This window comes from Myroides phaeus, assembly GCF_009799805.1.
Classification (GTDB): Bacteria; Bacteroidota; Bacteroidia; order Flavobacteriales; family Flavobacteriaceae; genus Flavobacterium; species Flavobacterium phaeum_A.
The window spans coordinates 2,449,188-2,506,858 of record NZ_CP047050.1 but is presented as its reverse complement, the minus strand read 5'-3'; the positions used below and the strand labels follow the sequence as shown (position 1 = coordinate 2,506,858).

Genomic DNA, 57,671 nt, shown 5'->3' with positions numbered 1-57,671 from the left:
CTCTATCACAGGACAAAAAATGTGGATTTCTAATGCGGGATTCTGTAATTTATTCATCGTATTTGCACGTATTGAAGATGATAAAAACATTACAGGTTTTATCGTTGAAAACGATCCAAGTAACGGGATTACTTTGGGAGAAGAAGAACACAAATTAGGAATTAGAGCATCTTCTACTCGTCAAGTATTCTTCAGCGAAACGAAAGTTCCTGTTGAAAATATGTTGTCAGAAAGAGGAAATGGTTTCAAAATTGCTATGAATGCTTTAAACGTTGGTCGTATTAAACTTGCAGCAGCTTGTTTAGACTCACAACGTCGTTTAATTACGCAATCAGTTCAATATGCTAATGAGCGTATTCAGTTTAAAACACCTATTTCATCTTTTGGTGCAATCCGTACTAAATTAGCTGAAATGGCAACAAATGCTTATGTAGGTGAAGCGGCTTCATATAGAGCAGCAGCAAGTATTGAAGAGCGTATTAATCAACGTATAGCAGAAGGTAATACACACCAAGATGCAGAATTAAAAGGAGTTGAGGAGTTCGCTATTGAGTGTTCTATTCTTAAGGTAGCTGTTTCTGAAGACGTACAATCTTGTGCTGATGAAGGAATCCAAATCTTTGGAGGTATGGGGTTCTCAGAAGATACACCAATGGAAAGCGCTTGGAGAGATGCTCGTATTGCTCGTATTTATGAAGGTACGAACGAGATCAACCGTATGTTAGCAGTTGGTATGTTAATCAAGAAAGCAATGAAAGGACACGTTGATTTATTAGGACCTGCTATGCAAGTAGCTGATGAGTTAATGAGTATTCCAAGTTTCGATACACCTGATTATTCTGAATTATTTGCAGAAGAAAAAGAGCTTATCGAGAAATTGAAAAAAGCATTCTTAATGGTTGCTGGTAGTGCAGTTCAGAAATACGGACCAGATTTAGATAAGCACCAAGCTTTACTAATGGCTGCATCTGATATGATGATCGAAATCTATATGGCAGAAAGTGCTATTCTTAGAACAGAGAAGCTTGCTAAAGTAAAAGGGCAAGAAAATATTAAGGAAGAAATTGCAATGGCTCAGTTATACTTATACCACGCTGTTGATATTATTGCTGAGAAAGGAAAAGAAGGAATTGCTTCTTTTGCTGAAGGTGATGAACAACGTGTTATGTTAATGGGACTACGCAGATTTACAAAATATGTGAATCTACCAAATGTGAATGCATTGAGAGAAACAATCGCAAGCAAATTGGTAGACGCAAACGAATATGTTTTCTAATAAGGAAACAAACAGTTTGGTTTAGTTTGTTTGAAAAAACCGCTTCTATTCTTCGGAAAAGGGCGGTTTTTCTTTTTTATAGGTATTTAAATAATCAATTTTGACTTATAATTGATCTCTTTTTATGTGTTAAATACTTAATATTAAAGCGATTAGTTATTTTTAAATAAAATAAATCACGTTTTGTTTTCTTATAATAGGTTAAAAAGATTATTTTTGTGCTATAATTTTTTATACTTAAAAGATATTTACTGTGGAAAACGCAAATGCTTTAAAATTGATTAAAAAGATCCAATCGGATTTAATTGCTGATGGACTTGTTGTAGAAAATATTGTTCCGGATTTACAAAAACTAAGAGAATTCGCTTTATTAGAAGAGAAACCGGTTTTAGTAAAATCTATTCGTTTAACTTACGAGCATATTCAAAATAACAATGCTTTTTTGATTGCTATTCCATCAGATGAGGCTATAGAGGAAACTGAAGGAGTTGTTGCAGAAGTTGCAGCTGCTAAAAATGATTTAGAAAGTTTACAATACCTTTTATCTCTATATAAAGATATTAACAACAAACATAACATCGAAGATTTGAGAGATTACAACACAAGATTGCAAGCTTTCTAATTAAAAATGTTAATCATAACAAAAAAAGCCTATCAGATTACCTGATAGGCTTTTTTTGTTCTAATATAAAATCTATATTAGCCACTCAAAACTCGTAAATTAATTAAAAATGCTTAAATCATTTAAAATTATTGCTCTACTTGAGGGTATTTCTCTTTTAGTATTACTATTTATAGCAATGCCTTTAAAATATTTTATGGATATGCCTGCAATGGTAAGTAAAGTTGGAATGGCACATGGTGTTTTATTTATACTTTATATTGTAATGGCAACTGTTCTTAAAAGTGATGAGAAATGGAGCTGGAAGAAATACGGTCTGATTTGTGTAGCTTCAGTTATTCCATTTGGTACTTTTATCATGGAAAACAAGTTATTAAACTCTAAAGCATAAAAAAATAAGCCTATTCAGGCTTATTTTTTTTTCTTATATCTATTGCATCAGCAATGATTTCAGCATGATCAAAAGCTAATTCAGGTAAGTTATCTATACTAAACCATTTAAGCTCTTTAGCATCATCTGCTGCCTTTCCAATCACCTCTTCCCCTACTTCACCATAATAAGCTACACTAATAGTATGAGATCTTGGATCTCTAAAAGGTGTACCATAAGCTTTTGTTTGAGTAAGTTCTTGACAAGGTATTGATGTTTCTTCAAGTAATTCCCTACTGGCAGCTATCATTAGATCCTCATTTTCATCAACAAATCCACCAGGTAAAGCCCAATAATCACGAAATGGCTCGTTTTTGCGTTTTATTAAAAGTATTTCTAAATCCTTTATCTTTTCTTTAAATAAGATCACATCTACAGTGACAAAAATCTTAGAGGTATATTTCATCTTAGTCGTTTTTAATTTTACGTATTTATAGTAAAAACGTTGTATTTTGAAATAAAAGTATGAATTTTTCTGATATTTCAAAAGTTTAGATTATATTTGCTCCTTAAGCGATTAGTAAAGACTTGGTTACTTAAAATCAAGTTTAGTGGAAATTAAAAATACAACTATGAAAAAATTAACATTACCGTTATTGGCTTCTGTATTAGCTTTTGGTGTAGCTAATGCTCAAGACAAACCTTACAACAAATGGTCTATTGACTTAAATGGTGGTTTTGCTAAACCTGCAAGAACTTTAACTTCAGGTTATACAGGTGAAACTTTCGAAAACATGCACTTAGATGGTGGTGTACGTTACAGTTTAAATAACAAATTCGGAGTTAAAGCTTCTTTTGGATATGACAAATTAGATAGCTGGACAAACGATGCAGATTTAAACACTAACTACTACAGAACAAGTGTTGAAGGAGTTGTAAACTTAGGTAGAGTTCTTAACTTCGAAAACTGGACTAAAGTATTAAACGTTCAAGCTCACGCAGGGGGAGGTTTCTCTTGGATGAATGGAGACGGATTTACAGGTACAGATAACATGGGACACATTATGGCTGGTTTAACTGGACAAGTTAAATTACACAGACGTGTTGCTTTAAACGCTGATTTTACATTCGTACAAAACGTTCAACAAAACCAAAACTTTGACGGATTAAGTAAAACAAACCGTTCAAACTTCCAAGGTACAATGATGAACGCAACAGTTGGTATCTCTGTTTATTTAGGTAAACATGCTCAACACGCTGACTGGTATGCTGAAGCAGCTCAAGAGAACAACTTATTATCTGAGTTAGACGGAAGATTATCTAAAGTAGAAGGAATGCTTGTTGACTCTGACGGAGACGGTGTTGCTGATTACTTAGATTTAGAACCAAACACTCCAGCAGGAGCATTAGTTGATTCAAGAGGTAGAAATATCGACAAAAACAACAATGGTATTGCTGATAACATTGAAGCATTTATCGCTGAGAAATATGGTAACGCTGAGAAACCAGTTAGCTCTGATGACGCTGCAATGATTAAAGAACTTATCAATAAAGGATACGTTGCTGTATACTTTGACTTTGATAAATCTCAACCAACTTCAGTTGATGGAATTAACTTCATCGTTAACTACATGAAAAATAACCCATCTGCTTCTGTAGAAGTTTTAGGATATGCTGATGCTGTAGGAAACAAATCTTACAACAATACATTATCTGCAAAACGTGCTAACGCAGTTAAAGATATCTTAGTTAAAGCTGGTGTTGCTGCTTCTAAAGTATCTGCTACAGGTAACGGAATTGACGACGCAGTTTCTAAAGATTCAGCTGCAGCTCGTAAGATTGCAAGAAAAGTTATTTTCAAAATTAACTAATTAGATTATAACTAATATTATACTAAAGCGCAAGATTATTCTTGCGCTTTTTTCATTTAAATAAGTAACTTTGTATAAGTTATTATTTAGTATGGTATTCAAAATAAATTCAGAATATTCTCCTACTGGAGATCAACCTGAAGCAATTAAAAAATTAAGTCAAGGGGTTAAAGCTAATGAACAGTTTCAAACTCTTGTAGGTGTAACAGGTTCAGGTAAAACTTTTACTGTTGCTAATGTGATTCAAGAGGTGCAACGTCCTACTCTTGTCTTAGCACATAACAAAACTTTAGCTGCTCAGCTATATACAGAATTTAAAAACTTCTTCCCAAATAATGCTGTTGAGTATTTTGTGTCTTACTATGACTATTATCAACCAGAAGCATTTATTCCTGTAACCGGACAATATATTGAAAAAGATTTATCAATAAATGAAGAATTAGAAAAGATGCGTCTTAGTACCACTTCTGCCCTATTGTCTGGTAGAAGAGATATTCTTGTTGTTGCATCTGTATCTTGTCTTTATGGTATTGGTAATCCGATTGAATTTCAAAAAAATGTTATTACTATTGAATTAGATCAAGAGATTTCTCGTACTCAGTTACTTCATAAACTTGTACAAAGTTTATACTCACGTACAGAAGCAGACTTTAGCCCGGGGAATTTTAGAATCAAAGGAGATATTATTGAGGTATTTCCAAGCTATGCCGATAATCCATTCCGTATCCATTTCTTCGGAGATGAAATTGAAGACATTGAAGTTTTTAATGCAACTGACTCACAAGTCATAGAGAAGTTTACTAAACTTACAATCTACCCTGCTAATATGTTTGTTACATCTCCTGATGTTTTGCAAAATGCAATATGGGAAATACAACAAGACATGGTTAAACAAGTAGAATATTTCAAAGAAATAGGAAAACATTTAGAGGCTAAAAGATTAGAGGAAAGAACTAACTTTGATTTAGAAATGATTAGGGAACTTGGTTATTGTTCTGGAATTGAAAATTATTCTCGCTACTTAGATGGTAGAGATCCTGGAACAAGACCTTTCTGTTTGTTAGATTATTTCCCTGATGATTATTTAATGGTTGTTGATGAAAGTCACGTTACCATTTCACAAGTACATGCAATGTATGGTGGTGATAGATCAAGAAAAGAGAACCTTGTTGAGTATGGATTTAGATTACCTGCTGCTTTAGATAATAGACCTTTGAAATTTGAAGAGTTTGAGTCTATGCAAAATCAGGTTATTTATGTTTCTGCGACTCCAGCTGATTATGAATTACAAAAGTCCGAAGGTGTAGTAGTTGAACAATTAATTAGACCTACTGGTTTATTAGACCCTATAATAGAGTTAAGACCTTCTGAAAATCAAATAGATGATCTTATTGAAGAGATTCAGCAAAGAGTAGAAGTTGATGAGAGAACTTTGGTCACAACTCTAACTAAAAGAATGGCTGAAGAACTTGCTAAATATTTTACAAGAGTTGGTATTAGATGTAGGTATATACACTCTGATATTGATACACTTGAAAGAGTTGAAATCATGCAAGATTTAAGAAAGGGATTATTTGATGTATTAATTGGAGTCAATCTTTTGAGAGAGGGACTTGATTTACCTGAAGTATCTTTAGTTGCTATATTAGATGCTGATAAAGAAGGCTTCTTAAGAAGTCATAGGTCTTTGACTCAGACTGTTGGACGTGCTGCTCGTAATGTTAATGGTAAAGCTATTATGTATGCTGATAAAATAACGGCAAGTATGCAAAAGACTATTGATGAGACTGCTTATCGCAGGGAAAAGCAAATGATTTATAACAAAAATCATAACAAAGTACCTACTGCTCTTAATAAAAAAATAACAAGTGAATTGGTTAAAAACTCTTATGATGAGATTCAACAAGAATCTATTTTAAAAGCTGCTGAAGAATCTATAAAATATAAATCAAAAGCTGATATTGAAAAAATGATACGTGATAAGAGGAAAGCAATGGAAAAAGCCGCTAAAGATTTAGATTTTATTAATGCTGCTAAACTTAGAGATGAAATAAAAGCTTTAAAAGATAAACTTTAGACTTTTTAATTTACCTTTGCCAAAATAAGAATTAAGATGACGAATAACGATATTTTTAAAAAATTACGTGTTGCATTGCAACTTAGAGATGATCAAATTGTTGAAATACTTGAATTAGTTGACTTTCGTATGTCAAAGGGTGAAATAGGTAATTTCTTTAGAAATGAGGATCATCCTAAATACGTTGAATGTGGAGATCAGGTTTTAAGAAATTTTTTAAATGCTTTAGTTATTTATTTACGAGGAACTAAAGAAGAACCAAAAAATCCTATGGAGGTTTTAGGAACACATAAAAAAGATTTTAAGAAAGAAAGTTCTGATAAAGTAAAAACTTCTGCTCCTAAACAAAAAACAGAAAATAAAACTTATTCTAAGAAAATGAATGATTCTTCAAAAGCCAAGAGCTTTAATAAAAAGAAGAATGACTCTCCTTTTGCAGGAATAAAGTTTAATAATGGTAAAAAGAACAAATAGTTTTATAATAATAGAAGGGTATTCAGTATTTGAGTACCCTTTTATATTTTAAGCAAGTATAGTTTATTTATAATATGTACAACCTTCTGAGAATTGAATATTTAATTATTATATGTACTGATGGTCAAATATTGAAATTATAAGCAAGTACTATAATTGATAAATCAAATAATAGAATAAGTGCTAACTCAGGAGTTAATAACTAAAAAAGCCAGATATATAAAATATCTGGCTTTTTTTGTATATATATGTTAATCTTTAAATTAAGATAATGCAGCTTTAACTTGATCAGCAGCTTCTTGGAAAGCAACTGCAGATAAGATTGGCATACCTGATTCATCGATTAATTCTTTTGCTAATTCAGCATTTGTTCCTTGTAAACGAACGATAATTGGAACATTGATATCATCTCCCATGTTTTTGTATGCATCAACAACACCTTGAGCAACACGGTCACAACGAACGATTCCTCCGAAGATATTAATTAAAATAGCTTTTACGTTTGGATCTTTTAAGATAATACGGAAAGCTGTTTCAACACGTTTAGCATCAGCAGTACCTCCTACGTCTAAGAAGTTAGCAGGTTCAAAACCAGCATACTTAATTAAGTCCATAGTCGCCATAGCTAATCCAGCACCGTTAACCATACATCCAACTGTACCATCTAAATCAACATAGTTTAATCCAGCAGCATTTGCTTCAACTTCGATTGGTCTCTCTTCAGAAAAATCTCTGTATTCAGCATAAGTTTTTTGTCTGTATAATGCGTTATCGTCTAAAGTAACTTTAGCATCTACAGCTAAAATTTTATCATCAGATGTTTTTAATACTGGGTTAATTTCGAACATTGAAGAATCACTTCCAATGTATGCTCTGTATAAAGCATCTACGAATTTAACCATTTCTTTGAATGCATTTCCTGATAATCCTAAGTTGAAAGCGATTCTTCTTGCTTGGAATCCTTGTAATCCTACAGCAGGGTCAATTTCTTCTTTGAAAATTAAGTGTGGAGTTTTTTCAGCAACGTCTTCAATATCCATTCCACCTTCAGTAGAATACATAATCATATTACGTCCTTTAGCTCTATCTAATAATACAGACATGTAAAATTCAGATGTTTCGCTTTCTCCTGGATAGTATACATCTTCTGCAACTAACACACGGTTAACTCTTTTACCAGCAGGTGGTGTTTGTGGAGTAATTAAATCCATCCCGATAATTTTACCAGCGATTTCTTTAACTTCTTCTAAGTTTTTAGCCAACTTAACTCCTCCTCCTTTACCTCTTCCTCCAGCATGGATTTGAGCTTTGATTACATACCAACTTGTACCAGTTTCGTCTGTAAGTTGTTTTGCTTTTTCAACTGCCTCTTCTGCGTTGTTAGCTACTAATCCACGTTGTACTCTTACACCGTAGCTAGCTAATATTTCTTTACCTTGAAATTCATGTAAATTCATAGTGTGATACGTTTAGCTTTTAATATAAACAGTTACAAAAATAATAATTCAGTTTGAATTCCCCTAATTTTATTCAGGTTATATGATATATAACTGCGATTTAACTTTATTAATTGAACAAATTTATTACTTATCAGTATATTTTCTTAAAATATATCTATTGATCCTTTTCCTTCTCTAATAATTTCTGGCTCAGAACCAGATAAATCAATTACTGTTGAAGCTTCATTATTACCATAACCTCCATCAATAACTAAATCAACTGTATTTTGCCATTTTTCATAGATAAGTTCAGGATCTGTTGTGTATTCTAATATCGCATCCTCATCATAAATAGATGTTGAAACGATAGGATTCCCCAATTTCTTTACAATTTCACGTGCTATATTATTATCAGGTACACGAATACCAACTGTTTTTTTCTTTTTAAAATCTTTTGGCAAGTCATTATTACCAGGTAAAATAAAGGTATATGGACCTGGTAAAGCTTTTTTAAGAATCTTAAATGTTGCTGTATCAATTTGTTTAACATAATCAGATATATTACTCAAATCATAACATATAAAAGAGAAATTAGCTTTCTCAAGTTTTATACCCTTGATTTTAGCAATTTTCTCTAATGCTTTAGAATTTGTAATATCACAGCCTAACCCATAAACTGTATCAGTAGGGTAAATAACTAAACCTCCTTCTCTCAAGATCTTGACAACTCTGTCAATCTCTTTTTCATTGGGATTTTCTGGATATATTTTAATTAACTGTGACATTTCTTTATCTTCTTAAATACTTTTACAAATTACGACAAAACCTGTAGTTTGGCAAACCTTAGCAACAATTTTTTAATACCTCCTACATCAAATTTTATTTCAGCTTTCTTATCAGCCCCTACTCCTTCTAAATTCAAGATTATTCCTTTCCCAAATCTTTCATGCATTACGGTTTGACCAACAATTAATCCCTGATTATCTGCTGAAACACCAGTACTTTTTGAACTTGAATTTACTGGCTTTAGCTTGCGAATATTTCTATCTTGCTTAGGCTCTTCATTATTAGTAATATAAGCTGGAGGAGTTCCATTCTCTGGCTTCTTTAACCTCAATTTACTTTTATCTACGTCGCCAAATATATCAGCATTGATAGTTGGTTTATAGCGATAGTTTGTTTCAACAGGAGTCAAATACTCTAAGTATTGATCATCTATCTCTTCAATAAATCTTGAAGGGTCACAATCTACTAATTTTCCCCAACGATATCTCGATTGGGCATAAGTCAAATAAGCCTGATGTTCTGCACGTGTCAACGCTACATAGAACAAACGTCTTTCTTCTTCCAACTCACTACGCGTATTCATACTCATAGCACTTGGAAACAAATCTTCTTCCATTCCAACACAAAATACGGTTGGAAACTCAAGTCCTTTTGCCAAGTGAATAGTCATCAACGCCACACGGTCATCTTCTCCCGTATCCTTGTCTAAATCAGTAGCTAAAGCCACATCTTCAAGAAATTCACTTAATGATCCTCTGGCACCGTCTACTTCTTTCTGCCCTTCAATAAAATCCTTAATACCATTCAGTAATTCCTCAATGTTTTCCATGCGAGTAATACCTTCAGGTGTTGTATCTTTTCTAAGTTCTTGTACTAATCCTGTTTTTTTAGCTATATGCTCTGTTAACTGATACGCATCCATAGTTTCATCCAAAGCTTGGAATGCCTTAATCATTAAACCAAAGTCGCTTAACTTGTTACGAGTACCAGCAGTAATCTTCAAGTCTATTTTATCAATATGCTCAATAATCTCATAAATAGATCGTTTGTAATGATTAGCAGCAATAGTTAATTTATCCATTGTCGTATTTCCAATACCACGTGCTGGATAGTTTATTACACGCACCAAAGCTTCTTCATCCTTCGGATTAATAACTAATCTCAGGTAACTTAAAACATCTTTAATCTCCTTTCTTTGGTAGAACGACAATCCTCCGTAAATTCGATAGGGTATATCTTTTTTACGCAATGCATCCTCCATCGCACGAGATTGTGCATTCGTTCTATATAGAATAGCAAAATCACCGTTGTTTTTTTGATTAACCATTTTCTCTTCAAAAATAGTTGAAGCAACAAAACGACCTTCTTCCCCATCTGTTAATGAACGGTGTACTTTAATCTTAGGACCAAAATCATTAGCAGTCCAAACTACTTTTTCAAGCTTCACTTTATTCTTGTCGATAACAGTATTTGCTGCCTCAACAATATTACGTGTAGAACGATAGTTTTGCTCCAAACGATAGGTTTGTACTCCCTCATAATCTTTTTGGAAGTTAAGAATGTTGTTGATGTTTGCTCCACGGAAAGCATAAATACTTTGCGCATCATCACCAACCACACATATATTCTGAAAACGATCAGACAATGCACGTACAATCAAATACTGTGAGTGATTCGTATCTTGGTACTCATCAACTAAAATATATCTAAAGCGATCTTGATACTTTGCCAACACATCAGGAAAACGTGTCAATAACTCATTTGTCTTTAACAACAAATCATCAAAGTCCATTGCTCCTGATTTGAAACATCTTTCTACATAATTATTGTAAATCTCTCCAATACGCGGACGTTTACTCATAGCATCAGCTTCCTGTAACTCCGGGTTCTCAAAATAGGACTTAACAGTAATCAAACTGTTTTTGTAAGATGAAATACGGCTAAGCACCTCTTTAGGTTTATAGATATCTCTATCTAATTGCATCTCTTTAATAATCTGACCGATTAAACGCTGACTATCCTGAGAATCATAAATAGAGAAGTTCCCTGGATACCCAAGTCGATCAGATTCAGCTCTTAAAATCTTAGCAAAAACAGAGTGGAATGTTCCCATCCATAAGTTCTTAGCCTCTGAATTACCCACTATCTGAGCAATTCTGTGTTTCATTTCACGAGCTGCTTTATTTGTAAATGTCAATGCTAAAATATTAAACGCATCAACACCTTGGTGCATCAAATAAGCAATACGTAAAGTTAAAACCCTTGTCTTACCCGAACCTGCTCCCGCTATCACTATCATTGGTCCATCTTTCTGAAGGACAGGTGCTCTTTGAGCCTCATTTAATTGATCAATATAATTTTGCATATCTATTTCCTCGAAAAAGTTCAAAATTACAATTCCTATCCCTTTATAACAAGTTATTGATGTTATAAAAAATTATGCCAGATAATATTATTCGCTATTTTTGTACCAAATCAAAAAAGCTATGAAAACAGATTTTATAATGGAGATTATAGGATATACGCTACCTGCTTTAACTACAGCAGCATTGTCTTACGTATATTTTAGTAAAATCTTAGAGCGACAGTCTAAAAAAGACTTTTATTTATTAGAACAATTAAAGAAAAAAGACGAAAATAAAGCCACAATTGACACTACAGCACTGAAGCTACAAGCTTGCGAAAGATTAGTCATCTTAATTGAACGCATTGATTTAAAGAAGTTAGTATTGCGCATTGAACCTGTTTCTGAGGATAAGAACACTTACCAATTTGCTTTAATTCAGCATATAGAACAAGAGTTTGATTACAATATTTCTCAACAAATTTACGTTACTAATGAACTATGGCAAATAGTACTTCAAACAAAAAATACAATTATTTCATCAGTACATCAAACAGCGCAACATCCTTCAGTGGCTAATGCTACTGCATTAAGAGAAGTTTTGCTTACTGAAAACATTCAATTACAGCGCAAAATAGAAATAGCACTTTCTGCCATTCGATTAGAAGCAGATAGTTTATTATAAATTAAAACATAAAAAACATAATGAAAAACAAATTTTTGGTTCTGGCATTAGGTATTACATTAACTGGTGGAGTAGCTTTACCAATGCAAGCTCAAAAGAAACAAACAACAACTACGTTACTTAACAGCTTGAGCCAAGACAAAGCAGCAAACGGACTTAAAGAAGCACTTACTAAAGGTATTACTGACCAAGTAAGTACATTAACTCAAAAAGATGGTTTCTTTAAAAATGAATTGGTTAAAATTTTATTACCTGAAGAGATTCAGAAAGTAGATAAAACGCTTAGAAAAATTGGAATGGGTGGTTTAGCTGACCAAGGTTTACTTTTATTAAACAGAGCTGCTGAATCTGCTGTGAAGGAATCTACACCTATCTTTTTAGATGCTGTTCAGAAGATCTCTTTTAACGATGCTAAAAATATTTTAATTGGAGGTGAATCAGCGGCAACTAATTATTTACAAGAAGGTACTAAAGCTGCTTTATATAAAAAGTTTTCCCCTGTTATTAATGAATCTTTAGCAACAGTTGGTGCAGATAAGGTATGGGAAACTATCTTTTCTACCTATAACAATTTACCATTAGTTGCTCCTGTAAATACTGATTTAACAGACTACGTGACTAATGAAACAATGAGTGGAGTTTTTAAAATGATTGCTGTTGAAGAGAATAAAATCCGTGCTAATTCTGGTCTTGCAAGAAATACTAAACTACTTCAAGATGTATTCTCAATTCAAGATAATTTAAAGAACGGTGCCCAAAAAAATACATCAAGCAATTCTAAAGACAAAAAATCAGAGAAAAAACAAGAAAAGAAGTCTTTGTTTAAAGGATTGAATATTTTTTAGACAAATAAATAAAAATAACATTTATATAACATTCGATTAACCGCTATTATCAAATTATTTTCTGAAATTTGTTATATCAAAAAATGATTGATTTCATAATAGTTAGGGTTAGTTAAAAAGCGAGTAATTTACATTACTCGCTTTTTCTTTATTCTATTCTTTCGTGTATCTGTTTAAAGTAATCAAAGGCTCTAAATAGATGAGTACCGTGCCAAGAAAACATCTCTCCATCTACAAAAACGGTTTTTCCGTGATGTGTAAAACGACCTATTTCAAAAGCGTGTTCTTCTTTAAAAGGGAACGGCTCTGATGATAAAAACACCAACTCTGGATCTCCTTGAATGCGTATCTTTCTCAATTCAATTTCAGGATATCTTTCATCTCTGTTAGCATAAACGTTTTCAAACTTACAAAGTGTCATCAATTCATTGATAAATGTGTCTTTACCAGCTACCATAAATGGTTCTCTCCAAATAAAATAAGCAGCTGTGTAACTTGGTTTATCACTTACAAAAGACATAAAATCTTTCTGTGCAAAACGCAATTTATCAATCCATTTTCTTGACTCTGTACGCTTGTTAAACAACACACCAAAATCCTCTATCATCTTCAAATTATCCTCTAATGTGATAACATCAGTTACCCAAACAGGACAAATCTCTTTTAAGCTTTCTACTATTTCTAAAGTATTTTCTTCTTTATTACAAATAATAATATCCGGCTCTAATAATCTTATTTTCTCTTTGTGTACCTTTTTAGTTCCTCCAACGTTAGTCTTCGTTACTTTTAAGTGATATGGATGTACACAAAATTTAGTAATACCAACAATCTCATCTTCCAGTCCTAAATCAAACAATGTTTCTGTTTGTGAAGGAACTAAAGACACAATTCGTTTTGGTCTACTTGTAAAAGTATGTTCTTGACCTATTTGGTCTTTTAATACAATCATTGCTTATAGCTTATTTTTTATTATATCTTCCATTTCTTTTTGTAGAACAAGAGCTTCTTCTCGTGCTCTTTCAGCAAAATCAGCACCATTAGAAGCATAGATAATTCCTCGTGATGAATTGATTAATAAACCTACTTGGCTATTAAATCCAAACTCACATACATCTTTTAAACTACCTCCTTGTGCTCCAACTCCAGGAACAAGTAAGAAACTATTAGGAACTATCTTTCTAATTTCTTTAAAATACTCTGCTTTTGTAGCTCCTACAACATACATTAGGTTATCAGAGTTTTTGTACGACTTAGAAGTTTCTAAAACTACTTGGTATAATTCCTTATCTCCTACCTTCTGAGTTTGATAATCAAATGCTCCTTTATTTGAAGTCAATGCTAACAAAATAGTATGCTTATTTTCAAATTCTAAGAAAGGTTCTACTGAATCTTTTCCCATATATGGAGCAACAGTTACACTATCAAAAGCCATATCTTCAAAGAATGCCTTTGCATACATAGTAGCTGTGTTTCCAATGTCTCCACGTTTAGCATCAGCAATTGTGTACACCTCAGGGTAATTTGCATTCAAATAATCAATCGTTTTCTTCAAAGAAGTCCATCCTTTTAGTCCGTATGCCTCATAGAAAGCAATATTTGGTTTGTAAGCCACAGTGATGTCGTGCGTAGCATCAATGATAGCTTTATTAAAACTAAAAATAGGGTCTTCCTCTTGTAGAAAAGCAGCTGGAATCTTTGCTAAATCAACGTCTAATCCGATACAAAGAAATGATTTTTTCTTAACTATTTGTTCTACTAATTGTTGTGTTGTCATGGTAGTATAAGTTTAAAAAAAACCACACTATACAGATAGCGTATGTGTGGTTATATAAGTTCATTAAAATAAATTAAAATACTTCGCTTTCTTTAAGCTTCTCAGTATTACTAACTAATTGTAATTCATCAATAATTTTCTGGATATTTCCGTTCATAACACCATCCAAATCATATAACGTTAAACCAATACGGTGATCCGTTACACGACCTTGTGGGTAGTTATAAGTTCTAATCTTAGCAGATCTATCTCCACTACTAACTTGAGAACTACGTTTTTGAGCATCTACAGCTTGTTTCTTAGCTAACTCCATTTCGTATAAACGAGAACGCAATACAGATAAAGCTTTATCTTTATTCTTATGTTGAGACTTCTCATCTTGACATTGAGCAACTAATCCTGTTGGAATGTGCGTCATACGTACAGCTGATTTAGTTGTATTTACTGACTGACCTCCAGGACCAGATGAACAGAATAAGTCAATACGAACATCATTCATATCAATTTGTACATCAAACTCTTCAGCTTCAGGTAATACCATTACAGTAGCAGCAGAAGTGTGAACACGTCCTTGTGTTTCAGTTTGTGGAACACGTTGTACACGGTGTACACCTGCTTCAAATTTCAACGTTCCGTATACGTCTTCTCCTGTTACTTCAAAGATAACCTCTTTATATCCACCAGCACTTCCTTCGTTTACATCTACAACAGAAGTTCTCCACCCTCTACCTTCACAGTATTTAGTGTACATTCTGTATAAATCTCCTGCAAAGATACTTGCTTCATCACCACCAGTACCAGCACGTACCTCTACCATTACGTTTTTAGCATCCTCAGGATCCTTTGGTATAAGTAAGAATTTGATCTCTTCTTCTAATTCTGGTAAACGATCTTTAGCTTCATCTAATTGCATTTTAGCCATTTCAACCATCTCAGCATCACTACCGTCAGCGATGATTTCATTAGCTTCTTCAAGATTAGCTGTAAGATTCATATACTCAACTCGTTTATCAACAAGTTGTTTTAAATCTTTATATTCTTTATTTAATTGTACGTAACGTTTTTGGTCAGCGATTACATCCGGCTGAATAATTAAGTCAGAAACTTCGTCAAAACGTTGCTTTATAATTTGTAGTCTATCTAACATATCCTAAAATAGATAATTTATTTGGAATGCAAAGTTAAAAAAAAAGAGGAATATTTAGTAATATTCCTCTTCAATTCGATATTTATTGCAAATTATTTTTTAATCTCTACTGCAATCTCTACATCACTCCACGTTTTACCAGCGTGTAAATCTTTACAAGCTTCGTGTAAACTATCAAATGCAGTTTGCGCTACGAAGTCTCCTAAAATATCAATTGATCCATTGATTTTCATTGCATTGTCTTCTACAACATAACTGAATTCTTTCTCTTTTGTTACTCCATTCATCGTTAAGTTTACAACAACTTTTCCATCTTTGAACTCTCCAAAGAAACCATTGATATTCCCAACCATTTTAGCAAAGAATTCAACTTTTAATTTCTCATCTCTACCTACATCATTTGTACTAACAGTTGATGTTGTAACAATAAATGCAGCTCCTTTTAAAGATTCTTCTAACGTTGTAGCTTCTTTAACATCAAGTAACTTCACATCTGAGAACGTACCTTTAACTCCTACTTTTTCAGGTGTTTTAAATGCAGTCCACTCAATTGAATGAGTTAATTCTGTTTTTACAGTTTCTACTTGTTCTGTTGTTTCTGTAGCTACATCCTTATTCTCTTCTTTTTTTTGCCCACAAGACATTACTAAAAGCCCCATCATTGTGATAGCTAAAAACGATTTTTTCATATTATAAGAGTTTTTAAATTTTGTTTTCGCCAAATTACAAATTCTAATCCGTTGGCAAATATAATATTGTCTTAAAATTCACAATCTATATAAATACCTATCCTATTTCTATCATATTTACAATTAACTATTCAAACAACACTATATATTCAAACAACACTATATATTCAAACAAAAAGAGCTGTATCCTTGTTAAGAATACAGCTCTTTGTTTTATATAATCTTAAAAAGATTATTGTTTTACTGGAATTTCTTTTAAAATTTGTAATACAAACTTCCAGAACTTCTGAACAGATGCAATGTTTGCTCTTTCTACTGGAGAGTGAGCTCCTCTAATTGTTGGTCCAAAAGAAATCATATCCATATCAGGATAATTCGTTCCTAAAATACCACACTCTAAACCAGCGTGACAAGCAACAACACTTGGTGTTTCTCCTACTTGTCTTTCATAGATATCTACTAAAATATCTTTAATTTCTGATTCAGCGTTTGGACTCCATCCTGGGTAAGAACCTGAAAATTCAACTTCACATCCCATTAATTCGAAGGCAGAACGCAATCCGTTAGCAACATCCATTTTAGATGATTCTACAGATGATCTTGTTAAACATTTTACAGTTAATTTACCATCAGCTACATCTACTTTAGCAATGTTGTTTGATGCTTCAACTAAGTCTTCAAAATCAGGACTTAATCTATAAACTCCGTTGTGAGCTGTTTGCATTGAACGTACAAAGAAGTATTGTGCCATTGGTGGCATAACTTTTTTAGGCATATCACCTTCTTCTAATCTATCAAAAATAACTTCTAAATTAGGATCTACTGTATGTAATTCTGCTTTAATTTCATCAACGATTGTATTCATATCGTAAACGAAAGCTTCGTCATATACCTTAGCAATAATCACTTCAGCTACACTCTCACGAGGAATAGCATTACGTAAACTACCACCTTTGATTTTTGCAATTTGTAATCCGAAATTATCGAAAGCATCAAATAACAAACGGTTCATAATTTTGTTAGCATTACCTAATCCTTTATGAATATCCATTCCTGAGTGACCTCCGTGTAATCCTTTTACTGTAATTCTGTAACCAACTGAAGCCTCTGGAGTATCTTCTTCATCGTATTCTGCAGATGCAGTTACATCAATACCACCAGCACATCCGATATCAATCTCGTCATCTTCTTCCGTATCTAAGTTTAAAAGAATCTCTCCTTCTAACATACCTCCTTGAAGACCTTTAGCACCAGTCATTCCTGTTTCTTCATCAATTGTAAATAAAGCTTCAATTGCTGGGTGAGGAATATCAGTACTCTCTAAAATAGCCATAATAGTAGCAACACCAATACCGTTATCAGCACCTAATGTTGTACCTTTTGCTCTTACCCATCCTTCTTCATCTACATACATTTCAATACCTTGTGTGTCGAAATCGAACTCAGTATCGTTATTTTTTTGGTGAACCATATCCAAGTGTGATTGCATCACAATTGTTTTTCTGTTCTCCATTCCTTCTGTTGCAGGTTTCTTAATGATGACATTTCCAACTTCATCTTTGATTGTTGCCAATCCCAAATCTTTTCCAAAATTCATCATGAACTCAATTACGCGTTCTTCTTTTTTTGAAGGACGTGGAACTGCGTTTAAATCAGCGAACTTATTCCATAATTGCTTAGGTTCTAAGCTTCTAACTTCTTGACTCATATATAAAATCTTTATTAAAATTCATATTACTTTTCAAATTTAGGATATTCTAAATAAATAATACTCTATTCTCTAATAAAATATCCTTAATCTTTATCTCATTTCTTAATTAGATTTTACTATTAAGCTAAAATGTAATTAAGATGATTGTCCTAATCATTTCAATTTTAATAATTAAAGTAATGTATTATGGTTAATAATAGTAAAATTGCTATCAAAAGATTTATCTTAAATTTATTACTAACTAAACATACCGAGTAAGCACTTCTTCCCTAACCTATTTTTCTCTTTTAGTCTTTGCATTTTATCAATACAACCGTTCATCAATGAATAGTTACCTCTTATCAAATAAAATATTCTGCTTGAAGTCGATTCGTGTTCTTTGTCAAAATTTTAAATAATATATCATGAAAAAACAAAGAATTCTATGTTCTACGGCATTGTTTATGCTGCTACTTACTTCAGTAAGCTCATTTGCTCAATCTCCTTTTCACATTGGAGTTAAGGCGGGTGCTGATTATTCATCTTTAACAACAAACTTAAAGGGAATGAACACTAAAAATGCCTTGGGGTATTCTGTAGGTATTACTACACAGTATGACTTTCAAAAATTCTATTTACAAGCTGATGCTTTGTTTACACAGCATAAAACAACAATAGAACAGGATAATTTTAAAGATCAAAATATAAAATTAAATACCATTGATATACCAGTTGTATTGGGGTATAAATTGATAAACTTGTCCTTAGCTGAAATTCATATCTTTGGAGGTGCTAAATATTCTTATGCTTTGGATAAGAACTTAAATTTTCAAGGTAATCTTACTAACTTTAAAAGTAATATCAACCAATCTAATCTAAGTTTAAAAGGTGGTGTTGGTGTTTCAGTATGGAAGTTTAATGTGGATTTAGCCTATGAATATGGTCTAAAAAATATAGCTAAAGATTTCAAATCTAAACCTCATAATTTTAATTTGAGTGTAGGGTATTTCTTTTTATAAAATTATTAAACAACAAAGCATAGTTAATTTAGTTTTCTATGCTTTGTTACATTAAAAAACAAATTATGAAACTCAGTATAAAAAAGAAAAATCACGTCTTTATCTTCTTGTTTTGGATTATCTTATCTATCTCAGTATGGGCACAAGATATACGCCCTGGAGCTCCTTGGCCTTCTATACTACCAAATCTTATTCTCATCAGCGTTTTCATTATTGTATCGCACTATTTAAGCGATAATTTACTTCCAAAAGCATTGAAATCCAGAAATATGAAGCTTTTCGGTATTCAAAGTGTTTTATGTGTCTTGTTCTTATCTCTTATCTTGGCATTGGTATTTACATTCTTACCAAATGATTCTAATGAATTACTTTCTTTCAGAAAAGAATACATTAATAATCCTCTCCGATTCTTTTTAGTACAATATTATAGTGCAATTCCTTCATCAATTGCTATTTTAACTACCACTTGTGGTATTCGTTTTTACCAGGAGCACAATCAAATAGAAAAAGATCACAATAAACTTAAAAAGGAACATTTAGAGGCTCAATTAAAGCTTTTACAGGACCAGATTAACCCTCATTTGATGTTTAATATTTTAAACCATATTCACATACTGATGCAAAGTAATGTTGAATTAGCATCTACTCTATTGATAAAGTTTTCTGATATACTTCGCTATCAACTCTATGAGTGCAATCATAAAGTTGTCTTTCTTCATAGAGAAATCAAATATTTGCAAGACCTTGTTGCAGTTGAGAAAATACGTTGGGGGGATGAATTAAAAGTTGACTGTGAGTGGATAATAAAAAACGGACAACTTCAGATTGCTCCTCTTTTATTAGTTCCTTTGGTTGAGAATTCTTTTAAGCACGTTTCGAGGTTGCCAGAATCTATCGGATATATTAAAATATTCTGTAAAGAGAATCAAGGTACACTTACGTTAAGTATCGAAAATTCGTACAGTACTAAGTATAAACTGCCAGCTAAAGAAAGTTCTGGAATAGGTTTGAAAAATGTAAAAGAGCGACTTAAAATGCTTTATCCTAACCAACACGCTATCAGTATTGAACAAACTGAAAATTATTACAACTTATTATTAACGATCAAATTATAAATATGACTACAACTAATCAACCTTTGCTAAAATGCTTAGTCATTGATGATGAACCTTTAGCGAGAAGAGCTATTGTAGATTTTATTTTAAAAGTAGATTTCTTAGAAGCTACTAATTCTTGTGCTTCAGCAATTGAAGCACTTGAGTTAATAGAAAAGGAAACTTTTGATTTAATTTTTCTTGATATTAATATGCCTTATTTGTCGGGTATAGAGTTTTTAGAGACTCTATCTAATCCTCCTTTAGTAATTTTTACTACTGCTTATTCTGAACATGCTTTAGAGGGGTATCGCTTTGATATTGTGGACTATTTACTAAAACCGATTGATTTTAAGCGCTTTTATCAAGCGAGTTTAAAGGCAAAGCAATTGTATATCCTTAAATCAGAAAAGACAAATCAAACAGCGACTGATTCGTTTGTATATGTAAGACAAGACGATAGTTTTATTAAAATAGACTGGAATGATTTACTTTTTGTAGAAGGAATGCAAAACTATTTAAAGCTTCAGATGATTGATAAATCATTGGTTATACATCAAACAATGACAACAATTGAAGAGCTGTTGCCTAAGCAAAGTTTTTTTAGAATTCACAAGTCGTATTTAATCAATATAAATCATATTAGTTCTATTTCTGGAACACGTCTATTTATAAATGAAAAACAACTACCTATTTCAAGAATGCGCAAAGAGGAATTATTGAAACAGGTAGTGTATAAAAAGTTACTTAGCAGATAATTAGAATTTCCACTTTAAAACAAAGGCGCTATATAAAGTACTTGTGAACTTAGGATCAGCTGCATCTTTTGTTTTAAAAATGCTCTTTATCTTTCTTTCATTAAATTGGAAAGAGCGACCTAAAGTAGAGCCCATTGTTAGAGATAGTGTAATATTGTTCGATAACTTTACTTCTGGTCGTAAACCAGCAGTAATTTGCTGATAACCCAACAACATCATCTTGTCATTGGCTTTACTAATGGCAGTCATCCCTGTTAAATCAACTGCTAACTTGAGATCAAAACTCTCTGTAAAACTGTACGCTAACTCCATTCCTTCTGGAAAAGCAATTTTAAGTCTAAAGAATCCTAACGTTTCCCAGTTAAAGTAAATACCTGGCAATACCATAGGTGCTCCAAAACTATTGGTTAATACTGGCCCTACCCCTAATGCTAAACGGGGATTAAAATGTTTAATAAAAAACACACCTCCTTGGGCTAATATAGCTTCTTTGTCAACTTGAACCATATCTGTATAAAGTCCAATTGATGCAATGGCCATTATGGACCAACTATCGCTTATCGAGCGAAAGTGTTTTATTCCAATTTGAGCATTCACCAGCTCTGTTGGAAACAACTCCTCTTCATAATTTGTGTTATTCATCTTAGCATACGCTCCTTGCATCATCAAACTCCATAATTGCGGCTTTCCTCTAAAATCAACCTTAGAGAATAAAGGAACTTCTATTCCTAAGTCAACTCGTTTAAAATCACTCTTAGAATCTGTTTTTACACTATCTATTGGACGGATGTAGTTTGATGCAGGAACATAATCTACTTTTAATTGTCCTTGTATTTTATTTTGAGCATTTATACTCCCAGCACACAAGCAAAGGAATACAGGAAATAATCTTAAAATTCGCATATTAATTAATTTTTGAACAAACTAAATGCAATTCTAATGCTTAAGAAAAAGTTATTGACTAACGGCCAATTGCTTATGACCAACTGTAAAATCACTTAATATTTAAATTGTTTTAAGAGGTTACATACAAATTTGTAAAAGCAAAAAATAAAATTATTCAACTGATTTAAAAGCTATTACTCTTTCAAAAAGAAAATCAATCTTCTTTTTATTACCCTATCTTATTTTTTGGTATTAAATTTGTTACAGGCTTAAAGCGTTTTTATCAAGATAAATGTGAAAAGACAAAATAAAGAGTAATTTTTATTTTTTATTCAAAACTTAAAAAGCGCACACTTTAAAGTGTTTTAAACACAAAAAACCATTTTAAACTTATAATAACAAAAATAATTAAGATAAAATACTCATTTTTTTATGAAAACATTATAAAAAAAATTATCTTAGCCAATAAATAATTGACATGATAAAGAGAAAAATATCACTTTTCCTATTGTTAGCGATGAGCACATCGCTTTATAGTCAAACAGATAGCATTAAAAAAACAGAACCTACTGCTCTATTTACAATCAACGGAAATAAAGACGTTGTAAATTACTTTAACTTGTATTTAGATAGTAGATATGATTTTAATACTACTTTTAATGGACAGCAAACTGATAATAGCAATTTCCAGGTAAACCAAACAAGAATGTACCTAACTACAAAGTTCTTAGATAAGGTAGAATTTTCTATGCGCTATAGTTTGCTAAATAACAATGACAATCCATTAGAGTTTGCAGTATTAGAATATTTTGCTAATGAAAAGTGGTCTTTTGCTGCTGGTCGTTTAATGACAGGTTGGGGATCTTTTGAAATTGATTATAATGGGGGTGAATTATATATGTACTCAAATATATACCCAGATATTGAGGTATATAGCAATGGTGCAAGTGTAAGTTACCACACTCCTAAAAGTACATATACCTTACAATTCATAAGTCCTGGTGATGGTTTTGTAGCTGAAAAATATAAAAACAAAGCTTTTGGTTATTTAGGATTATGGCAAGGTGAGTTGTTTGATGGTAAACTTAAAACAAGATATGGTTATGGTTTACTACAGCACGATGCTTCAAGATATTATAACTGGGTAACTATTGGTAATAGATTAGACATAGACAACCTTCAAATTGAGGCTGACTGGATGTTTGGTTATAGAAACCTTAATTATAGTTCTATACTTGATTTAGAGAATGATTTAGGAAATACTTATATCAAAGACAACGCAACTACGTTAAGTTTAAAATATAAAATTGATAAAGTTGTTCCTTATGTAAAAGGAATGTATAGTAAGAGAAATGATTTAGACAACGGAAATGCTTACTCTGTAGTTGGAGTTCAAGGTGCTGTTGAATATTACCCATTCTCTGAACCTTTATTTAAAGACATCAGACTTTTTGCTTCTTACAATTATCAAAACACAACGTTTGATAAAAACTTAAGCAATTTAAGTGATTCACATCAACACCAAGTAATCTGTGGAGTACGTTGGTTAGTGCCATTGGTTAAAAAATAGGCCATTATATAATTAGTGAAAAGCCGGAAGTAATTTTCCGGCTTTTTTATTTTATTCTATTTTCAAAGTTTACCCTTATAAAAAAAGCGAACTCAAAAGTTCGCTTATAATTTATACTAAGTGTTTTAACGGATGCGTATCTGCTGTCCATAAAGGTGTAAAATAACTATCTACCCACTCTGCTGTTACTTCTTCAAAAGTAGCAGGTTGCCATTTGGGCGATTGGTCTTTGTCAACTAACAAGGCTCTAACACCTTCTGCAAAATCAGGATGTATAGAACATTGGCAAGACATATTTAACTCTGAACGGAAGACATCTGCTAAAGACATATTCTTATTTGAATTTAACTGTCTAAAAATAACGTGAGTCGAACTTGGTGAACCTGCCATAAACGTTTTTAATCCCCCTTCTATCCATTCGTCTTTCGCTTCATAGGATAGCAGTACTTCTCTGAATTGCTGAATCGTTTCTGCTGATTCAAATAGCTTTATAAATTCTTGGTGTTCTTGTGCTTGAGAAACAGGTTTAGCCGTTTTACGAGCCACATTCTCTAAAATAGCATCTATAGTCGCTTTGTGGTCTTTAGTCCAATCAGCAGCAGCTAAAGCATCAATAACAACTTCTTTTTCTGATGATGCCATATAATAATCTGCTAAATTTAGAAATAACGCATCGGCTCCATCTAAGCGAGTACCTGTTACCCCTAAATAAACACCATAAGCAGACGGCATACGATTTAGAAAATAAGTAGCCCCTACATCTGGATACAACCCAATGGTCACCTCTGGCATCGCTAATTTACTTTTTTCAGTAACAATACGGTGAGAAGCGCCAACTAATAAGCCCATTCCTCCTCCCATAACAATGCCACTTCCCCACACTACGATAGGCTTAGGGTATTTGTGTATATTATAATCTAATTGATATTCTTTTAAAAAGAAATCGAAACACTTTTGAGGTACTTTTGTTCCGTCTATTTGACGTTGTTCTATAATAGCATCGTGCATCTGACGAACATCTCCTCCTGCACAAAAAGCCTTTTCACCTGCGCCTTGTAAGAAAACACAAGCAATATCATCATTCGTTTTCCAATCCTCTAATACTTTTGTCAACGCATCAGCCATTGGATAATTCAAAGAGTTTAGCGTTCTCTCTGAATTTAGTGTTATAATTCCAACCTTATTCTTTATCTCTGTAAGCAATAATTCCATACTGTAAATTACTTTTTTATTTCAAAGTTTTAAATTAGTAATTTTTGTGGAAAAACCGCTGTTAATTAATGATAAAATCACTTTAGGTAGTTATCTGTACTACTTAATTTCTCTAAAATCCTCTTATAAAACAAAGAAGAAAATTAGTACAAAAAAAAAGACAGCCCGAAAGCTGTCTTTTAATAGTTTGTAGTTTGTAATGTGTATAAGAATTTCCTTCTTATTTATTTCCTTTAGCGTAATCTGCTAAGAACTGAGCTAATCCATTGTCAGTCAAAGGGTGTTTTAACAATCCTAAGATAGCGCTCAATGGCCCAGTCATAACATCAGCACCAATTTTAGCACAGTTTACAATGTGCATAGTGTGACGTACAGACGCTGCTAATATTTCAGTATTAAATCCGTAGTTATCATAGATTTGGCGGATTTCTTGGATAAGAATTAATCCATCAGTAGAGATATCATCTAATCTACCGATAAATGGAGAAACGTAAGTAGCTCCAGCTTTAGCAGCTAATAAAGCTTGCCCAGCAGAGAATACTAAAGTAACGTTTGTCTTAATTCCCTTAGAAGAAAAGTATTTACAAGCTTTAATTCCCTCTTTTGTCATAGGTAATTTAACGACAATTTGTGGATGTAAAGCTGCAAGCTGTTCTCCTTCTCTAATCATTCCTTCGTAATCTACAGAAATTACTTCTGCACTTACATCACCATCTACAATCTCACAGATTGATTTGTAATGATTTAAAATGTTTTCCGCCCCTGTGATACCTTCTTTAGCCATTAAAGAAGGGTTAGTTGTAACTCCATCTAACACTCCCAGTGCTTCAGCCTCTTTAATCTGATCTAAATTAGCCGTGTCAATAAAAAACTTCATAATGATATACTATTATATTATGTTATGTTGTATGTCAAAAGTACAATTAAAATATTGCTAATACCCCATTTTAATTGACATTTTTTACCCTTTGATCTTATAATGCTTCATTAGCAATTTTTCATAAGTTTTCCCTGGCAGTATTTTTTTAAGGAATAGAGAGAACTTTTGTAATGGTTCCCCTACTTTATAACGCACATCTGGTTTAGGCGTATTTATCACTTTATAAATAGCTTGCGCCATTTCAATTGGATTATTTCCTGCATCTACGTGTTCATCCATCATATCTAATGACATTTTGTAAATCTCCTTATAATCCGAGTTTTCTATTACTGGTGCGTGGTAGCGACCAGACGCTATATTGGTGGCAAAATCTCCAGGTGCCACATTAGTAACTTCAATATTGAATGGTTTTAACTCCATTCTCAATGATTCTGTTATTATTTCTAACGCACTTTTTGAAGAAGAATAGATACCTCTAAAAGGCAATCCCATATAACCTGCAATAGACGTTACATTGATAATTAACCCTTGTTTTCTTTTACGCATAGAAGGAAGTACTGCTTTAATCACTTCAATTGGTCCAAACACATTTGTCTGAAAGTTATTGAATATCTCTTCAGCCGGAATCTCCTCTATTGGTCCAGTAATTCCCACTCCTGCGTTATTGATTAAAACATCTATGTGTCCTTCTATCGCCAATACTTCATTGACAGAAGTAACAATGCTCTCTGTATTACGTACATCTAATTTCACAAGAGGAAACTTACTTTCCACTACCCTTTCAGGGTTTCTACTGGTTCCATATACTTTGTATCCTTTCAAAGTAAGAAACTCTCCAACAGATTTTCCAATTCCAGACGAACCTCCGGTAATAAAAACAACTTTACTCATTGATTTTTTAGTTTGAACAAAGATAACACTAATGTAATAAATCAAAAATCTAACATCCAATTTATCAATATGACTATCTTTACCAAAACAATTAGACTATCAAACCATGAGAAAAAGCACATTCCTATTAAGTGTTTTAGGACTAACTCTTTCGTTTACAAGCTGTAAAACATCTCACCCTACTGTTGATGCAACTCAACCCCAAACTTCTTATTGGGAAATGGTTAACCAAGACACGTTGGCGAAGCATTTAAAAGTGATCACTGCTGATGATTTTGAAGGTCGTCGTACAGGTGAAAAGGGACAAAAAAAGGCTACTGATTATATCGTTAATTACTATAAACAACGCAATATTTCCTTTCCTAATCAAGCGGATAGCTATACACAAGTAGTTCCTGCTTCGTTTATGTCAAAGGCACAAATGAAGTTAAAGGATAGTGAGAATATTTGGGCTTTTATTGAAGGTAGTGAAAAGCCAGATGAAGTACTTGTGATTACAGCACATTATGATCATTTGGGAATCTTAATGGGACAAATATATAACGGGGCTGATGACAATGGTTCTGGTACGGTGGCCGTAATGGAATTAGCGCGTGTATTCAAATCTCTTGCTAATGAAGGCATTAAACCTAAGCGCTCTGTGTTATTTTTACACGTAACAGGAGAAGAATTTGGTTTGTATGGTTCGCGTTATTATGTAGAAAATCCGATTATTCCTTTAAAAAACACAATTGCCAATATTAATATTGATATGATTGGTAGAAAAGGAAAAGAATACAAAGGAGATAGTGATTATGTATATGTAGTTGGTGCAGATAAATTGAGTTTAGAGTTAAAGGAAATGTCTGAACAAGCTAACAAAGAATCAGTTAATCTTGATTTAGATTATGCGTACAATGCAGAAGACCATCCGGAGCAAATCTACTACCGTTCTGACCATTATAGCTTTGCTAAGCACAAAGTACCTGCTATGTTTTATTTTAACGGGACACACGAAGATTATCACCTTCCTGGAGATACCTTTGATAAAATTGATATGCATCTGCTAACACAGCGAACTAAACTTGCTTTTGCTACAGCGTGGAAAATATTAAATGCTCCTGAGCGTCCTAAACTAATTAAGCCATGAAATTAAAAATGAAATGGATTAAAACAATAGACATCAGTTTGTTTATCCTTTGTTCTATTAATCTTATTTTATGGATAATGAGAAGTTTGTATGTTATCGAAGCCTACACTTCTACTCCGTTTGAATGGATTTACGACAACTTATTTATCCCTATGGTCGTTGGTGTGTTTTTACTACCAACTTTAGTGATAGCAACTTTAATCAATAGAAAAGTAGAACTACAATCGTTTACATTTCTCTCGTTAAAGTGTATTGCATTGACTGTTTTATTGATTTTGATCTTAAAATAAAATTAAGGCATTGTTTTTCAGCAATGCCTTTTTTCTTTCAAAAAACAGCTTTGTTTTTTTATAATTTACTATACTTCAAAGAATAGATCCTATTTGCTCAAAGTATTTTCTTCATTTTTTAAATACTATACGCACTATTTAATAGGGCTTCTTTAAGAACCTTTCAAATGAAGTAATAAGAAATATTTATTTACACTTTTATAGAAAACCATCTCAATCCCTTATAAACACTGACCTTAAACAGTATTCGTTACTATCTCAAACGGCATTAAGTCGTAATTACCTCGGAATTAAGTCGTAATTCGTTCGCGAAAAAGGCCTTTAGGTGAGGTAATTACGACTTATTTACGGCTTAATTGCGACTAAATGTCATTTAAAACCCTTTCAATCCCTTTGTTCATAAGGGTTTGGAGGAAATTATGTAAAAAAGCGGGACGGAGTTTATAGTGCATATGATGTCATTTGATAGCAGATGATAGCATATGATGTCAAAATAACCGCTTTGTCAATTTCTATGTTTAGGCTATTCCTACTTTTGCAATAGATATAACAGACATTTGTTTTGCTTATCAACCCAATACAAGCTTGCTAAGTTCTTTGATATCCTAATAAAACATAAATATCCGTTTGTTATAACTTAACTACTGCTTGAATTATAGTCGTAACTTATTCGAGACTGACACCACACAAATTCGAGAGATGTTCGGAAAACACCCCTTGTTTCCGAGCGAATGTGGGCGTTGTGTCGAACTTGTCTCGAACAAGGTGTAAATAAAATAGCTGTAAGCCTTGTGTTTGCTGAGATGTAAGAGAAAGTAATTATTAAATTTAGGAATATAAAAAAGAGATACTAAAATGAAAAAGCACAAAAAAAAGGATACCTTTTACAAGATATCCTTTGGTTGGGTGACTAATGGGTCTCGAACCCACGGCCTTCGGAACCACAATCCGACGCTCTAACCAACTGAGCTATAGTCACCGTGTATATTATTTACTTTAAGAAGTTTGGGTGACTAATGGGTCTCGAACCCACGGCCTTCGGAACCACAATCCGACGCTCTAACCAACTGAGCTATAGTCACCGTGTAAATATTTCTTCTTAAAAAGTAGGGTGATTAATGGGTTTCGAACCCACGACCTTCGGAACCACAATCCGACGCTCTAACCAGCTGAGCTATAACCACCGTGTTAAACGCTTACTTAATGTAAGTTGGGTGACTAATGGGTCTCGAACCCACGGCCTTCGGAACCACAATCCGACGCTCTAACCAACTGAGCTATAGTCACCGTGTATCTGTTTAACGGTTGCAAATTTAGCGCTTTTTCTATACTTGTCAAGCTTTTTCGTAAAAAATTTACACTAAATCTGCTAACGTATTGACTGCTAAATATCTTTCAACTGTAAATCCTTCTGCAAAATCTTTATTTATTAGCCTTCCCAGGTCCTGCGCACGATAAGTAATGCTATCTAAGAAGTTTTGTGAAGTGATTGGCGTTGTCGGTTCTTTCGAATTTTTATCAAAAAACTGTGTCCCGTATGCTAATACTGATTCTACCTTTTTGTCCATATAGCCAGTTACGTCAACAACAAAGTCTGGTTCTATGTTTTTCCACTGAATATAGTGGTAAACAACCTTAGGTCTCCAAGCTTCTTGTTCTACTCCATCTACCGTTGTTTCAATCTTGCGCAATCCTGATAAAAAGCAAGCATCAGAAACAAGTTTACTACCTTTTCCGTGGTCTATATGCCGATCGTCAATTGCATTACACAAAACAATCTCTGGACGGTATTTACGGATCATTTTAATAACCTCTAATTGATGTTGTTCATCGTTTACAAAGAATCCATCTCTAAATGCAAGATTCTCTCTGTATTGTACGCCTAAGATTGCAGCCGCTGCTGTCGCTTCTTGGTGGCGAATCTCAGCAGAGCCTCTTGTTCCAAGTTCTCCTCTTGTCAAATCGACAATAGCTACTGTTTTTCCTAAGTCTATTTCTTTTGCAATTGTTGCCCCTGCTCCCAATTCTACATCGTCTGGATGAGCACCAAAGGCTAATATATCTACTTTCATTCTATATTGTTTATTCTTGTTTGATACAGGCTAATCAAAAGCTAAGCTTAGGCTAACTTCTGACTGACCATTCGTGCAATAAAGTACTACTACTCTACTTGCTTATAAGTTCATTAACCTAAGAGTAAAATTGGTTAATGAAGTATTTTCTTCATTGTAGAAGATTTGTTCACCGTTTCTATAAACTCACTTTGAGGATCGCTATCTTTAGTAACACCACATCCAATGTACAAATTGGCAAATCCTTGCTCAATCTCCATACAACGCAGGTTTACATATAAATCTGTTCCTTCTATTTCTTGAGCAGCTACGTCACAATTTAGTTCCCCTAAATACCCAGCGTAATATTTTCTATTGTATCCCTCCTCTTTAAGCAAGTATTCTCTTGCTTCCTTCTTTGGCATACCACATACTGCTGGTGTTGGATGTAAAGCCTTAACAATAGGCTCTAAATCGGTTTGCTTTAAGCTTGCTTCTACAGTTGTGCAAATATGCATCACTTTCGCAGCGCGCTTTGTAAATGGTTCTGACGTAACCACATTTGTAGCAAATGGATTAAGTGTTTCCACAATAAAATCAGTTACATACTTCTGTTCTTCTTGTTCTTTTACTCCCCAAACGACTTCTCCTTGCCCGTGGTTTACTTGTGTACCAGCTAAGGCCATTGTGTGCAACTTATCTCCCTTTATAGACAATAAGCTTTCTGGTGTAGCACCTACCCATAAACCAACTTCAGGGTGGTAAACCATTGAGCAAAATGCTGTTGGATAAGTAGAAGCTATCTTTTGAAATAAAGCACAAACATCGACAAGTTCAAACGGAACTGCCTCTTTACGGGAAGGGACTACCTTTGCAAATTGTCCTTCTTCAATAGCTGTAATACATCTCGTTACCAAGTTCTCAAAAGCTTCCCCAGCCTCTCTATCTTGATAGTTTAATGTTATTTCTGGTAAATCAATAGATTGGTTTTCAAGTTGCTCTGTCAAAATTGCTGATTCTGCCAAAGGAATAAGTAGTTTAACTCCCTCGTAAAAAGGAGCTAATACAAAACCATTTTCCTCAAAAGTTTCAACTTGGTGTAAAGTGTACGTTTTCTGAAATAACCCAATTCCAACAGAAGAATTAGGTTTGCGATAAACAGCAAAAGGTTTTTTGTCAGCAAACTGTTTCGCTAAACATTTGAATAAATACATTATTTCGTTTTATCTATAACTATATTAGTGATTTTACAAATAGAAACTAAGACGTCATTCTCGTCTGTAATACGGATTTCCCATAAGTGTACCGTTCTACCTCTGTGCAAAAGTCTTGCTGTACCAAAAACGTGTCCTGCACGCTTGCTTTTCACGTGATTAGCTGAGATTTCTATTCCTCTAATTTCTTGTGTTTTAGGATCAATCAACATCAATGACGCCCCGCTTCCTAAGCTTTCTGCTAAGGCAACAGAAGCACCACCGTGCAATAATCCCATGGGTTGATGTACACGAGGATTTACGGGCATTTTAGCCACTAAAAAATCAGGCCCCGCATCTATATATTCTATTTCTAATGTTTCCATTAAAGTGTTTTTCGACACTTCGGCATACATTTTTAATATTTCTTCTTTATTGAATTCTTTCTTTATCTTGTTGCTCATATCCTTACAAAATTAGTTCTTGCCTAATAACTCGGTCTTAAATTTAAAGTAAAATTAATCACCAATTCTTAAATATAACATAATTCTTACCTTTTTCCTTTGTTTATCGACTTTAATACGGATTATGGCCTCATACTATTTTATATTTTTTGTACTTTTAGCCTCGCATTTACGAATGCCTTTTTAACAATACAAAACACAATGGAAGATATCCAACAAGAAGTACATAAAGCTTACGAAGTAATTAAAAACGGAGGTATAATTCTTTACCCTACAGATACTGTTTGGGGAATTGGATGTGATGCCAGTAATCCTGAGGCCGTTAAAAAAATATATGCGCTTAAAAAGCGTGCAGAATCAAAAAGTATGATTGTATTAGTAAACGGAGATCGTTTATTTCACAACGTATTTAACAATGTTCCAGAGGTAGCTTGGGAAATCCTTGATTGTAGTGAAAAACCGACAACATTGATTCTTGACAATCCTAAGAATGTAGCGAAAGAAGTTATTTCAAGCGACAATTCATTGGGTATTCGCATTGTAAATGAACCTTTCTGTTTTAGATTAATCGAGCGTATGAAACGACCTTTAGTTTCTACTTCAGCTAATATAAGTGGGGCACCATCACCAAGTAATTTCAAGGAAATTTCAAAAGAGATAATTGACGGAGTTGATTATGTCGTAAATTTGCGTCGTGACGAGATGAAGTATGTAAAGCCTTCAACAATTATTAAACTAAAAGAAAACAACCAAGTTACTATTATTAGAAAATAATAATAGTTTTCATTTTACCATGAACGAGACCCCTATATATAAAGAAGCCTTAACACATTCGATATTTGATTATGTTTCAACAGCAGCCCAAGAATTAAATGTCGATTGCTACGTTATTGGTGGCTTTGTAAGAGACTTTTTATTAAAACGTGATTCTAAAAAAGATATTGACATTGTTGCTGTTGGCAGTGGAATTGAATTAGCGCTGAAAGTTTCACAGCTTTTACCAAACAAACCAAAAGTTCAAGTATTTAAAAATTACGGTACTGCAATGCTTCGCTATGAAGATATTGATGTAGAATTTGTAGGTGCGCGAAAAGAGTCATATCACTTTGATAGCCGTAAACCGGTTGTGGAAGATGGGACTTTAGAAGACGACCAAAATAGACGTGATTTTACGATTAACGCCTTGGCTCTTTCTTTAAACAAGGACAACTTTGGTACACTTGTAGATCCTTTTAATGGGGTTGAAGATTTAGCGAATAAAATTATACGTACTCCTCTTGATCCAGATATTACTTATTCTGATGATCCTTTGAGAATGATGCGTGCTATTCGCTTTGCTACACAGTTAGACTTTATCATTGAAGAAAAATCATTTGAATCGATTACAGCAAATCACAAACGCTTAGAAATTATTTCTGGTGAACGTATTGTAGATGAGTTGAATAAAATATTAATGGCTGATAAACCTTCTAAAGGATTTTTATTGCTTTATAAAACAGGACTTTTAGATTTGATCTTACCTGAATTAACAGCATTGAATCAAGTAGAAGAAATTGAAGGTCATACACATAAAAATAACTTCTACCACTCTCTTGAGGTAGTTGATAATATCTGTCCTAACACAGACGACTTGTGGTTGAGATGGTCTGCTCTTTTACACGATATTGGAAAAGCACCTACAAAGCGCTTTTCTAAAAGAAATGGATGGACTTTCCACGGACACGAATTCTTAGGAGGGAAAATGGTAAAAACGATATTTACTCGTTTACATATGCCGTTAAACCAAAAGATGAAGTTTGTACAGAAAATGGTGGCTATGAGTTCAAGACCTATTGTTTTAGCTCAAAAAGAAGTAACGGATTCTGCTGTACGTCGTTTAGTTTTTGACGCTGGAGAAAATGTGGAAGACTTAATGACATTGTGTGAAGCGGATATTACGACTAAGAACCCTAACAAGTTCAAAAAATACCACAATAACTTCAAAATTGTAAGAGATAAGATTGTAGAAGTTGAAGAGCGCGACCACGTTCGTAACTTCCAACCACCTATTACGGGAGAAGAAATTATGGAGATCTTTGGTTTAAAACCGTGTAGAGAGATTGGTTCTTTGAAAGAGTCTATTAAGGAAGCTATTTTAGAAGGTGTTATACCGAATGAGTACGATGCTGCTTATGAGTATATGCTTAAGAAAGCTACTAAAATGGGATTAAACGTTGTCAATAAATAATTTACAAAATAATATGAAAAGCTATTTTTTACCCTTAGCTAAGACTTCCCTAATATTAGTTTACTTGGTAATTTTTGCAGGAGCTGCTGTGAGAATGACTGGTTCTGGTATGGGATGTCCAGATTGGCCAAAGTGTTTTGGTTACTACATTCCACCAACGGATATTGAAGTAATTCAATGGCACCCTAACCACGATTTTGAAAAAGGGCAAATGATTATTCACGAGAGCAGTTTGTGGAAAGCGAAAGAAACGTTTACAACGACAGATAGCTACGATGAAAGTCATTGGGAGAAATATACACGCCACGATTATGCGGAATTTAATGCAAAGCACACGTGGACAGAATATGTTAATAGATTATGTGGTGCTTTAGCTGGCTTAGCTTGTTTAGTTATGGCTATTGCTTCTTTCTCTTTTTGGAAAACACGTAAGGGCATTACTTTAGCTTCTTGGTTAGTGGTGTTCTTAATGGGATTCCAAGCTTGGTTAGGTGCAACTGTTGTTTATTCAGTGCTTAATCCATTCAAGATTACAACGCATATGGTGATGGCTTTAGTAATTGTAGCTTTAATTATTGCTATTATTAGAGCAGCTAAAGACCAAACAGTGATTAAACAATACGATGGTAAGTTTAGAGTACTATTAGTTATCTCGTTGATTATGACTTTAGGACAAGTAGTTCTTGGAACACAAGTAAGAGAGTTTATTGATGAGCAAGTGAAAGCTGGAATTGGAAACGAATACTTATGGTTAAACAATCCAACGATTGAGTTCTACATCCACAGAAGTTTCTCTTTCATCGTTCTATTCTTAAATATGTATTTATTCTATATCAATAGAAAATTAGGATTAGGATTTGAGAAAATGAAATGGGTAATGATTTTATTAATCTTAGAGGTGTTTACAGGAGTTTTAATGTACTACGTACACTTCCCATTTGGTTCACAAGCAGCACACTTAGTAATCGCATCTATTTTATTTGGAGTACAATTCCAATTACTTTTAGAGGCAAGAAAATGTTACTACTGCGGTAAAAGCGAAATCTAAAAAATAGTAAAACCTATAAAAAAGGGGTTATTTTACAGTGTAAAATAACCCCTTTTTGTTTTTATAAGGAAGACTAATTGTTCTTCGTATCTTGAATAAACTTCGCTGTATCTTCTGCTACTTGTTGTAAGTGCTTTGGTAATTTCTTTTCTGTATACGGGTGTTTAGCACCAAATACGTGATCTGCACCATCAATTACATCTAAGAGTGAACTTGAGATCCATTGATGCAACAATTGTGCTTCTTTCAAATTTACGGCCGGATCATTTGTACCTTGTACAATTAGCGTAGGCTTCTTTAAATGCTGTGCTGCTGTTTGTACGTTTAAGACCTTTTCATTTTCCTCATAATCCTCCCAAAAGGTAAAATAGTGAGGCATTTGCTGTTTTGTACGCCCATTTTCACTGTAAAAAACACCTTGTTCTTTCCATTCTTCAAAGCGAGCCCCGTGTGGAAAACGCTTTCTGAAGTCAGATACACCAGCCCAAGTAATTACACCTTTAACATCGGCATTGTGATAGCCTTGTAAAACAACAGCTCCTCCCCCTCTACTGTGTCCAATCAAATAGATATTCGCAGCATCTACCTGAGATAACTTTTTATAGTGATTTATAACCTCTGTAAGGTCATTTTGTTCTTGTGTATAGGTATTGTGTCCAAAGGCCTCTAAATCGTCAAATTCAGTAGGGTTATCGATTGTTGTACCGTTTAATGTAAAGTTGAACTTTACAACAAAGCAACCTGAATTAGCAATATAATCCATCGCAATATGCCAAGCTCCCCAATCTTTAAACCCTTTGTAACCGTGACAAAATATTACTAAAGGCAACTTCTCATCACTTGCTGGATAGGCATAATCAGACAATATCTTTGTAGATTCTGTTTGTATTATTACACTATCTTTTATCAAATTTTCTTTCATACTCAATTTTTATTTTAACACTCAATAGTCAGCTTTTATAATTATTTTAAAACTATATTAATTAAATTAGCTGATAAACTTATAAATTATAATCACTAATAAAAACAAGGTATTATGGAAAGATGCATTAACACTTACCGCAATTTAAGTAAACACTTAAAGTTTTCATTTTTATTTGCTTTTACTCTCTTAGGTCTTACTGTAGTGAACGCCCAAGAGCAAAAGGATTTTAAAGTTAAGAATACTACTATCGAGTATCAGATTAATAAGAATACTAAAGATAGTGAATTAGAGCAGATAAAAAAAGAAGTTAATGATGAAAAGATAGCAAACCTCGTTTTCTCAGGCGTAAAGCGTAATAATAAAGGAGAAATGATTGCTATTAAAACACAATTTAAAGATGAAAGAGGTTCATCTCAGTCTAAATCGGAATACAATTCAATGGGAATAAATCCTTTTTCTGTTGTTATCCACCACAAAGATAATGGCGAAAAGTATTTAGAAATTGGAGGAATCAACCCTACTGCCTCAAGTGCTGCTTTTGCGCAAAACCCATTTGGAAGTATGCTACAGGAACAAGAAAGCGAAAGTTTCTTTGCAAATGATATGATGGAGCTAATGAAGTCAATGCAAGAAGATATGCGCAATCAACAAGAGTCGTTTATGAAACTAATGGAAGGAATGCACAAAGAAAATGATACAGCAACTGATAAAACAAAAGAAAGTAAGAAGTAATATTCTTCTAAAAACACAAAAGCCTCTGTTTAATCGACAGAGGCTTTTGTATTTTTATTTTAAATAGTTCTTTCCTTTTCGCATTTGTAGGGACTCAAACATTTTAGTGTACACAGGCGTTTCTAAACGCAGTTCTTTACCTTGTTCTACCATATATCCACTCATGATGTTTAATTCATTGTGCTCCTTACCAGCTAAGAAATCACTGTGCATAGACGTCGTTGATTCGTATGGAATAGCGCTTAAACGGTCTTCAATAACACTGACAATATTATCTTCTAAATGAACACCTTTACCAATAGCAATCTGTTCAGCTTCCGTTAACAATGCTACTACCTGTTCTCTGTGGTCTTTCATTATAACCCCAATTGGGCAATTATAATAAGACGTTGCTGTTGCCGAAGCAGAGACTAAAATATACTTTTCCCATATTTCTGTGCTAATCTTATCAGAAGTTATCGCTTTAATACCGGCATCTTTCATGATTGTCTGCAACTGTATCATCGCATCAGTAATGTTATTATCGATACCAAACAACACTTTTTGACGACCACTTGGGTTTTCAATAACTCCCGCTTCTTTTAAACGAGAAACAATATAAGTACACCCTTCCCATACTGTTGCTTCATCAAAATAGTTGTGCAGTTTCTCATACGCTTCTACCCCATTCAATAAAGGTAAAATAACGGTATTCTTAGAAACACATACTTTCATTTTTTCTAACGTATCCTCTAAGTCATAGCCTTTTGTAGCCATGATTAAATAATCCGTATGCCCTATTTCAGTGAAGTTATCTGTAGCTAAATGTGGTTTACCTACAATTGTATCATCCCCCGAAATAACGGTAATTCCTTTTGCTTTGATTTGCTTTAAATGCTCTCCTCTTGCTACAAAACAAATCTCAACATCATTACTTTGCTCGTATTTATGAGCTAATAGTCCACCATAAAATCCACCTACACCACCAAGTCCTACTATTGTAATTCTAACCTTATTGTCCATATTTTGTTTTGCTTTATAAATAATATTCCCTAAGATAATAAGAAATGACTTATTTCAAGAAAGGTTTATGATATTTTGTGAATTCCTTTTTGTTTATATTTGATTATCAAAAATTTAATGAATGAAAAACTATTTAATAACATCAAGTATATTTGTAGCAATGCTAACAAGTTGTTCTACAAACGACGATAACAATACTATTACAACTAAAGAAATGAACGTAGAAGTTCAGCCTTATGTAGTTATGATGAGTCCAGGACCTTTTAGTGGTACACAAGAAATCCCCCATCTTGTTTTAATAGAAGAAAAGACGAATAAGAAGCATTATACTCCAGGCATAGAGGGGTTTGATTATAAAGAAGGAACTAAGTATAAGTTGAGAGTTAAGTTTACACTTGACAAAAGTATTATGGATAGCGGTGGTACATATGAGCTTATAAAAGTATTGAAATAGAAGTAAAAAAAACGGAGGCATTAGCCTCCGTTTGTCTATTATATACTCGTAAAATTACGATGCTGTAACTACGTCTAAAACTATCTTAAGTAAGAATAATATAGATAGAACGTAAACAGTTGGTGTAATATCTTTGTGTTGTTTTGTCCCTAATTTCAAAATAGTAAAACTCAACATACCAAATACAATTCCTTCTGCAATACTATATGTGAATGGCATAAATACAATCGTTAAAAACGCTGGTAACGCCTCTGATAAATCGTCAAATTTAATATTGACAACAGAACTAATCATAAATAATCCTACAATAATTAAAGCTGGTGCTGTTGCCGCAGCTGGAATCATTAAAAAGATTGGTCCTAAAAATAACGCTAAAGCAAACATAATAGCTACACTAACAGCTGTAAGACCTGTTCTACCTCCTGATGCTACTCCAGACGCACTTTCAACATAAGATGTAACTGGACTTGTACCTAACATAGAACCTATTGTAGTTCCCATTGCGTCAGTAAATAAGGCTTTCTTCATTTGTGGAAAGTTACCATCTTTATCAGCTAAGTTTGTTTTTGAAATAACCCCGATTAGTGTTCCAACGGTATCAAATAAGTTAACAAATAAGAACGTAAATACAACTACTAACATATCTAATGAGAAGATTTTATTCCACCCTTCTGCTGTAAACATTGGTTTGATAGCCTCTCCAAAAATAGGTTCTATTGATGGTGGTAAATCAACAATACGCGATGGTAAAGTAATATCACCTAAGATTAATCCAAAGATAGTTGCACTTAAAATACCAAATAAGATTGCTCCATTCACGTTGCGTATAAGTAAGATTCCCGTAACAATTAATCCCGTCATTGTAATCCATACAGAATGTTGACTAAAATCTCCTAAGCGCACTAAGGTGTTAGGGTCAGCAACGACAACTCCTGCACTTTTTAATCCGATTAAGGTAATGAAAAGACCAATACCCGCAGGGATTGCTTCTTTCAATACTTTCGGAATACTGCGTACAATTAGCTCGCGAACATTAAAAAAGGTAAGAAGTAAAAAGATTATTCCCTCTATAAAAACAGCTGTAAGTGCAAACTGCCACGTATATCCCATTGTTAAAACCACAGAGTAAGCAAAGAAACTGTTTAACCCCATTCCTGGTGCTTGGGCGATTGGCAATTTAGCATAGAATCCCATTAAAAGCGTTGCTGCTATAGTTGCCAAAGCGGTAGTAGTAAATAAAGCGTGTCTGTCCATTCCAGCGTCTGCCAAAACGTTCGGATTTACTACTAAAATATACGACATAGTAAGGAACGTAATAATACCCGCTATAAATTCTTTCTTTATAGAAGTACCATTGCTACTTAATTCAAAGTAGCGTTCAAGAAAATTTTTCATTTTGTGTTGTTGCGTTTAAGCAAACAAAAATAGGAAGTTTTCTACAAAACTTCCTATTCTTTAAACAATTATATTTAAGGCTAAACAATCTTTAGGCTTATAAGTATGTTTACGCTATCTTGATGACTAAACGTGAACCACTTGGAATTTGAAGATTCCACGCTTCTTCTATTTTTTCCAATGGATAGACCTCTGTATTGATATGCAATTTCTTATTGGCAGCTAACAAAAATAACTCAGGTAAGATTACTTTGTTGAATACAATTAATTCTGATTCTGACAAACTTCCAAAACCTGAACCTAAGATTTCTATTGCTGAACTTCTCAAGATAGCTGATGATAAAGAGATTTCTTTACCAGCCATATCTCCTGCCGTAATTATTTTGGTTGTATGTGATTTATGATGTATTGCTCCTCCTTTTAAAACATCGAGGATTAAAGTAATAGGTTTTCCCCATAGATAATCAATTACCATATCTATTGGTGTTTCCTTGTGAATGGCCGCTAATTTGTCTTTGATTTCTTCATCTGTACCTTTTAAGCTTACAACGTGTGTAGCACCATACGATTTTAATTGTTCTAAAATTCGCTCATTACGACCAGTAACAATAATTTGGTTAGCACCGTAAAACTTTGCAATCTGCACTGCCACTTGTCCAGTTACACCTGTAGCCCCATTAAAGAGTACATTCTGCCCTTCCTGAAGTTTTCCTCTAATCAATAAAGGCATCGCTGATCCTAAAACAGCATTGGGTAATGCAGCAGCTGTTATATCGTCTAAATCGTGTGGAACTGGTGTAAAGTTATCTGTGATAATTGCTTTTTCAGCAATCATTCCCGTTACTCCTTGTGCGTAAACACGTGTACCATCATCTAAAACACCTACTCCATCTATACCTACAACAGTTGGAAAACTATTATAGCTGGCGTAATGTTTACCATTAACCCTTGCTTTATCCAGATTCTTAACTGCAGCGGCTTTAACTGTAATCAATCTTTGGTGCTCCCCTATTTCAGTTGGCGTATCAATTTCGTTGTATTGTGGGGTTGTTCCCGATTTATATAATATAGCTGCTTTCATAATCTCTTTGTTATTCATAGCCTAAAAGTACAATAAATACCTTTTAATTTAAGTAAGCAAACCTTATTCGATATAGTGTATTGGGCTAAAACCGCGTCTTTCTATTAAATTATTAATTCATAATAATCTCTAATAGATTAAACTTATAGCAAATCTAACAAGGGAATCAATAAAAAAACACGACATTAATTAGATAATATCAATTTATTTTCTATATTTTTGTTTAGAATTAAGTAAACAAAATAATTATGAAAAAGACCGTATTAATGCTTGCTTTTGCTTTCTCTGTTGCTTTTGTAGGATGTAACGACAAAAAAGAAGCAAAAGAAGAAGTAACAACAGAACAAGAAGCTACAACTGATGTAACGAAAGAAGCTACTGCAGAAGTAGAAAGCATCAACCAAGCTTGGGAATTAGCTGCAATTACAACAGCTGATACTGAAGGAAAAACGTTAGATGAATTATTCCCTAACAAAAAACCAGCGTTAACATTTGAAGGAACTGACTCTGTTCACGGAACTGATGGATGTAATAATATTACTGGTACTTATGAAGCTAAAGAAAACAATGGTATCGCTATTGGTGATAAACTTGCAGCAACAAGAATGTTCTGTGAAGGCGTTTCTGATGTTGCTTTCAACAAAGCTTTACAATCTGCTACTTCATATGAAATTAAAGATGGTGAGTTAAACTTCATCGCTGCTGATAAAGTAGTTTTAAAATTCAAAAAAGCTGAAGTTGCTAAATAATTAGTTCTTCATACTATAATCTAAGTAGGGTGTCCCAAAAGGTCACCCTATTTTATTTTCTGTTATCTCTACTCCCACCTTCCTACAGACAGAATAGGCAAATAGCTATATATCAACTCATCATCTGTCTTTTCAACCAATTTCTTGTGGCTTTTTATCTTCTAACCAACCTTCTGTTAGCTGATGGTATTTCTTCTCTTATGATTGCAGTAATGGATTTCTCAAAATTATCGTTTACTGTTTTACACCATACCCCTAATTGATATCCTTAACTGTGTTATTTCTGTAAGCACGACTAATAGAATGTATTTCTCTAAAGTAGTAGTTTGTCGTTTTACTTATAAGTCATTCTCCTTTCTTAAAATGCTATTAATCTTAGCAAGTGTATAGTCGTAAAACTTCTTTAAAAAGGTATAAATGTGTATCTTTGTTACTTTGCAAAAAAATATGGCTAAAACAGAAGAAACAATTGAAGTATTAGGAGCAAGAGCACACAATTTAAAAAATATTGATGTCTCTATTCCGAGAGAAAAACTTGTTGTTATTACAGGATTATCAGGTTCAGGAAAATCTTCATTGGCATTTGATACTATATATGCTGAAGGGCAGCGTCGTTACATAGAAACTTTTTCTGCGTATGCGCGACAATTTTTAGGTGGTCTTGAAAGACCTGACGTTGATAAAATTGATGGACTATCGCCTGTAATTGCGATTGAACAAAAAACTACAAATAAAAGTCCTCGTTCTACTGTGGGGACAATAACAGAGATATACGATTTCTTACGTCTTTTATTTGCTCGTGCGGGTGAAGCATATAGCTATAATACGGGCGAAAAGATGGTGAGCTATTCTGACGAACAGATACTTGATCTAATTACAACTGATTTTGATGGTAAAAGGGTAAATATCTTAGCTCCTGTCGTACGTTCCAGAAAGGGACATTATCGCGAACTATTTGAACAAGTAGCTAAGCAAGGTTTCCTAAAAGTACGCGTAGATGGAGAAATCAGAGATTTAGAATCGGGAATGAAAGTTGACCGCTATAAAACTCACGATATCGAAATTGTTATTGACCGCGTAGCTGTAGATGATTCTGAGGCAACAAAACAGCGTTTGACAGAGAGTATCAAAGTAGCTATGCATTATGGTGATGATACTATTATGGTCTTAGAACACGATGCTAAGGAAGTGCGCTTTTTTAGTAGACATTTGATGTGTCCTTCTACGGGTATTTCTTACTCTAAACCTGAGCCGAACAACTTCTCTTTCAACTCTCCTAAAGGGGCGTGTGAGTCGTGTAATGGATTAGGTGTTGTTAATGAGATTAATCTGTCTAAGATTATTCCAGACAACAAATTATCTATTGCCAATGGTGGTTTAGCGCCTGTGGGTACAGAGAAGAAATCGTGGATATATAAACAGTTGGAGACAATTGGTCAGAAGTATGATTTTACAATGACTACGCCAATTAAAGATATCTCAGAAGAGGCTATGGACATTATTTTAAATGGTGGACAAGAGAGTTTCTCTGTCGTTTCTAAGGTTGCTGGGATTACTAAGAACTATAAAATCGACTTTGAAGGGATTACCAACTTTATCAAAAACCAATTTGACGAAAGTGAAAGTGCGACTATAAAACGTTGGGCTAAAGAATACATGGATGAAATCGTTTGTCCTTCTTGTAATGGTTCTCGTTTGAAAAAAGAAGCGCTTTACTTTAAAATTGGCGAACAAAATATTGGTGATTTAATTCAAATGGACGTTGAGTCTTTGATCAACTGGTTTAATGAATTAACACCAAAACTATCTGAAAAACAAAAGAGTATTGGTACAGAAGTATTAAAGGAAATTACTACACGTCTTTCCTTTTTACAAGATGTTGGTTTAACGTATTTGTCATTAAACCGTAGTTCACGTACTTTATCAGGTGGTGAAGCTCAGCGTATACGCTTGGCAACACAGATTGGTTCTCAACTTGTAGGAGTGTTATATATCTTAGATGAGCCAAGTATTGGGTTGCATCAACGCGATAATGAGCGTTTGATCAAATCGCTTGAATCACTTAGAGATATTGGTAACTCTGTATTGGTTGTTGAGCACGATAAAGATATGATTGAACGCGCTGATTACGTAATTGATATTGGTCCGAAAGCAGGAAAAAATGGTGGTAAAATAATTAGTGCTGGTACGCCTAAAGAGTTGTTGAAAGAAGATACACTTACAGCCAATTACTTAAATGGTAAAATGAAGATTGAGATTCCGTCTGAACGTAGAAAGGGCAATGGGAATTTCTTAAAATTAAAAGGGGCAACAGGTAATAACCTAAAGAATGTAAGTATTGAAATTCCATTGGGAACAATGACTTGTGTAACGGGAGTTTCTGGTTCGGGTAAATCTACTTTAGTGAATGGTACCTTATACCCTATTTTAAATACTCATTTTTATCATGCTGTGGCAAAACCACAACCTTATAAGAAAATTGAAGGATTAGAGCACATTGATAAGGTTATTTGTATTGACCAAAGTCCGATTGGTAGAACGCCAAGGTCTAACCCTGCAACTTATACAGAGGTATTTTCTGATATTCGTAATCTATTTGCTCAAATACCTGAAGCGTCTATCAGAGGCTATAAACCTGGTAGATTTAGCTTTAATGTAAAAGGTGGAAGATGTGATACTTGTGAAGGATCTGGAGTAAGAACCATTGAAATGGGATTCTTACCAGATGTATATGTAGAGTGCGAAACTTGTCAAGGAAAGCGCTTTAATAGAGAAACTTTAGAGATTAGATATAAAGGAAAGTCTATTTCTGATGTTTTAAATATGACCGTTACAGAAGGTGTGGAATTTTTTGAGAATATTCCAAAAATATATCGTAAATTGAAAACTATTGATGAGGTGGGACTTGGGTACATAACCTTAGGGCAACAAAGCACTACTCTATCTGGAGGAGAAGCTCAGCGAATCAAATTAGCTACCGAATTATCTAAGAAAGATACTGGTAATACTTTTTACATTTTAGACGAACCAACAACTGGTTTACACTTTGAAGATATCCGTGTTTTAATGGAGGTCATAGAACGTCTTGTGGAAAAAGGTAATACTATATTGATTATTGAACACAACCTTGACGTAATCAAATTGGCAGATTATGTAATTGATGTGGGGTATGAAGGAGGTAGCAAAGGTGGACAGATAATAGCTGTTGGTACACCTGAAGAAATAGTTAAAAATAAGAAAAGTTACACTGCTCAGTTTTTAAAACACGAGTTAAAAAATTAATTGATTATGAAAGATGTAGTAAAAAGTGACGAAGCTAAAATCCAAGAAAAATTCAAACAAAGATCATGGAATGAGATCAAGACTAATGACTCTTGGGGGATTTTTAAAATTATGTCAGAATTCGTAAACGGATATGAAAAAATGGGACGTATCGGTCCTTCTGTTTCTATCTTCGGATCTGCACGTACTAAAAAAGAAGATCCTTATTACAAATTAGCAGAGGAAATTGCTTTCAAAATTAGCCAGGCTGGATATGGTGTAATTACAGGTGGAGGACCTGGTATCATGGAAGCTGGTAACAAAGGAGCTCATCTTGGAAAAGGTGTTTCAGTTGGTTTAAACATTGAATTGCCTTTTGAGCAACATTTCAACCCATATATCGATCAAGACAAGAACTTACAATTCGATTACTTCTTCGTTAGAAAAGTAATGTTTGTTAAGTATTCTCAAGGATTCGTAGTTATGCCAGGTGGATTTGGAACATTAGATGAGTTGTTTGAAGCGATTACATTAATTCAAACTAAGAAAATTGCTAAGTTCCCTATCGTACTTGTAGGTACTGAGTTCTGGGGAGGTTTAATTGAATGGATTAAATCTACTTTGTTAGAAAAACACAGTAGCATTTGTCCTGAAGATATGAACTTGATCAAATTAGTTGATTCTGCAGATGAAGTTGTCGATGTACTTGACACATTCTATAAAAAATACAACTTAAGACCAAACTTCTAATAGTTGTCATAAAAATAAAAGCCCGTAAGTATAAAACTTACGGGCTTTTTTATGCTTTAGATTATAAATCTTATTTTAAATATTTTTCGATAGCTTTTTCTAATTCAGCTCCTCTTAAATTTTGTTCTAAGATATTACCATTTCCGTCAATTAAGAAACTTGCTGGAATTCCTTCAATTCCATAAGCTCCAACGATTGGATCATCCCAGTATAATAAGTTAGAAACTTGAGCCCAAGCTAATTTATCTTTTGCAATTGCACCTTTCCATCCTGCGTCATCTTTATCTAAAGAATAACCAATAATCTCAAATCCTTTGCTTTTGTACTTTTCGTAAGCTTTAACAAGGTTTGGATTTTCTTGACGACATGGTCCACACCAAGAAGCCCAAATATCAACTAAAATAAGTTTTTTACCTTCAATAAAAGTATTCAAAGTCAACTCTTTACCTTCTGGAGTTAATCCTTTAAAATCTGGTAACTTCTCTCCTATGCTTAAAGCCTCAGGTTGGTCTTGTAACATATCTAAGTTAGCCTGGATTTTCTTACCAATTTTAGATCCTTTTAAATCTACAGAGAAAGTATCAAACTCTTTTTGTAATTCATTAGCATCCATTTCTTGGTTACCCATTTGTTGGTAGAAAGCTAATAATCCAAGTACAGAGTTTTTATTCTCTTCTTTGAACTCAGTTAACTTACCATCTAACTCAGTCATAATTGCCTGTGATTTATCTTGCAACTCTTTAATACGTTGGTCATTTTGTCCCTCGTTACTTTGTTGCAACATCATCATTTCCATACCATCCTCATTATAAAATGCCATCATTCTTTCAATAACTGGCGCCATTTTATCTTGGAAAGCTTGTAACTTTTTATTGTTATCTGTTCCCCCTACTAAAGGTTTACTTGGATTTTTTTGATCGTATTTGATTGTAATTGTTCCTGGTTCTCCTAAGAAAAATACAGTTGATTCTAATCCGTCACCAAATTTTAAGAATGCTTCATCTGCCTCTGTAAAAGGATTGTCTAAAACTACTTTCCCATCTTTTACAACTCCAGAAGCGATTGCTTTAGGTTCGTTAGAACCAGCTTCTCTTGTTAGAATCTCTACTTTTGTATCATCAGAAATATTATCTGTTTCTACCTCAATCTTACCTGCTTTGTTACAAGAAACAAAAGCTAAAACAGATAATAGTAATACACTTAATTTTTTCATTATAGTTTAATTGTAATTTATTTTATTAAAAATAGAAACTTTCTTAGATTAAATCTACTATTCAATCCATTTTTTAAAATCATTAACTTTCTCCCTACTTACGATTAAATCATCATTATCGTATTTTAGCAAACTTATCTTTAAACGTGAATTACTATAAATACTTATTTCTTTAATAGATGTCAATTCTATTATAAATTTCCTATTAATCCTAAAGAACAAATTAGGGTTTAATATTTTCTCTATCTCTTCTAAAGATAGATCAATTAAGTAATTTCTATCCTCAATCGTCTTGATATAGGTAGCTTTGTTTTCACTATAAAAACACATAATTTCCTTTAGCTGAATAATTTTTAACTGTGAACCAATCTTAACTGAAAAGCGTTCTTTGTACTCTGGCTGACTTGTATTAGTCATGAATTGCTTGAACAGATTTAACTGTTCGTTAAAACCAAAAATAGCTGCTCGATTACTTTGAAACTTCTGTATAGCATTAGCTAATTCATCCTCCTGAATTGGCTTTAATAGATAGTCTATACTATTTAGTTTAAATGCTCTCAAAGCGTATTCATCATACGCTGTAGTAAAGATAATAGCACTGTTAATCTCTACTTGTTCAAATATTTCAAATGATAATCCATCTGATAATTGTATATCTAAAAAGATGAGGTCTGGCTCTTGATTAGAACCAAACCATTGAACCGCTTCTTCAACACTCGTAAGTTTCATTGCTGTAGAATAACCTAATTTCTCCAACTTTCTTTCAAGTGAACGTGCTGCGGGTTTTTCATCTTCTACGATGACTATATTAAATTTTGTCATTAAGTTTTAATTGATATTCATACGTTCTTTTCATCTTCTCAAATTATTTCTGTTCCATTTTATCTTGCAAACTGCTCAATAAAGGAATATCTTCCAGATAATTGAGAATGAGCCTCACAATGATACAAAAAAGCCAAATAAGAAGTATTACATAGGCATACAATGTTCCTTCATTCTGATTTCCAATCTTGATAACAACTTGCTCCATTCCCACTAAATCCTCATAGAGTACAAAACTTAACATCCCTAAACAGAGGATAGATTGGCAGATGATTGAATACAACTGTTTGTTTCTCAACCTTGAGAGTTGCCCCAAAGCTGATACAACAGCTGGATTAAAGTTATAAACTTGTTTCATCTAATCCCATTCTTTTGGTTTATTCTTATGCTTCTCTACGTATTCACGAATCTTCTTATCTTCCCAATCCTTTCCAAGGAATAGGTTATAATTATATGTCCTCATAGCATCAGACACTAATCCAATACCCCACGCAAAAAGAACAATCATACTCCACATAAACTGAGGAGCTGTTATCAAATTAAGCATTATTAGAAAGGTATTCACCATAATGTACGACGTCAAGTGTGCGTAAAACTTCTTGATTCGCTGTACTTTCTTTTTAGCTTCGATTAATATCTCTTGCTCATTCTCTGGTACGTCAATAATTCTCATGTGTTCTATAATTTTGGTTAGTATTGGTATTCTTACTGCGAAATAATCTTCTGTTTCTTCAATCTTGATTGGTTTACTGGTCAACAACCCATAACGAGAAGCAATGTTTTGAAGGCCTATTCCTTGTCTGTTATCCAGCTTTTGTTTCTTATTTAGGTTATTTTCAATGCGCAAATAACCATCTGTATCCTCCTTAATAATGATATGAATAGGCTTTGAAGCAGTTGCCTTATTGTGTTTGATAACATTTTCAAGCAACAATTGTAAAGACAAAGGAACTACCTTTGCCCCTTCTTGTTTAATGTGCTGTGGCATTTCAAAAGTCAAACTATCCTCAAAGCGCATTTGCAGCAATGCTATATAGGTCTTTGCAAAAGCAAGTTCTTCTTCTAAAGGAACTAACTCTTTATTCTTTTGATCTAAGATATAGCGATACGTTTTAGAAAGTGAATTGTTGAACTCTACAGCCTTTTGCTGATCTTCTTCTATCAACGCACTTAGTACATTTAGGCTATTAAACAAAAAATGTGGATCTAATTGATTCTTTAAACTCTCAAATTGTGCTGATACATTTCCGGTTATTACTTTCTGTTCTTCTATTATCTGATCTTTCGAAAGTGACGTAAACCTAATATATAAGTAAAGAGCGATTAGAATACTAATGAAGATCGTAAAATTAAATATGGACTTGAATCCGCCATATAACATAAAGTAAGAGGTGTGCTTCCCTCCAATTATTGTTATATCAATCAACTTTAATACTATTCCAAGGATAAATATAATTGTGAAATTAATTGCTGTAGTTATCCCCGTTACAATTAATACATTACGATTATCTACTTTAATGTATTTTTTAACTTGTAATAAATACTTCTTACTCAAAAAATTATTGATTAAAAAGAGTATTACAAGAAAGGCCATACAATAGGCTAAAAATAAAGGAACGTCTATAAAGTGAAGTTTTAATACCTTTTTAAACATAATAAAAAGGATAAAAACTAATCCGATAATTTTAAGTACACTATTCTTTTCTTGCATCTGTTCGTTTGTCGTTAAATGATTTATCTGTATTCACTACTTCCGTAGGTGCTTGCGCTGCCTTTAGCTTTTTTTCTGTATTTAAACATAATACATTTAAGAGTGCATTGATCAAAAATAAGGTAATCATTAATATAATTTTCATAATCTTTAGCGTTGTTGTTAGTACAAATCTGCGCCATAATTATTTCAATAAAAAAAGAAAGCTACCGAATTGTAGAATAAGGAGGATGAATTGTAAATAGTGATTAATACGGATAAAAAACTGAACTTCAATCTTCTGTAAGAGTATAAATAAAATGTAAATAAAAAGGCACGCTTTTATTCTCTAAAAATGAATAATAAGTTTAAATTTGCGTTTCAAATCCACAAATAAGATATGGTTTATAAGTTTAGAGTTATCCTTGATACTGAGGAAGATATATTTAGAGATATTGCTATTTTAGAAAGTGATTCATTAGAAGATTTACACAATGCTATCGTTAATACCTTTGGTTTTGACGGAATGGAGGCTGCTTCGTTTTATGCTTGTGATGATCAATGGACACAATTAGAAGATGAGATTTCTTTGTTTGATATGGGCGAAGAACCAGGAGAAAGTAAAACAATGCACTCTACTCCTATCAATACAATCCTAAACGAAGATAACACTAAGATTATTTATGTTTATGACTTTTTAAACATGTGGACATTCTTCGTTGAGCTTGGTGCTGTTGAAGAGGAAGAACCTGGTGTTGTTTACCCTGAATTATTATTCTCTCATGGTATTTTACCTGATGGAATGCCTGGTAAAAACTTCAGTGCTGATCCTGTTTCTAATGAAGATATCTTTGGAGAATTTGACGATGACTTCGATGAAGAAGATTACGATATGTTCGACGGAGATGATAGTTTTGAAGACTTCGGTTATGAAGACAATTGGAACTAATCTTTTTTAAAACTATTTACTTTTAATATTGTAGTATAATCTACACCTTTTAACTATTGTTATGATTAACTTATTTAATGCACACGTTGAAACTCTTTCTATTCATAGAGTTGGTAATAAAAGTAGAAATGAAGCTATCTTCTTATCTGAAGAGCCTTACAACTTAAATGATGAAATTGCTCCTTTATTAAAAGAGTACTTCTTCAAGCCTTTCCGTGAAAAAGAAGAAAACTATTATCAATTTGCACACGATGTTGATTTAGAGTTCAATGAAATGTACAATTTAGCAAATGAAGTATTTAACGCTCCTTCTGCTGAAAATGCGCACGCTGTATCTCAAAAGATAACACGTCATTTATTTGAGCAATCTAACCACCCTCATATTAAAAACGGAGAGGTTTATGTAGCTTATTTAACGAACTTGTCTATTGATAATAATGTGGTTGATGCAATAGGTATCTTTAAAAGTGAAATTAAAACAGACTTCTTACAGTTCCAAGAAAAGGCTTCTAACTTAGAAATGGTTCTGCAACAAGGAATTAACTTAAATAAGTTAGATAAAGGTTGTATCATCTTCAATTATAAAAAAGAAGAAGGGTATAAAATCTTAACTATTGATAGTAATAAATATGACGCTCGTTATTGGTTAGAGCATTTCTTAAATGTAGATATCTTCCAAGATGAGGCATTTATGACTAAGAAATACTTGAAGTTCTGTCAAGACTTTGCTAAAGAAGTTGTTTTACCAGCAGAGGACAAAAAAGAGGAAGTTATGTTTATGAATCGTTCTGTAAACTACTTTGCTAAGAACGACGAGTTTGAAGAAACTAACTTCTTAAATGAAGTAATTGACAATCCTGATTTAGCAGCTGAGTTTAAAAACTACAAAGTTGATAAAGGAGAAAAATATAGTATCGAAGACACAACTTCTTTCCCAATTGCAAACAATGCTGTTTCGGATGCAAGAAAGAAATTGAAGAATGTTATTAACTTAGATACCAATATTCAAATCAAGTTAGACTTTATCAATCCTGAAAGTGCAGATAAGTTTGTAGAAAAAGGATGGGATGAAGAAAAACAAATGTACTACTACTTAGTATATTTCAACAAAGAACAAAAATCTTAATATATTTCTTAAAAGCGATTCTGTAAATAGAATCGCTTTTTTTTAAAACTAATAAATACTTTACAATGAAAGAGTTTGAGTTTATACTAATTTCAGAAAATGCTTTTAATAGTGATAATATACAAGATATTGTAGATTCAAATATCTCTGTAATCAACGTTTTGCGTTCTTCAGAAATCGGAGATGACGAATTGCATCCTGATGCTTTCAGTAGCTATTGTGTTGACTATTATTTCCAAACTTTAAAAGAAGAAGGTTTGCCTGCTTTTATATGGAAAAGCAAATGGGACCAAGATTTGATTGAGATTATTCAAGCTGGAATAGCTGCTATGAATGCCCCTGAAAGCTTAGAGTTTTTTGAAAAACAAATGAGAAGAGTTAAGGCATTTAGTAAAATCAAATTGGGGAAATTCTTACAAACAGATTTCGGAAAGGATAAAGCTACAGCTGCCCTACTTGATGATGCTTCTTTTAAAGAAATTAAAGAAGACTTGAAAGAATTGAATGCTACTTGGTTAAAATCACACCCTGATTTAAAAGTTGCTAATCTTGAAGAAATGCAAACTATCATTACTGAATTCATTTCAGAATAAAATAATATCTATTCTTTTTAGAATACACTATAATGAATGGCTTAAGCTTTAAAAGTTTAAGCCTTTTTTTGTATAAATCCCTTTCATCACTAAAGCACATTATTTTACACGTTTACCAGCATAGATGAGTCCTCTTCAAATTTTCAATATTTGAGAACTTTTTTCCAAGGATGTAAAATATGGAAAAGAAAACAAAATGCGTATTCTTACCTCTATTTCCAAGAAATAGTAAATAGGTACACTACTACTTACAAGAGCTACTATTGAAAATTTCCATATTTCTGAATTTATTTTTTAAAATCTGAAATATGCGAATTTCAGAAAGCCATACTTACCATTAGTACTAAGAAAATAACAGCTACCTCTCCTACTGCTTTACTACCTAATCTTTGTAATAGTAAAGGGTGTTGCATTTTTTAAAACTAAGAAAGTTGTAAACAAAAGAGGGATAAAGTAAAATAACTTTATCCCTCTTAGTTTTCAATAATCAAATACTACTACGTATGAGATTAACTATTTATCATATTCTACTTTAGCAATCTTAAGGTCATTCCCTTTTTTCTCTAAGTAGATTTTTTCAGTAGACTCAGCATTCTCATACTTTACTTTGTATTCAAATACGAAATCTTTCGTTTTCTCTTTTTTGTTTTTATCAGTCAATTCCCATTCATCTAACTCAAAACTTTTAATTTTTCCAAGTTCAGCCTCTCTTTGTTTCAAACTTTTAACGAATGCTGCTTGTTGCTCTGCGTTAAAAAACTCATCATTCATTAATTTAGGAATTGAGTCAAAGTTCTCTTCCATTACGTGATAATAATACCAACCTGTAATAGATTTACCTGCATTTTGATCTCCTAATACAGTGCTCTTTTTAGCGTTTGTACAAGAAGTTAGTGCTGCTGCTGCAAATAAGAAAGTGATTAATTTTTTCATAAGAAAATGCTTTTTTAAATTTTTTTAATTCTCGAATTCTACCGTTCTTTTAATTATTATAAATTTAATAAAACTTTATGATTTTCGCAAATCTATTTACCTGATTTAAAGCTATTTCTTTTTCACAATATAAGTGTAAACCCACGTAATTGTAAAGGTTGGTATAAAGTCAAATCCCGGTGATAATTCTTCAATGAAATTGACGATTGCCCCAACTTTCCCTATTTTTCCTGGATACATTTTAGCTAAAATATAAGCTGACACTGGAGCCCAAACTACGTCTGCTACCTCTCCTATTCCTGGAAAAACGTAAGTAATACATCCTAATAAGTCCATCAAGATACTAATTACAAGCTGTCTATTTCTTATACTCTGATTTGTTAGCATTTTTCTGCCTTTATTTATTTCAATTTACTACTGTATTTTGACTTGAATTTATCAACTTTTGGCTTAACCACTAATTGACAATAAGGATTTTTATCTCCATTCTTCTCAAAGTAATTCTTGTGATAATCTTCCGCTACGTAAAACACTCCTGCCAACGATAACTTTGTAACAATCGGATCTACAAAAACCTTTTCCTCAGACAAAATATGCATATACTCTTTTGCCAATTCCTTTTGGTTTTCATCTGTATAGAATATTTCACTTCTATATTGTGTACCAACATCTTCCCCTTGTCTATTTAAGGTAGTTGGATTATGTGTAGAGAAGAAAATCTCTAATAATTGATTATAATTAATTAAGGATGGATTATACGTGATTTTTATTGCCTCTGCGTGTCCTGTTTGCCCAGTACAAACTTCTTCATACGTAGGATTGGCTTTTGCTCCTCCAATATAACCTGGTAAAACTTCAATCACTCCGTTTAAATTACTAAAAATAGCTTCAGTACACCAAAAGCATCCTCCTCCAAAAATAGCTGTCTTTGTATTATTTGTATTCTCCATTTCTTTTCTTATTGTTTTTGAGTTTTCACGTATAAAGATAAATCTTTATTTCTAAAATATTATAACTTCTCTTTTTATGATTTTCATTTTTATAATAACTAAAACATCGTTACTTTGTATCCTTAAATGGATAACAAATGATACGCGCAGTAAATATTCACAAATTTTACGACCAATTAGAAGTATTGAAAGGTGTAGACCTTCATATTAAAAAGGGAGAAATTGTTTCAATCGTTGGAGCTTCTGGTGCTGGTAAAACTACTCTACTTCAAATATTAGGTACTTTAGACCAACCTTCTGCTCAAAACGGAACAAGCTTATTCATTAACAATCAAGATGTTTTAAACTTAAAGGACAAGGAGATTTCTAAGTTCCGCAATCTAAACCTTGGTTTTATCTTTCAGTTTCACCAATTACTTCCTGAGTTTACTGCTTTAGAAAATGTATGTATTCCAGCTTTTATCGCTGGTAAAGATAAGAAGGAAACAGAAACTGAAGCTAAGCGTTTATTAGAGTATCTTGGGTTATCTCATCGTGTTTCTCACTACCCTTCTGAACTTTCCGGAGGTGAACAACAACGTGTTGCCGTTGCTCGTGCTTTAATCAATAAACCACAGGTAATCTTTGCAGACGAACCTTCTGGAAATTTAGACACACAATCTGCTGAAAACTTACACCAATTATTCTTCAAATTGCGTGATGAATTTGGACAAACATTTGTGATTGTAACGCATAATGAAGATTTAGCTAATATGGCTGATCGCAAGCTTACAATGGTAGATGGTTTAATAAAAATAAAAGAGACTATTAATGACTAAGACTGAACTTAAAGAGTTTTTAGACGAAAAGGTAATCTTGTACAACAATCCTGATTTTATTACAGATGATCCAGTACAAATCCCTCATCTTTACTCTTTAAAAGAAGATATTGAAATAGCTGGTTTTCTAAGTGCTACTATTGCTTGGGGAAACAGAAAAATGATTATTAAGAATGCACATAAGATGATGGACCTTATGGGAAATTCCCCTTATGATTTTGTGCTTAATCACAGTGAAAGCAACTTAGAAAATCTCCACGATTTTGTACATAGAACTTTTAATGGAGTGGACTTTATGACTTTTGTAAAGTCTCTTCAAAACATCTATACAAATCACGGGGGTTTAGAAGCCATATTCGCTACAGACGAATATTCTGTGCAACAAAGAATCTCTAAGTTTAAAAAGGTATTCTTTGAAATCGAACATCCTTCTCGTACGGAAAAGCATATCTCAGACCCATTAAAAGGTTCTGCTGCTAAGCGTATTAATATGTATTTACGTTGGATGGTAAGACAAGATAATGCGGGAGTTGATTTAGGTATTTGGAAGTCTATTAGTCCAAGTGAGCTTTCTTGTCCTTTAGACGTACATTCAGGTAATATGGCTCGTAAATTAGGTATTCTTACAAGAAAACAAAATGATGGAAAGGCACTCTTAGAGCTTGATACTGCTTTACGTGATTTTGATCCAACGGACCCAGTAAAATATGACTTTGCCTTATTTGGATTAGGCGCTATAGAAAAGTTTTAAAAGCAAAAAGAGATAAACAGTATTAGTGTTTATCTCTTTTTTTATACCTATTGACGATCAACTATATCGTTTGATAATCTAATTTAATCTTATTGTGATAAATTGCTTTTACAATACCATCAGACACTCCTATTTTAGGAACATAAATATACTTAGCACCACTCCATTTCATAGCATTGTTATAAATCTTAATCGCAGGAATAATAACATCCGCACGATCGGGATTTAATCCCAATACCGAAATACGATCTTCATAAGACATAGTATTTAAGCGTACCAACTGCTTGTGTAAATAAAAGTATGTCAATGGTTTATCTTGTGCTTTACCAGACATCTTAAAGATCTTATTGATGTTTCCACCTGATCCAATTACTATTAGATTCTCAAGCCCTTTAGTCTCTTCTTTTATCCAATGCTCTATATCTGTCCAAACGCTTTCTTCTACCATATTATTCAGCAAGCGAACAGTACCGTTTTTAAACGACTTAGAGTTAATCTGTTTTCCTTTATCAAATAAAGTAAACTCCGTACTTCCACCACCTACGTCAATGTATAAAATACTATTCGGACTATTAATGAAGTGTTTTAAGTCAGAAGAAGCAATAATCATAGCCTCTTTCTTCCCATCTATAATACTAATCTTAATCCCTGATTCCTTATATATTCTATCAACAATCTCTGGTCCGTTAGAAGCATCTCTCATCGCACTTGTAGCACAAGCCATAAAGCGTTCTACTTTATTGACTTTCATCAACAAATAAAAAGCCTTCATAGCATCTACCATTCGCTCTTGAGATTCCTCACTAATCTTTCCAATTGTAAAAGCATCCTGACCTAAACGCACTGGTACCCTAATAAGAGAACTCTTACTAAAAATAGTTTCTTTTCCTTCCTCTTCAATGATGTTCATTATTAACAACCTCATTGCATTGGAACCAATATCGATAGCAGCGTACTTCTTTATGTTGAGCATATATTCCTTTTACTTTTTTAATTTATTTTGATAGTATTTGTACATTTCCATTTGAGAGTGAAACTTGTTTTCACCAGTAAACCCTCTGTATTTATTAGACAAATCTCCTGATTGAATTCTTGTCTTATAGTTACCTTTCCATCCAATTTCAAAGGTTTCTATCAACTCTTGTTTGATAGCTTCATCATAAATCGGACAAGTAACTTCTACCCTCTCGTCTAAATTTCTTGTCATAAAATCTGCAGAAGATATATAGATATCTGGATTGTTATTATTTCCAAAAATGTATATACGTGAGTGTTCTAAAAATCTATCTACAATACTAATTGCTTCAATATTCTCACTCATACCTGGTACACCCGGAATCAACGAACATATTCCTCTAATAATCAAGCGAATTTTAACTCCTGCATTACTTGCTTCGTATAGTTTATCAATCATTTTAATGTCTGACAAACTATTCATTTTTAACCAAATATATGCTGGTAGTCCATTTTTAGCATTCTTAATTTCTCTCTCAATTAACTTGTAAAACCCTTTACGTGTATAATGTGGAGAAACTAACAAATGTTTGTATTTATGTACGCGATAATTTACTTGTAAGAACTCAAATACCTTAGACACATCTTTCATTAACGAATTGTGGCTTGTAAATAGTGTTACGTCTGTATATATCTTAGCACTACTTTCGTTAAAGTTACCTGTTGACAAGAAACCATAACGTTTAATCTTTTTATTTTCAAGACGTTCAACCACACAAATTTTACTGTGTACTTTTAGTCCTTTTACTCCAAAAATCAACTGAATTCCTTCCGCCTGCATTAATTCAGAGTAATAGATATTACTTGTTTCATCAAATCGAGCTTGTAATTCAACCTGAGCAACAACTTTCTTACCATTCTTAACCGCATTAATCAATGAGCTAATAATCTGCGAGTTTTTAGCCAATCGGTATAAGGTAATCTTAATAGATAAAACCTGTGGATCTAAAGCAGCCTCACGTAAGAACTTCACTAAATAAGAAAACGATTGATAAGGTGTATAAACCAAATAATCTTTCTTCTGTATTTGTTGAATAATACTGTCTTCTAAATTCAAGCCAGGTACAGCTAATGGCACTTGTTTAGGATACGTCAAGTCGATTCTACCCGTAGTTGGGAACCCCATATAATCACGGCGGTTATGGTATCTCCCTCCCGGAATAATACTATCATTCAACTCAATCTCAACGTTCTCCATCAAGAAATCAAGCATATCATCATCCATTGATGAATCATAAACGAAGCGAACAATAGCTCCTTCTCGTCTATCTCTAACACCACTTGAAATCTTCTCTACAAACGATTTGTGTAAATCTGTATCAAAGTCTAACTCTGCATCACGCGTTACCTTAATCATATAAGCCGATTCAGCTTTATAATCAAAGATATTAAACAGGGAATCAAGATTATAACGAATAATATCGTCTAACATAATGATGTATTTCTTATCTTCATCTGACGGTAACTCGATAAATCTATTGACAATATTTGGAATCTCAATAATAGCATAACGCACTGCCAACAAGCCTTTTTTGTGCTTAGCGGTCTTGTGCTTTTCAAGCAATTTTTCATCTAAAGCCAACTTAACTACTAAGTATCCGTGTGTATCTCTTAACAATGGAAACTCAGCTAAATCACTTAAGATAATCGTTACTAAATCGGG

57 protein-coding genes and 4 tRNA genes (2 of these 61 cut by a window edge) are annotated in these 57,671 nt (G+C 33.1%); 27 read left to right on the top strand and 34 right to left on the bottom strand.

All coding sequences use genetic code 11. From position 1 onward, the window contains the following. The 3 genes from GQS07_RS11240 to GQS07_RS11230 form a co-directional block, all read left to right on the top strand. Positions 1-1,276 carry the 3' portion of an acyl-CoA dehydrogenase family protein gene (locus GQS07_RS11240; protein ID WP_158210890.1) on the top strand. The gene continues 518 nt to the left of window position 1, outside the view, so the window shows 1,276 of its 1,794 coding nt (coding positions 519-1,794); the start codon falls outside the window, past its left edge; the stop codon is at positions 1,274-1,276. 253 nt (positions 1,277-1,529) lie between these two features. Then, positions 1,530-1,898 (top strand): hypothetical protein, encoded by a 369-nt coding sequence (locus GQS07_RS11235; protein WP_158210889.1) that lies wholly within the window; start codon positions 1,530-1,532, stop codon positions 1,896-1,898. A 109-nt stretch (positions 1,899-2,007) separates the two neighbouring features. Beyond that, complete coding sequence (locus GQS07_RS11230) at positions 2,008-2,289, top strand: DUF3817 domain-containing protein (protein ID WP_158210888.1); 282 nt, start codon at positions 2,008-2,010, stop codon at positions 2,287-2,289. Positions 2,290-2,299: 10 nt separating this feature from the next. Here the strand turns inward: GQS07_RS11230 and GQS07_RS11225 are convergent, their stop codons facing one another. Beyond that, positions 2,300-2,734 carry an NUDIX domain-containing protein gene (locus tag GQS07_RS11225; protein ID WP_158210887.1) on the bottom strand — a complete coding sequence of 145 codons (435 nt, stop codon included), beginning with the start codon at positions 2,732-2,734 and terminating at the stop codon, positions 2,300-2,302. A 166-nt stretch (positions 2,735-2,900) separates the two neighbouring features. On the opposite strand from GQS07_RS11225, the gene GQS07_RS11220 reads away from it, so the two are divergent. The 3 genes from GQS07_RS11220 to GQS07_RS11210 all read left to right on the top strand — a co-directional run bounded on the left by GQS07_RS11220 (position 2,901) and on the right by GQS07_RS11210 (position 6,690). Beyond that, positions 2,901-4,139 carry an OmpA family protein gene (locus tag GQS07_RS11220; protein WP_158210886.1) on the top strand — a complete coding sequence of 413 codons (1,239 nt, stop codon included), beginning with the start codon at positions 2,901-2,903 and terminating at the stop codon, positions 4,137-4,139. A gap of 91 nt (positions 4,140-4,230) precedes the next feature. Further along, positions 4,231-6,216 (top strand): excinuclease ABC subunit UvrB, encoded by a 1,986-nt coding sequence (uvrB, locus tag GQS07_RS11215; RefSeq protein WP_158210885.1) that lies wholly within the window; start codon positions 4,231-4,233, stop codon positions 6,214-6,216. A 36-nt stretch (positions 6,217-6,252) separates the two neighbouring features. Next, the gene (locus GQS07_RS11210) at positions 6,253-6,690 is read left to right on the top strand and encodes a DUF1456 family protein (RefSeq protein WP_158210884.1); all 438 of its coding nucleotides are present in this window, start codon (positions 6,253-6,255) and stop codon (positions 6,688-6,690) included. A gap of 263 nt (positions 6,691-6,953) precedes the next feature. Here GQS07_RS11210 and sucC read toward each other — a convergent pair whose 3' ends face one another. From sucC to GQS07_RS11195, 3 genes are all read right to left on the bottom strand, one after another. Next, positions 6,954-8,147 carry an ADP-forming succinate--CoA ligase subunit beta gene (gene sucC / locus GQS07_RS11205; protein ID WP_158210883.1) on the bottom strand — a complete coding sequence of 398 codons (1,194 nt, stop codon included), beginning with the start codon at positions 8,145-8,147 and terminating at the stop codon, positions 6,954-6,956. A 146-nt stretch (positions 8,148-8,293) separates the two neighbouring features. Continuing rightward, positions 8,294-8,914 (bottom strand): L-threonylcarbamoyladenylate synthase, encoded by a 621-nt coding sequence (locus GQS07_RS11200; RefSeq protein WP_158210882.1) that lies wholly within the window; start codon positions 8,912-8,914, stop codon positions 8,294-8,296. A 29-nt stretch (positions 8,915-8,943) separates the two neighbouring features. After that, on the bottom strand, positions 8,944-11,280 hold the full coding sequence (locus GQS07_RS11195) for an ATP-dependent helicase (RefSeq protein WP_158210881.1): 2,337 nt from the start codon (positions 11,278-11,280) through the stop codon (positions 8,944-8,946). A 121-nt stretch (positions 11,281-11,401) separates the two neighbouring features. Between GQS07_RS11195 and GQS07_RS11190 the strand changes: the two genes are divergently transcribed. Then, the gene (locus tag GQS07_RS11190) at positions 11,402-11,944 is read left to right on the top strand and encodes a hypothetical protein (RefSeq protein WP_158210880.1); all 543 of its coding nucleotides are present in this window, start codon (positions 11,402-11,404) and stop codon (positions 11,942-11,944) included. A 20-nt stretch (positions 11,945-11,964) separates the two neighbouring features. Then, positions 11,965-12,789 carry a DUF4197 domain-containing protein gene (locus tag GQS07_RS11185; RefSeq protein WP_158210879.1) on the top strand — a complete coding sequence of 275 codons (825 nt, stop codon included), beginning with the start codon at positions 11,965-11,967 and terminating at the stop codon, positions 12,787-12,789. A gap of 148 nt (positions 12,790-12,937) precedes the next feature. Here GQS07_RS11185 and GQS07_RS11180 read toward each other — a convergent pair whose 3' ends face one another. From GQS07_RS11180 to GQS07_RS11160, 5 genes are all read right to left on the bottom strand, one after another. After that, positions 12,938-13,738, bottom strand: coding sequence for an ABC transporter substrate-binding protein (locus GQS07_RS11180; protein ID WP_158210878.1), 801 nt, complete (start codon positions 13,736-13,738; stop codon positions 12,938-12,940). Between the two features lie 3 nt (positions 13,739-13,741). Continuing rightward, on the bottom strand, positions 13,742-14,563 hold the full coding sequence (gene pyrF, locus GQS07_RS11175) for an orotidine-5'-phosphate decarboxylase (protein WP_158210877.1): 822 nt from the start codon (positions 14,561-14,563) through the stop codon (positions 13,742-13,744). Positions 14,564-14,636: 73 nt separating this feature from the next. Next, on the bottom strand, positions 14,637-15,710 hold the full coding sequence (prfA, locus tag GQS07_RS11170; RefSeq protein ID WP_158210876.1) for a peptide chain release factor 1: 1,074 nt from the start codon (positions 15,708-15,710) through the stop codon (positions 14,637-14,639). Between the two features lie 92 nt (positions 15,711-15,802). Then, a complete protein-coding gene (locus tag GQS07_RS11165) occupies positions 15,803-16,399 on the bottom strand; it encodes a YceI family protein (RefSeq protein WP_158210875.1) in 597 nt (198 codons plus the stop codon). 232 nt (positions 16,400-16,631) lie between these two features. Beyond that, a complete protein-coding gene (locus tag GQS07_RS11160; RefSeq protein ID WP_158210874.1) occupies positions 16,632-18,107 on the bottom strand; it encodes an aminoacyl-histidine dipeptidase in 1,476 nt (491 codons plus the stop codon). 407 nt (positions 18,108-18,514) lie between these two features. Here GQS07_RS11160 and GQS07_RS11155 point away from each other — a divergent pair, with 407 nt between their 5' ends. From GQS07_RS11155 to GQS07_RS11145, 3 genes are all read left to right on the top strand, one after another. After that, positions 18,515-19,108, top strand: coding sequence for a porin family protein (locus tag GQS07_RS11155; protein WP_158210873.1), 594 nt, complete (start codon positions 18,515-18,517; stop codon positions 19,106-19,108). 65 nt (positions 19,109-19,173) lie between these two features. Continuing rightward, positions 19,174-20,223: a sensor histidine kinase gene (locus GQS07_RS11150; protein ID WP_158210872.1), complete on the top strand. Its 1,050-nt coding sequence runs from the start codon at positions 19,174-19,176 to the stop codon at positions 20,221-20,223. 2 nt (positions 20,224-20,225) lie between these two features. Beyond that, on the top strand, positions 20,226-20,960 hold the full coding sequence (locus GQS07_RS11145; RefSeq protein ID WP_158210871.1) for a LytR/AlgR family response regulator transcription factor: 735 nt from the start codon (positions 20,226-20,228) through the stop codon (positions 20,958-20,960). On the opposite strand, the gene GQS07_RS11140 is transcribed toward GQS07_RS11145, so the two are convergent. Next, the gene (locus GQS07_RS11140) at positions 20,961-21,863 is read right to left on the bottom strand and encodes a DUF6268 family outer membrane beta-barrel protein (protein ID WP_158210870.1); all 903 of its coding nucleotides are present in this window, start codon (positions 21,861-21,863) and stop codon (positions 20,961-20,963) included. A gap of 460 nt (positions 21,864-22,323) precedes the next feature. Between GQS07_RS11140 and GQS07_RS11135 the strand changes: the two genes are divergently transcribed. Then, a complete protein-coding gene (locus tag GQS07_RS11135) occupies positions 22,324-23,415 on the top strand; it encodes a porin (protein WP_158210869.1) in 1,092 nt (363 codons plus the stop codon). Positions 23,416-23,526: 111 nt separating this feature from the next. Here the strand turns inward: GQS07_RS11135 and GQS07_RS11130 are convergent, their stop codons facing one another. The 3 genes from GQS07_RS11130 to GQS07_RS11120 form a co-directional block, all read right to left on the bottom strand. Beyond that, on the bottom strand, positions 23,527-24,627 hold the full coding sequence (locus tag GQS07_RS11130) for an enoyl-CoA hydratase/isomerase family protein (protein ID WP_158210868.1): 1,101 nt from the start codon (positions 24,625-24,627) through the stop codon (positions 23,527-23,529). Between the two features lie 220 nt (positions 24,628-24,847). Then, positions 24,848-25,504, bottom strand: a complete 657-nt coding sequence (gene fsa, locus GQS07_RS11125) for a fructose-6-phosphate aldolase (RefSeq protein WP_090408407.1) — start codon at positions 25,502-25,504, stop codon at positions 24,848-24,850. Between the two features lie 84 nt (positions 25,505-25,588). After that, positions 25,589-26,398 carry an SDR family oxidoreductase gene (locus GQS07_RS11120; RefSeq protein ID WP_158210867.1) on the bottom strand — a complete coding sequence of 270 codons (810 nt, stop codon included), beginning with the start codon at positions 26,396-26,398 and terminating at the stop codon, positions 25,589-25,591. A 106-nt stretch (positions 26,399-26,504) separates the two neighbouring features. Between GQS07_RS11120 and GQS07_RS11115 the strand changes: the two genes are divergently transcribed. After that, positions 26,505-27,527 carry a M28 family metallopeptidase gene (locus GQS07_RS11115; protein WP_158210866.1) on the top strand — a complete coding sequence of 341 codons (1,023 nt, stop codon included), beginning with the start codon at positions 26,505-26,507 and terminating at the stop codon, positions 27,525-27,527. Continuing rightward, positions 27,524-27,817: a hypothetical protein gene (locus tag GQS07_RS11110; RefSeq protein ID WP_158210865.1), complete on the top strand. Its 294-nt coding sequence runs from the start codon at positions 27,524-27,526 to the stop codon at positions 27,815-27,817. Before GQS07_RS11115 ends, GQS07_RS11110 begins: the two co-directional genes overlap by 4 nt. A gap of 905 nt (positions 27,818-28,722) precedes the next feature. Here the strand turns inward: GQS07_RS11110 and GQS07_RS11105 are convergent. The 7 genes from GQS07_RS11105 to GQS07_RS11075 form a co-directional block, all read right to left on the bottom strand. After that, a tRNA-His gene (locus GQS07_RS11105) sits at positions 28,723-28,796 on the bottom strand. A 29-nt stretch (positions 28,797-28,825) separates the two neighbouring features. Next, a tRNA-His gene (locus GQS07_RS11100) sits at positions 28,826-28,899 on the bottom strand. Positions 28,900-28,927: 28 nt separating this feature from the next. Further along, positions 28,928-29,001 (bottom strand) — tRNA-His (locus GQS07_RS11095). 29 nt (positions 29,002-29,030) lie between these two features. Then, a tRNA-His gene (locus GQS07_RS11090) sits at positions 29,031-29,104 on the bottom strand. A 68-nt stretch (positions 29,105-29,172) separates the two neighbouring features. Beyond that, on the bottom strand, positions 29,173-29,889 hold the full coding sequence (gene bshB1, locus GQS07_RS11085; protein WP_158210864.1) for a bacillithiol biosynthesis deacetylase BshB1: 717 nt from the start codon (positions 29,887-29,889) through the stop codon (positions 29,173-29,175). A gap of 134 nt (positions 29,890-30,023) precedes the next feature. Beyond that, positions 30,024-31,082, bottom strand: coding sequence for a chorismate-binding protein (locus tag GQS07_RS11080; protein WP_158210863.1), 1,059 nt, complete (start codon positions 31,080-31,082; stop codon positions 30,024-30,026). Further along, positions 31,082-31,525, bottom strand: coding sequence for a PaaI family thioesterase (locus GQS07_RS11075; RefSeq protein WP_158210862.1), 444 nt, complete (start codon positions 31,523-31,525; stop codon positions 31,082-31,084). The genes GQS07_RS11080 and GQS07_RS11075 overlap by 1 nt, the downstream gene beginning before the upstream one ends. A 201-nt stretch (positions 31,526-31,726) precedes the next feature. Here GQS07_RS11075 and GQS07_RS11070 point away from each other — a divergent pair, with 201 nt between their 5' ends. Genes GQS07_RS11070 through GQS07_RS11060 form a run of 3 tightly spaced genes read left to right on the top strand, consistent with a single transcriptional unit; the run spans position 31,727 to position 34,800 of the window. Next, positions 31,727-32,299, top strand: coding sequence for an L-threonylcarbamoyladenylate synthase (locus GQS07_RS11070; RefSeq protein WP_158210861.1), 573 nt, complete (start codon positions 31,727-31,729; stop codon positions 32,297-32,299). A 19-nt stretch (positions 32,300-32,318) separates the two neighbouring features. Next, positions 32,319-33,752, top strand: a complete 1,434-nt coding sequence (locus GQS07_RS11065) for a CCA tRNA nucleotidyltransferase (RefSeq protein WP_158210860.1) — start codon at positions 32,319-32,321, stop codon at positions 33,750-33,752. 13 nt (positions 33,753-33,765) lie between these two features. Further along, entirely contained in the window at positions 33,766-34,800 is a 1,035-nt protein-coding gene (locus tag GQS07_RS11060; RefSeq protein WP_158210859.1) for a COX15/CtaA family protein, read from the top strand. A 73-nt stretch (positions 34,801-34,873) separates the two neighbouring features. Here GQS07_RS11060 and GQS07_RS11055 read toward each other — a convergent pair whose 3' ends face one another. Continuing rightward, entirely contained in the window at positions 34,874-35,722 is an 849-nt protein-coding gene (locus tag GQS07_RS11055) for an alpha/beta hydrolase family protein (RefSeq protein ID WP_158210858.1), read from the bottom strand. 114 nt (positions 35,723-35,836) lie between these two features. Here GQS07_RS11055 and GQS07_RS11050 point away from each other — a divergent pair, with 114 nt between their 5' ends. Continuing rightward, positions 35,837-36,457, top strand: coding sequence for a hypothetical protein (locus GQS07_RS11050; RefSeq protein ID WP_158210857.1), 621 nt, complete (start codon positions 35,837-35,839; stop codon positions 36,455-36,457). Between the two features lie 54 nt (positions 36,458-36,511). Here the strand turns inward: GQS07_RS11050 and GQS07_RS11045 are convergent, their stop codons facing one another. Continuing rightward, complete coding sequence (locus GQS07_RS11045; protein WP_158210856.1) at positions 36,512-37,459, bottom strand: ketopantoate reductase family protein; 948 nt, start codon at positions 37,457-37,459, stop codon at positions 36,512-36,514. A gap of 121 nt (positions 37,460-37,580) precedes the next feature. Between GQS07_RS11045 and GQS07_RS11040 the strand changes: the two genes are divergently transcribed. Continuing rightward, a complete protein-coding gene (locus GQS07_RS11040; RefSeq protein WP_158210855.1) occupies positions 37,581-37,913 on the top strand; it encodes a DUF4377 domain-containing protein in 333 nt (110 codons plus the stop codon). A gap of 54 nt (positions 37,914-37,967) precedes the next feature. On the opposite strand, the gene GQS07_RS11035 is transcribed toward GQS07_RS11040, so the two are convergent. After that, entirely contained in the window at positions 37,968-39,308 is a 1,341-nt protein-coding gene (locus tag GQS07_RS11035) for an NCS2 family permease (protein ID WP_090410398.1), read from the bottom strand. Positions 39,309-39,417: 109 nt separating this feature from the next. Beyond that, a complete protein-coding gene (locus tag GQS07_RS11030; RefSeq protein WP_158210854.1) occupies positions 39,418-40,389 on the bottom strand; it encodes a zinc-binding alcohol dehydrogenase family protein in 972 nt (323 codons plus the stop codon). 248 nt (positions 40,390-40,637) lie between these two features. Here GQS07_RS11030 and GQS07_RS11025 point away from each other — a divergent pair, with 248 nt between their 5' ends. The 3 genes from GQS07_RS11025 (at position 40,638) to GQS07_RS11015 (ending at position 45,149) form a co-directional block, all read left to right on the top strand. Then, positions 40,638-41,138, top strand: coding sequence for an META domain-containing protein (locus GQS07_RS11025; RefSeq protein ID WP_158210853.1), 501 nt, complete (start codon positions 40,638-40,640; stop codon positions 41,136-41,138). Between the two features lie 447 nt (positions 41,139-41,585). Further along, on the top strand, positions 41,586-44,420 hold the full coding sequence (uvrA, locus tag GQS07_RS11020; RefSeq protein ID WP_158210852.1) for an excinuclease ABC subunit UvrA: 2,835 nt from the start codon (positions 41,586-41,588) through the stop codon (positions 44,418-44,420). Positions 44,421-44,426: 6 nt separating this feature from the next. Then, a complete protein-coding gene (locus GQS07_RS11015) occupies positions 44,427-45,149 on the top strand; it encodes a TIGR00730 family Rossman fold protein (RefSeq protein ID WP_158210851.1) in 723 nt (240 codons plus the stop codon). Between the two features lie 70 nt (positions 45,150-45,219). Here GQS07_RS11015 and GQS07_RS11010 read toward each other — a convergent pair whose 3' ends face one another. Genes GQS07_RS11010 through GQS07_RS10990 form a run of 5 tightly spaced genes read right to left on the bottom strand, consistent with a single transcriptional unit; the run spans position 45,220 to position 49,025 of the window. Further along, on the bottom strand, positions 45,220-46,362 hold the full coding sequence (locus GQS07_RS11010; RefSeq protein ID WP_158210850.1) for a TlpA disulfide reductase family protein: 1,143 nt from the start codon (positions 46,360-46,362) through the stop codon (positions 45,220-45,222). Positions 46,363-46,419: 57 nt separating this feature from the next. Next, complete coding sequence (locus GQS07_RS11005) at positions 46,420-47,184, bottom strand: LytR/AlgR family response regulator transcription factor (RefSeq protein WP_158210849.1); 765 nt, start codon at positions 47,182-47,184, stop codon at positions 46,420-46,422. Between the two features lie 43 nt (positions 47,185-47,227). After that, positions 47,228-47,542, bottom strand: coding sequence for a hypothetical protein (locus tag GQS07_RS11000; RefSeq protein WP_158210848.1), 315 nt, complete (start codon positions 47,540-47,542; stop codon positions 47,228-47,230). Continuing rightward, positions 47,543-48,895: a 2TM domain-containing protein gene (locus GQS07_RS10995; RefSeq protein WP_158210847.1), complete on the bottom strand. Its 1,353-nt coding sequence runs from the start codon at positions 48,893-48,895 to the stop codon at positions 47,543-47,545. Beyond that, the gene (locus GQS07_RS10990; protein WP_158210846.1) at positions 48,879-49,025 is read right to left on the bottom strand and encodes a hypothetical protein; all 147 of its coding nucleotides are present in this window, start codon (positions 49,023-49,025) and stop codon (positions 48,879-48,881) included. Before GQS07_RS10990 ends, GQS07_RS10995 begins: the two co-directional genes overlap by 17 nt. Before the next feature lie 249 nt (positions 49,026-49,274). On the opposite strand from GQS07_RS10990, the gene GQS07_RS10985 reads away from it, so the two are divergent. From GQS07_RS10985 to GQS07_RS10975, 3 genes are all read left to right on the top strand, one after another. Next, complete coding sequence (locus GQS07_RS10985; protein WP_158210845.1) at positions 49,275-49,823, top strand: IS1096 element passenger TnpR family protein; 549 nt, start codon at positions 49,275-49,277, stop codon at positions 49,821-49,823. Between the two features lie 61 nt (positions 49,824-49,884). Further along, positions 49,885-50,949, top strand: a complete 1,065-nt coding sequence (locus GQS07_RS10980; protein ID WP_158210844.1) for a nucleoid-associated protein — start codon at positions 49,885-49,887, stop codon at positions 50,947-50,949. Between the two features lie 65 nt (positions 50,950-51,014). Continuing rightward, positions 51,015-51,542 carry a hypothetical protein gene (locus tag GQS07_RS10975; RefSeq protein WP_158210843.1) on the top strand — a complete coding sequence of 176 codons (528 nt, stop codon included), beginning with the start codon at positions 51,015-51,017 and terminating at the stop codon, positions 51,540-51,542. Positions 51,543-52,055: 513 nt separating this feature from the next. On the opposite strand, the gene GQS07_RS10970 is transcribed toward GQS07_RS10975, so the two are convergent. From GQS07_RS10970 to msrA, 3 genes are all read right to left on the bottom strand, one after another. Then, the gene (locus GQS07_RS10970; protein WP_158210842.1) at positions 52,056-52,475 is read right to left on the bottom strand and encodes a hypothetical protein; all 420 of its coding nucleotides are present in this window, start codon (positions 52,473-52,475) and stop codon (positions 52,056-52,058) included. A 111-nt stretch (positions 52,476-52,586) separates the two neighbouring features. After that, positions 52,587-52,862 (bottom strand): hypothetical protein, encoded by a 276-nt coding sequence (locus tag GQS07_RS10965; RefSeq protein ID WP_158210841.1) that lies wholly within the window; start codon positions 52,860-52,862, stop codon positions 52,587-52,589. Positions 52,863-52,876: 14 nt separating this feature from the next. After that, positions 52,877-53,425: a peptide-methionine (S)-S-oxide reductase MsrA gene (msrA, locus tag GQS07_RS10960; protein WP_158210840.1), complete on the bottom strand. Its 549-nt coding sequence runs from the start codon at positions 53,423-53,425 to the stop codon at positions 52,877-52,879. Between the two features lie 137 nt (positions 53,426-53,562). Between msrA and GQS07_RS10955 the strand changes: the two genes are divergently transcribed. Then, positions 53,563-54,243 carry an ABC transporter ATP-binding protein gene (locus GQS07_RS10955; protein ID WP_158210839.1) on the top strand — a complete coding sequence of 227 codons (681 nt, stop codon included), beginning with the start codon at positions 53,563-53,565 and terminating at the stop codon, positions 54,241-54,243. After that, positions 54,236-54,994, top strand: coding sequence for a TIGR02757 family protein (locus tag GQS07_RS10950; protein WP_158210838.1), 759 nt, complete (start codon positions 54,236-54,238; stop codon positions 54,992-54,994). The genes GQS07_RS10955 and GQS07_RS10950 overlap by 8 nt, the downstream gene beginning before the upstream one ends. 61 nt (positions 54,995-55,055) lie before the next feature. Here the strand turns inward: GQS07_RS10950 and GQS07_RS10945 are convergent, their stop codons facing one another. Together GQS07_RS10945 and ppk1 are read right to left on the bottom strand one after the other, a co-directional pair. After that, positions 55,056-55,967: a Ppx/GppA phosphatase family protein gene (locus tag GQS07_RS10945; protein ID WP_158210837.1), complete on the bottom strand. Its 912-nt coding sequence runs from the start codon at positions 55,965-55,967 to the stop codon at positions 55,056-55,058. 9 nt (positions 55,968-55,976) lie between these two features. Continuing rightward, positions 55,977-57,671, bottom strand: the 3' portion of a protein-coding gene (gene ppk1, locus GQS07_RS10940; protein WP_158210836.1) for a polyphosphate kinase 1. It continues 423 nt past the right edge of the window; only the last 1,695 of its 2,118 coding nucleotides appear in the window; its start codon lies off the right edge, out of view — the gene reads right to left on this strand; its stop codon occupies positions 55,977-55,979.

Coding starts and splice junctions, on each gene's coding strand:
- GQS07_RS11230 (WP_158210888.1), top strand. CDS start 2,008: ATGCTTAAATCATTTAAAATTATTGCTCTACTTGAGGGTATTTCTCTT.
- GQS07_RS11225 (WP_158210887.1), bottom strand. CDS start 2,734: ATGAAATATACCTCTAAGATTTTTGTCACTGTAGATGTGATCTTATTT.
- GQS07_RS11220 (WP_158210886.1), top strand. CDS start 2,901: ATGAAAAAATTAACATTACCGTTATTGGCTTCTGTATTAGCTTTTGGT.
- uvrB (WP_158210885.1), top strand. CDS start 4,231: ATGGTATTCAAAATAAATTCAGAATATTCTCCTACTGGAGATCAACCT.
- GQS07_RS11210 (WP_158210884.1), top strand. CDS start 6,253: ATGACGAATAACGATATTTTTAAAAAATTACGTGTTGCATTGCAACTT.
- sucC (WP_158210883.1), bottom strand. CDS start 8,147: ATGAATTTACATGAATTTCAAGGTAAAGAAATATTAGCTAGCTACGGT.
- GQS07_RS11200 (WP_158210882.1), bottom strand. CDS start 8,914: ATGTCACAGTTAATTAAAATATATCCAGAAAATCCCAATGAAAAAGAG.
- GQS07_RS11195 (WP_158210881.1), bottom strand. CDS start 11,280: ATGCAAAATTATATTGATCAATTAAATGAGGCTCAAAGAGCACCTGTC.
- GQS07_RS11190 (WP_158210880.1), top strand. CDS start 11,402: ATGAAAACAGATTTTATAATGGAGATTATAGGATATACGCTACCTGCT.
- GQS07_RS11185 (WP_158210879.1), top strand. CDS start 11,965: ATGAAAAACAAATTTTTGGTTCTGGCATTAGGTATTACATTAACTGGT.
- GQS07_RS11180 (WP_158210878.1), bottom strand. CDS start 13,738: ATGATTGTATTAAAAGACCAAATAGGTCAAGAACATACTTTTACAAGT.
- pyrF (WP_158210877.1), bottom strand. CDS start 14,563: ATGACAACACAACAATTAGTAGAACAAATAGTTAAGAAAAAATCATTT.
- prfA (WP_158210876.1), bottom strand. CDS start 15,710: ATGTTAGATAGACTACAAATTATAAAGCAACGTTTTGACGAAGTTTCT.
- GQS07_RS11165 (WP_158210875.1), bottom strand. CDS start 16,399: ATGAAAAAATCGTTTTTAGCTATCACAATGATGGGGCTTTTAGTAATG.
- GQS07_RS11160 (WP_158210874.1), bottom strand. CDS start 18,107: ATGAGTCAAGAAGTTAGAAGCTTAGAACCTAAGCAATTATGGAATAAG.
- GQS07_RS11155 (WP_158210873.1), top strand. CDS start 18,515: ATGAAAAAACAAAGAATTCTATGTTCTACGGCATTGTTTATGCTGCTA.
- GQS07_RS11150 (WP_158210872.1), top strand. CDS start 19,174: ATGAAACTCAGTATAAAAAAGAAAAATCACGTCTTTATCTTCTTGTTT.
- GQS07_RS11145 (WP_158210871.1), top strand. CDS start 20,226: ATGACTACAACTAATCAACCTTTGCTAAAATGCTTAGTCATTGATGAT.
- GQS07_RS11140 (WP_158210870.1), bottom strand. CDS start 21,863: ATGCGAATTTTAAGATTATTTCCTGTATTCCTTTGCTTGTGTGCTGGG.
- GQS07_RS11135 (WP_158210869.1), top strand. CDS start 22,324: ATGATAAAGAGAAAAATATCACTTTTCCTATTGTTAGCGATGAGCACA.
- GQS07_RS11130 (WP_158210868.1), bottom strand. CDS start 24,627: ATGGAATTATTGCTTACAGAGATAAAGAATAAGGTTGGAATTATAACA.
- fsa (WP_090408407.1), bottom strand. CDS start 25,504: ATGAAGTTTTTTATTGACACGGCTAATTTAGATCAGATTAAAGAGGCT.
- GQS07_RS11120 (WP_158210867.1), bottom strand. CDS start 26,398: ATGAGTAAAGTTGTTTTTATTACCGGAGGTTCGTCTGGAATTGGAAAA.
- GQS07_RS11115 (WP_158210866.1), top strand. CDS start 26,505: ATGAGAAAAAGCACATTCCTATTAAGTGTTTTAGGACTAACTCTTTCG.
- GQS07_RS11110 (WP_158210865.1), top strand. CDS start 27,524: ATGAAATTAAAAATGAAATGGATTAAAACAATAGACATCAGTTTGTTT.
- bshB1 (WP_158210864.1), bottom strand. CDS start 29,889: ATGAAAGTAGATATATTAGCCTTTGGTGCTCATCCAGACGATGTAGAA.
- GQS07_RS11080 (WP_158210863.1), bottom strand. CDS start 31,082: ATGTATTTATTCAAATGTTTAGCGAAACAGTTTGCTGACAAAAAACCT.
- GQS07_RS11075 (WP_158210862.1), bottom strand. CDS start 31,525: ATGAGCAACAAGATAAAGAAAGAATTCAATAAAGAAGAAATATTAAAA.
- GQS07_RS11070 (WP_158210861.1), top strand. CDS start 31,727: ATGGAAGATATCCAACAAGAAGTACATAAAGCTTACGAAGTAATTAAA.
- GQS07_RS11065 (WP_158210860.1), top strand. CDS start 32,319: ATGAACGAGACCCCTATATATAAAGAAGCCTTAACACATTCGATATTT.
- GQS07_RS11060 (WP_158210859.1), top strand. CDS start 33,766: ATGAAAAGCTATTTTTTACCCTTAGCTAAGACTTCCCTAATATTAGTT.
- GQS07_RS11055 (WP_158210858.1), bottom strand. CDS start 35,722: ATGAAAGAAAATTTGATAAAAGATAGTGTAATAATACAAACAGAATCT.
- GQS07_RS11050 (WP_158210857.1), top strand. CDS start 35,837: ATGGAAAGATGCATTAACACTTACCGCAATTTAAGTAAACACTTAAAG.
- GQS07_RS11045 (WP_158210856.1), bottom strand. CDS start 37,459: ATGGACAATAAGGTTAGAATTACAATAGTAGGACTTGGTGGTGTAGGT.
- GQS07_RS11040 (WP_158210855.1), top strand. CDS start 37,581: ATGAAAAACTATTTAATAACATCAAGTATATTTGTAGCAATGCTAACA.
- GQS07_RS11035 (WP_090410398.1), bottom strand. CDS start 39,308: ATGAAAAATTTTCTTGAACGCTACTTTGAATTAAGTAGCAATGGTACT.
- GQS07_RS11030 (WP_158210854.1), bottom strand. CDS start 40,389: ATGAAAGCAGCTATATTATATAAATCGGGAACAACCCCACAATACAAC.
- GQS07_RS11025 (WP_158210853.1), top strand. CDS start 40,638: ATGAAAAAGACCGTATTAATGCTTGCTTTTGCTTTCTCTGTTGCTTTT.
- uvrA (WP_158210852.1), top strand. CDS start 41,586: ATGGCTAAAACAGAAGAAACAATTGAAGTATTAGGAGCAAGAGCACAC.
- GQS07_RS11015 (WP_158210851.1), top strand. CDS start 44,427: ATGAAAGATGTAGTAAAAAGTGACGAAGCTAAAATCCAAGAAAAATTC.
- GQS07_RS11010 (WP_158210850.1), bottom strand. CDS start 46,362: ATGAAAAAATTAAGTGTATTACTATTATCTGTTTTAGCTTTTGTTTCT.
- GQS07_RS11005 (WP_158210849.1), bottom strand. CDS start 47,184: ATGACAAAATTTAATATAGTCATCGTAGAAGATGAAAAACCCGCAGCA.
- GQS07_RS11000 (WP_158210848.1), bottom strand. CDS start 47,542: ATGAAACAAGTTTATAACTTTAATCCAGCTGTTGTATCAGCTTTGGGG.
- GQS07_RS10995 (WP_158210847.1), bottom strand. CDS start 48,895: ATGCAAGAAAAGAATAGTGTACTTAAAATTATCGGATTAGTTTTTATC.
- GQS07_RS10990 (WP_158210846.1), bottom strand. CDS start 49,025: ATGATTACCTTATTTTTGATCAATGCACTCTTAAATGTATTATGTTTA.
- GQS07_RS10985 (WP_158210845.1), top strand. CDS start 49,275: ATGGTTTATAAGTTTAGAGTTATCCTTGATACTGAGGAAGATATATTT.
- GQS07_RS10980 (WP_158210844.1), top strand. CDS start 49,885: ATGATTAACTTATTTAATGCACACGTTGAAACTCTTTCTATTCATAGA.
- GQS07_RS10975 (WP_158210843.1), top strand. CDS start 51,015: ATGAAAGAGTTTGAGTTTATACTAATTTCAGAAAATGCTTTTAATAGT.
- GQS07_RS10970 (WP_158210842.1), bottom strand. CDS start 52,475: ATGAAAAAATTAATCACTTTCTTATTTGCAGCAGCAGCACTAACTTCT.
- GQS07_RS10965 (WP_158210841.1), bottom strand. CDS start 52,862: ATGCTAACAAATCAGAGTATAAGAAATAGACAGCTTGTAATTAGTATC.
- msrA (WP_158210840.1), bottom strand. CDS start 53,425: ATGGAGAATACAAATAATACAAAGACAGCTATTTTTGGAGGAGGATGC.
- GQS07_RS10955 (WP_158210839.1), top strand. CDS start 53,563: ATGATACGCGCAGTAAATATTCACAAATTTTACGACCAATTAGAAGTA.
- GQS07_RS10950 (WP_158210838.1), top strand. CDS start 54,236: ATGACTAAGACTGAACTTAAAGAGTTTTTAGACGAAAAGGTAATCTTG.
- GQS07_RS10945 (WP_158210837.1), bottom strand. CDS start 55,967: ATGCTCAACATAAAGAAGTACGCTGCTATCGATATTGGTTCCAATGCA.